The 57,671-nt window shown below is 39.3% G+C and carries 38 protein-coding genes (2 of these 38 cut by a window edge); 24 read left to right on the top strand and 14 right to left on the bottom strand.

The annotated features are described in order from the left end of the window. On the bottom strand, positions 1-224 hold the 5' portion of the coding sequence (locus V6R21_RS18090; protein ID WP_334244992.1) for an alpha-ketoacid dehydrogenase subunit alpha/beta. It extends 2,167 nt beyond the left edge of the window; the window shows 224 of its 2,391 coding nt (coding positions 1-224); its start codon is at positions 222-224; the stop codon falls past the left edge of the window. Between the two features lie 363 nt (positions 225-587). Between V6R21_RS18090 and V6R21_RS18085 the strand changes: the two genes are divergently transcribed. From V6R21_RS18085 to V6R21_RS18075, 3 genes are all read left to right on the top strand, one after another. After that, positions 588-1,199, top strand: a complete 612-nt coding sequence (locus V6R21_RS18085; protein ID WP_334244991.1) for an SRPBCC family protein — start codon at positions 588-590, stop codon at positions 1,197-1,199. 68 nt (positions 1,200-1,267) lie between these two features. Next, positions 1,268-2,197, top strand: coding sequence for a tRNA (adenosine(37)-N6)-dimethylallyltransferase MiaA (miaA, locus tag V6R21_RS18080; RefSeq protein WP_334244990.1), 930 nt, complete (start codon positions 1,268-1,270; stop codon positions 2,195-2,197). A gap of 176 nt (positions 2,198-2,373) precedes the next feature. Next, on the top strand, positions 2,374-3,708 hold the full coding sequence (locus V6R21_RS18075) for an ATP-dependent 6-phosphofructokinase (protein ID WP_334244989.1): 1,335 nt from the start codon (positions 2,374-2,376) through the stop codon (positions 3,706-3,708). A 249-nt stretch (positions 3,709-3,957) separates the two neighbouring features. Here the strand turns inward: V6R21_RS18075 and V6R21_RS18070 are convergent, their stop codons facing one another. Next, a complete protein-coding gene (locus V6R21_RS18070; RefSeq protein WP_334244988.1) occupies positions 3,958-8,085 on the bottom strand; it encodes a DUF445 family protein in 4,128 nt (1,375 codons plus the stop codon). Between the two features lie 192 nt (positions 8,086-8,277). Between V6R21_RS18070 and V6R21_RS18065 the strand changes: the two genes are divergently transcribed. From V6R21_RS18065 to V6R21_RS18050, 4 genes are all read left to right on the top strand, one after another. Further along, complete coding sequence (locus V6R21_RS18065) at positions 8,278-9,354, top strand: DUF4837 family protein (protein ID WP_334244987.1); 1,077 nt, start codon at positions 8,278-8,280, stop codon at positions 9,352-9,354. A gap of 162 nt (positions 9,355-9,516) precedes the next feature. Then, positions 9,517-10,116 (top strand): Holliday junction branch migration protein RuvA, encoded by a 600-nt coding sequence (gene ruvA, locus V6R21_RS18060; protein WP_334244986.1) that lies wholly within the window; start codon positions 9,517-9,519, stop codon positions 10,114-10,116. A 459-nt stretch (positions 10,117-10,575) separates the two neighbouring features. Then, complete coding sequence (gene sov / locus V6R21_RS18055) at positions 10,576-17,964, top strand: T9SS outer membrane translocon Sov/SprA (RefSeq protein WP_334244985.1); 7,389 nt, start codon at positions 10,576-10,578, stop codon at positions 17,962-17,964. A 194-nt stretch (positions 17,965-18,158) separates the two neighbouring features. Then, positions 18,159-18,665, top strand: coding sequence for a hypothetical protein (locus V6R21_RS18050; protein ID WP_334244984.1), 507 nt, complete (start codon positions 18,159-18,161; stop codon positions 18,663-18,665). Between the two features lie 50 nt (positions 18,666-18,715). On the opposite strand, the gene V6R21_RS18045 is transcribed toward V6R21_RS18050, so the two are convergent. Next, positions 18,716-19,804, bottom strand: a complete 1,089-nt coding sequence (locus tag V6R21_RS18045; protein WP_334244983.1) for a serine hydrolase — start codon at positions 19,802-19,804, stop codon at positions 18,716-18,718. Between the two features lie 203 nt (positions 19,805-20,007). Then, positions 20,008-21,195 carry a serine hydrolase domain-containing protein gene (locus tag V6R21_RS18040; protein ID WP_334244982.1) on the bottom strand — a complete coding sequence of 396 codons (1,188 nt, stop codon included), beginning with the start codon at positions 21,193-21,195 and terminating at the stop codon, positions 20,008-20,010. A 264-nt stretch (positions 21,196-21,459) separates the two neighbouring features. Between V6R21_RS18040 and V6R21_RS18035 the strand changes: the two genes are divergently transcribed. The 4 genes from V6R21_RS18035 (at position 21,460) to V6R21_RS18020 (ending at position 23,820) form a co-directional block, all read left to right on the top strand. Beyond that, entirely contained in the window at positions 21,460-21,996 is a 537-nt protein-coding gene (locus V6R21_RS18035) for a TlpA family protein disulfide reductase (RefSeq protein ID WP_334244981.1), read from the top strand. Between the two features lie 30 nt (positions 21,997-22,026). After that, positions 22,027-22,710, top strand: coding sequence for a redoxin domain-containing protein (locus V6R21_RS18030; protein ID WP_334244980.1), 684 nt, complete (start codon positions 22,027-22,029; stop codon positions 22,708-22,710). 106 nt (positions 22,711-22,816) lie between these two features. Then, complete coding sequence (locus V6R21_RS18025; RefSeq protein ID WP_334242229.1) at positions 22,817-23,110, top strand: helix-turn-helix domain-containing protein; 294 nt, start codon at positions 22,817-22,819, stop codon at positions 23,108-23,110. A 17-nt stretch (positions 23,111-23,127) separates the two neighbouring features. Beyond that, positions 23,128-23,820, top strand: a complete 693-nt coding sequence (locus V6R21_RS18020) for an IS630 family transposase (RefSeq protein WP_334242230.1) — start codon at positions 23,128-23,130, stop codon at positions 23,818-23,820. A gap of 16 nt (positions 23,821-23,836) precedes the next feature. On the opposite strand, the gene V6R21_RS18015 is transcribed toward V6R21_RS18020, so the two are convergent. The 3 genes from V6R21_RS18015 to rpe form a co-directional block, all read right to left on the bottom strand. After that, positions 23,837-24,268 carry a hypothetical protein gene (locus tag V6R21_RS18015; RefSeq protein ID WP_334244979.1) on the bottom strand — a complete coding sequence of 144 codons (432 nt, stop codon included), beginning with the start codon at positions 24,266-24,268 and terminating at the stop codon, positions 23,837-23,839. Positions 24,269-24,480: 212 nt separating this feature from the next. Continuing rightward, on the bottom strand, positions 24,481-25,746 hold the full coding sequence (locus V6R21_RS18010) for an aspartate kinase (protein ID WP_334244978.1): 1,266 nt from the start codon (positions 25,744-25,746) through the stop codon (positions 24,481-24,483). A 122-nt stretch (positions 25,747-25,868) separates the two neighbouring features. Next, positions 25,869-26,516 carry a ribulose-phosphate 3-epimerase gene (gene rpe / locus V6R21_RS18005; RefSeq protein ID WP_334244977.1) on the bottom strand — a complete coding sequence of 216 codons (648 nt, stop codon included), beginning with the start codon at positions 26,514-26,516 and terminating at the stop codon, positions 25,869-25,871. A 584-nt stretch (positions 26,517-27,100) separates the two neighbouring features. Here rpe and V6R21_RS18000 point away from each other — a divergent pair. The 3 genes from V6R21_RS18000 (at position 27,101) to V6R21_RS17990 (ending at position 32,962) form a co-directional block, all read left to right on the top strand. Continuing rightward, on the top strand, positions 27,101-29,116 hold the full coding sequence (locus V6R21_RS18000) for an alpha-amylase family glycosyl hydrolase (protein ID WP_334244976.1): 2,016 nt from the start codon (positions 27,101-27,103) through the stop codon (positions 29,114-29,116). A gap of 235 nt (positions 29,117-29,351) precedes the next feature. Next, the gene (locus V6R21_RS17995) at positions 29,352-31,685 is read left to right on the top strand and encodes a M1 family metallopeptidase (protein WP_334244975.1); all 2,334 of its coding nucleotides are present in this window, start codon (positions 29,352-29,354) and stop codon (positions 31,683-31,685) included. Positions 31,686-31,918: 233 nt separating this feature from the next. Continuing rightward, positions 31,919-32,962, top strand: coding sequence for a hypothetical protein (locus V6R21_RS17990; protein ID WP_334244974.1), 1,044 nt, complete (start codon positions 31,919-31,921; stop codon positions 32,960-32,962). A gap of 311 nt (positions 32,963-33,273) precedes the next feature. Here the strand turns inward: V6R21_RS17990 and sixA are convergent, their stop codons facing one another. Together sixA and V6R21_RS17980 are read right to left on the bottom strand one after the other, a co-directional pair. Continuing rightward, positions 33,274-33,756 (bottom strand): phosphohistidine phosphatase SixA, encoded by a 483-nt coding sequence (gene sixA / locus V6R21_RS17985; protein ID WP_334244973.1) that lies wholly within the window; start codon positions 33,754-33,756, stop codon positions 33,274-33,276. Between the two features lie 33 nt (positions 33,757-33,789). Further along, positions 33,790-34,239: a hypothetical protein gene (locus V6R21_RS17980; protein WP_334244972.1), complete on the bottom strand. Its 450-nt coding sequence runs from the start codon at positions 34,237-34,239 to the stop codon at positions 33,790-33,792. Positions 34,240-34,404: 165 nt separating this feature from the next. On the opposite strand from V6R21_RS17980, the gene V6R21_RS17975 reads away from it, so the two are divergent. Then, positions 34,405-36,228, top strand: coding sequence for an alpha-amylase family protein (locus V6R21_RS17975; protein ID WP_334244971.1), 1,824 nt, complete (start codon positions 34,405-34,407; stop codon positions 36,226-36,228). A gap of 86 nt (positions 36,229-36,314) precedes the next feature. Here V6R21_RS17975 and V6R21_RS17970 read toward each other — a convergent pair whose 3' ends face one another. Next, complete coding sequence (locus tag V6R21_RS17970) at positions 36,315-36,680, bottom strand: DUF3127 domain-containing protein (RefSeq protein ID WP_334244970.1); 366 nt, start codon at positions 36,678-36,680, stop codon at positions 36,315-36,317. 290 nt (positions 36,681-36,970) lie between these two features. Here V6R21_RS17970 and V6R21_RS17965 point away from each other — a divergent pair, with 290 nt between their 5' ends. From V6R21_RS17965 to V6R21_RS17930, 8 genes are all read left to right on the top strand, one after another. Further along, positions 36,971-37,666, top strand: coding sequence for a CoA transferase subunit A (locus tag V6R21_RS17965; protein WP_334244969.1), 696 nt, complete (start codon positions 36,971-36,973; stop codon positions 37,664-37,666). A gap of 443 nt (positions 37,667-38,109) precedes the next feature. Next, on the top strand, positions 38,110-39,138 hold the full coding sequence (locus V6R21_RS17960) for a hypothetical protein (protein WP_334244968.1): 1,029 nt from the start codon (positions 38,110-38,112) through the stop codon (positions 39,136-39,138). 131 nt (positions 39,139-39,269) lie between these two features. Further along, entirely contained in the window at positions 39,270-39,932 is a 663-nt protein-coding gene (locus V6R21_RS17955) for a DUF2461 domain-containing protein (RefSeq protein ID WP_334244967.1), read from the top strand. A gap of 24 nt (positions 39,933-39,956) precedes the next feature. Further along, a complete protein-coding gene (locus V6R21_RS17950) occupies positions 39,957-41,816 on the top strand; it encodes a TrkH family potassium uptake protein (protein WP_334244966.1) in 1,860 nt (619 codons plus the stop codon). Between the two features lie 253 nt (positions 41,817-42,069). Continuing rightward, positions 42,070-45,528 (top strand): pyruvate carboxylase, encoded by a 3,459-nt coding sequence (locus V6R21_RS17945; protein WP_334244965.1) that lies wholly within the window; start codon positions 42,070-42,072, stop codon positions 45,526-45,528. A gap of 413 nt (positions 45,529-45,941) precedes the next feature. After that, positions 45,942-46,946 carry a hypothetical protein gene (locus tag V6R21_RS17940; protein ID WP_334244964.1) on the top strand — a complete coding sequence of 335 codons (1,005 nt, stop codon included), beginning with the start codon at positions 45,942-45,944 and terminating at the stop codon, positions 46,944-46,946. Positions 46,947-47,071: 125 nt separating this feature from the next. Next, positions 47,072-47,302: a hypothetical protein gene (locus V6R21_RS17935; RefSeq protein ID WP_334244963.1), complete on the top strand. Its 231-nt coding sequence runs from the start codon at positions 47,072-47,074 to the stop codon at positions 47,300-47,302. Between the two features lie 88 nt (positions 47,303-47,390). Next, on the top strand, positions 47,391-48,383 hold the full coding sequence (locus tag V6R21_RS17930; RefSeq protein WP_334244962.1) for an aldo/keto reductase: 993 nt from the start codon (positions 47,391-47,393) through the stop codon (positions 48,381-48,383). Between the two features lie 139 nt (positions 48,384-48,522). On the opposite strand, the gene ade is transcribed toward V6R21_RS17930, so the two are convergent. Then, a complete protein-coding gene (gene ade / locus V6R21_RS17925) occupies positions 48,523-50,163 on the bottom strand; it encodes an adenine deaminase (RefSeq protein WP_334244961.1) in 1,641 nt (546 codons plus the stop codon). Between the two features lie 169 nt (positions 50,164-50,332). Between ade and V6R21_RS17920 the strand changes: the two genes are divergently transcribed. Continuing rightward, on the top strand, positions 50,333-50,932 hold the full coding sequence (locus V6R21_RS17920; protein WP_334244960.1) for a DNA-3-methyladenine glycosylase family protein: 600 nt from the start codon (positions 50,333-50,335) through the stop codon (positions 50,930-50,932). Here the strand turns inward: V6R21_RS17920 and V6R21_RS17915 are convergent, their stop codons facing one another. The 3 genes from V6R21_RS17915 to V6R21_RS17905 all read right to left on the bottom strand — a co-directional run. Next, entirely contained in the window at positions 50,933-55,312 is a 4,380-nt protein-coding gene (locus tag V6R21_RS17915; protein WP_334244959.1) for a hypothetical protein, read from the bottom strand. It lies immediately after the preceding gene. Between the two features lie 55 nt (positions 55,313-55,367). Beyond that, positions 55,368-56,039, bottom strand: coding sequence for an ABC transporter ATP-binding protein (locus V6R21_RS17910; RefSeq protein ID WP_334244958.1), 672 nt, complete (start codon positions 56,037-56,039; stop codon positions 55,368-55,370). A 122-nt stretch (positions 56,040-56,161) separates the two neighbouring features. Then, positions 56,162-57,671, bottom strand: the final stretch of a protein-coding gene (locus V6R21_RS17905) for a two-component regulator propeller domain-containing protein (protein ID WP_334244957.1). 1,670 nt of this gene lie beyond the right edge of the window; only the last 1,510 of its 3,180 coding nucleotides appear in the window; the start codon falls outside the window, past its right edge; it ends in the stop codon at positions 56,162-56,164.

Genomic DNA, 57,671 nt, shown 5'->3' with positions numbered 1-57,671 from the left:
AACATGAAAGTCTGATCCCTGTAGTAGCCTGACCTGAAATCACCGTTCTTAAAGGCTTTTGCCATTGCAATTTGAGCTACTTCTTTACCGTCACCGAAAATGCCAAACTTGGCTTTTCCCATGAACACTTCCTTTCTACCCATGTAGCTTGCGTGGCGGCTCTCCAAAGCAATACGCAGATCATTGAGAACCTCTTCCTTTACGAAAGTTGGCGTATATATCATGTCTTTTACTTCCACTTTATGAGATATAATTGGTGAATAAAATCGTCATTTCTTGTGCTGGGACTCTCCCAAATCTTTCGCAAAATAGAGAAAAAATCCTATTAATTAAATTCAGGTCACAATGCCCTGAAAAGGAAAATTTTCCATTTTTACAATTTGACAGATAAGAATATTGGTAATTGTAAGTTACGCAATATCTTTTAAAGGTGTAATACTTACGTTTTTAAAATAAAATTTTATTTAACGCTAAAAAACAAGTCATATTCGTCTAAATATTTTACGAATGACTGTTTATTGGAAATAATGTTTTGTGTGTGGGTGGAAAGTTAGGTTTGATTTGAATGAAGTGTAAATTAATCAAAAATGAATATTTACAATATTTATTACGTAATGTTGGCTGCTTGGTTCATATTCTTCCCAAAAATCAGTCAAAATAATGTCAAAGATTGGCAATTAATCAAGGAGAAAGGAGAGATAAAAGTCTGGTATAGAGTTAAAAGTGACGGGCATCGGGAGTATAAGGCTGAGATGGTAACTAAAGTCTCTGTAAAAGAGATTGTTGACCTGATTCAGAACGATGAGTTGGGTACAAAATGGATCAATAGAGCTGTAGCGTTCAAGACTATCGATCAGGAAGCTGATAGCAGTTGGTATACTTACACAGAAATAGAAATTCCATGGCCTTTTGACAATAAAGACTTGGTTTCTTACAATAGGGTGTTTTATCAATCTCCGGATAGTGCATTTATAAAAATGGATGCAGTTCCTAACCATATCCCAGAAGAAAAGAACAAAGCCCGTATTGTACATATGGATGCCAGTTGGGCGGCTAAAAGCCTTGATGAGCAAAGTTCAGTGCTTACTTATACTGTAGCCTCACACGCTTACGGGTTACCTCCTTGGATAGCACAGCCTATCGTAGCACATGGTCTCTATACAACATTGCATGATATGGATAAGGTCTTGCAGGAATAAGTGGGGTTCGCCATTTTTGTGCCGAATAAATAGAATCCTGAAATTTTACAATTAAAGATAAGCCATTCATGACCAATCTGATAGTAGTAACAGGGCCTACTGCAAGTGGTAAGACAGCGTTTGCGGCGCAACTTGCTGAGCGGATAGGAGGGGAGATCATCAGTGCCGATTCCCGACAGGTTTACAAAAAAATGAATATAGGAACAGGTAAAGACTATCAGGACTATACAGTTAATGGAAAGCAGGTCCCTGTTCATCTGATAGATATCCATGATCCGGGCTATAAGTACAATGTAAGTGAATTTGTAGAAGACTTTTGGCGTGTCTATAAGGAGATACATTCAAGAGGATTAATGCCAATCCTTTGCGGGGGAACAGGTATGTACATTGAGGCGGTACTCAATGATTATGAATTGAAAGCTGTACCTGTTGATGAAGACTTGAGGGAATCTTTGGAAGACAAATCACTGAATGAACTGTTAAGCTTGCTGGATAAACTTGGGGCACCTTCATATTATACTGATAGGAAGCATAGAAAACGAACCTTGAGAGCTATTGAAGTAGCCACTTACCTGAAAGCACATCCCGAAATAGAGGAAACTACGACAGAAAAACCACAACTTTCCGCTTTAGTGATAGGAATGGAGATCGAAAGGGAAGTTAGGAGAAAGAAAATCTCTAAGAGGCTCGAACAAAGATTCCAAGAAGGAATGGTCAATGAAGTGGAGGAGTTGCTTACAACAGTTGATGCTGAAGACCTGATATTCTATGGACTTGAGTACAAATTCATAACGCTTTACCTGCAAGGGGAAATGAGTTATGAGGAAATGAAAAAGAAGTTAGAAACTTCCATCCATCAGTTTGCAAAAAGACAAATGACTTGGTTTAGAAAAATGGAGCGGGATGGCAGTGAGATTCATTGGCTGGATACAAGATTATCAATGGAAGAAAAAATCAAAAAAGCAGTCATGTGGCTTGAAAATAAAGACAAAAGTTAGTTCATAACTATTTTTGTCTTTAAATTGTTCTATTTCAGAGTGAATGCAGTTTGTTCTTTTTAGGTAATCTATATCATTATTTTACTGAGACAATTCTGCCAAATTTGTGTTCGCCTTAAAATTGAAAACTAATTAACTATCTATACTAGAAAACATCCGGGTAAAGTTGCAATACAATGGACATTAACAGTTTCAAAATAGAAGACTTTTACGTGGAATCCTTGGGTGAAACCAAGGTTGAATCTCCACTTTACAAATCATATTCCGGTACGGAAATCGTAAAGGAGTTTGTTAAAGACGATCAGCGTGTACTCTATGACGCTAGCCTTGAATCGTTCAAAAAAGCAATGGAATCAGGTAATGAGCCTATTTCATTCGAGAAGGCGGGACCAAGGAAGGACTTATTTTTCAATCCTGCCAATACTAAAGCTGCCATTGTTACTTGTGGTGGGTTGTGCCCGGGGTTGAATAACGTTATCCGAAGTCTTGTGATGGGCCTTTATTACCGATACGGTGTGAAAAACATCGTTGGTATTCCTTACGGTTATCAGGGATTGAACCCTGAGTATGGTCACAAGTTTATCAACCTGACTCCTGAAGTTGTAAAAGATATTCACCTCTTTGGTGGGTCAATTTTGGGCTCGTCTAGAGGTCGTCAGGATATCAGTATGATGGTTGACACCCTTGAGCGCAACAATATTAATATGCTCTTTACGATTGGTGGCGATGGTACATTGGCTGGTAACTACGTGATCGCTGAAGAAATAGAAAGAAGAGGGCTTAAGATTGCATTGGCTGGTTTGCCTAAAACCATTGACAATGATGTCAACTTTATTCAGAAGACATTTGGTTTTGAAACGGCATTCACCACTGCTGCTCCAATTTTGAGAGATGCACACAACGAAGCGACAGGAGCGTACAATGGTATTGCGATTGTTAAGCTGATGGGTCGTGACTCAGGCTTTATTGCAGCAACTGCGGCACTTGCTATGCCAGATGTAAACTTTGTGTTGGTTCCTGAAAATGAGTTTGAGCTGAAAGGTGAGAATGGCTTCTTGAATTCGCTGAAGCAACGTGTAATGGAACGCAACCATGCACTGGTAGTTGTGGCTGAAGGTGCAGGGCAAAACCTGTTTACTGGAGGTGATGTAGTGAAAGATGCATCAGGAAATATCAAGCACAAGGATATTGGACTGTTGCTGAAAGATGAGATTGGAGCATTCTTCAAGGAACAGGGAATGGAAGCTACGGTGAAATATATTGACCCGTCTTACATTATTCGTTCTGAACCAGCGAATCCTTCTGATAGCATTTTCTGTACTTCATTGGCGATGAATGCGATTCATGGTGCAATGGCAGGGAAAACGGGGTTTGTAGTAGGACGATGGAACAATGTCTTTACATACTTGCCAATTCCTGTAGCGACAAAAACAAGAAAGAAGATCGATGTAAATGGTGAGTTGTGGTGGAGTGTGTTGGAATCGACAGGTCAGCCAATGAACATGAAGTAAGATTCTGATTACATATATAATGGTCTATAAATAACAAAAGCACGGTAGAAGCTACCGTGCTTTTAGTTTTAACAATTAAACCAAATAATCCTTAATATCCTGCTTGAATATCATGTAACTGATATTTTAAAAAGCTACGCTCAAAGGTAAGTTTTCATCGGTAAACGTGCTGATTTTTTCGGCTAACAAAGTATGCATATGGGTGAATGGAGGTTTATTTTCGTTCAGTAACATTAACAAATGGAAATATCAAGATGTGATTCGTTGTATGAACATCGTTAGTCCAACATCAATCACCAATCCTAAAGGCCAACCGAGAATAAAACCATAGATGATAAGCCTGTTGAAATAAACATCAGCAAACCCATAGAAAAGGTCTTCAATTTTCTTGGAATCCATCAGGCTGATCTCATTCACGACAATTTCCCTGAAGTTAATACTGTTGACAATGGTACTGATATGCTGCTCAGAAGCTGCCATGGTCGCATTTAGCAGCTTGTCAAGTACATAACCTTTTAGTTCGGGTGTGAGATTGTTGTTCAAGCCATCGAGAATATAATTACAGATGGTTCTGATTTCACGTTTGAGCGTAGTGATATTGTTCTTGTCAGCCAGCATAAACCTGATGCCATTCTGAATGTCTCGCTCCAAAAGCTGCCTGTCTACGAGTGCATCAATTCCTTTTGACTCTGCAGTTTTAAGGAGGCTTTTCACTATTGTGGCTTTACTTTGCTTGAAAGCATTCGTCCGGAGCAGGGCATCAACCGTAAACCTGATGGATTGTTTCATCTCTTTTTCAGTCATGCCTTCAGTCAGGCTACCCCATTTCTTGTCAAGTAGCAAGTCGCTTACAATACCTTTGACCAATACAGAAATTTCAGACAGCACTACTTTATTTTTGTGTTGGGTGTAAAGCTGCTCGTATAGGTGCTCTCTAATGACTTTGGCTTCAGGTTCTAATGTCGTTGCCAAGTGGCTATAAACCTTTTTCTCGTTCAGATTTCCTAAATCCAACAACCGCTTAACAGGGATTCTGAATAGCTCATCTACTACATTGTACAAGACTTTTTGAAGTGAAAGTAGAATACGCTTATTGGATAGGATTTCCTCAACAGTTTGCTTCAGCTTGTCTTTGTTAAGGTCAAAGCCTATTTCCCCTACAGTGGTGGTATCCCCAATCTCTTTTAAGGTAGAGGCAAGGAGAGGATGCAGCTCAGGAGCCTTCTGTTCAAAGAACAAGGGAACACTGTTTTGAAGCAGGTCAGTGGTGGCATTTCGAATTGTTCCTTCGTAAAGGAAAACCAGTTTATTCCTTTTTAGCGCCGTTTGGTATACCTGATCAGCATACTGCTCCTTATTTTGACTTAAATGCTGACAGAATGAGGTGATGATATGACTGACCAGCAAGCCAATGTTATTCTCAAGTACTTTAAATGCTTTTCCGTCAAAAGTCTCTGACAGTTTCTGTTCAGGGTGTATAAACTTCAGTAGTTGTTTGTCAATGAACTCAAACATCATGTCCTTGAGCTCTCCATGTTGAAGTTTATCCTGTGATAAGTTCCATAACTTTTCTTTAATCTGTGTTTTTCTGTCTCTGAATAAAGGGATGTCATAAAGGGTGTATTCCCTGTATCCTTCCATTTTTTCAAGGAGGACTTTATTTATTTTCTCAATAGACTTTTCATCTTCCACCCATTGATAAGCCTTGTCTAATTGCTTTTCAAGTACACTGTCTATACCAGTGAAAATATATTCCAGCAGTTGAGGAGGAATAAGGTCTCTAAGAAGTGCATCCTGATGTAAGAGCTGTTGGATTCTTTCTGTAACAAAAGAAGACAAGCCTCTGTAAAAGTTTGGGTGCTCAGTTAGTTTGGCAAATGAGTCTTGCAAGTCCGAAAACTGCTCCCCAATCAGCTGTTTTTCCTTGTTTTCGATAAAATTGAAGACCTGTCTGGATAGTAAGTCTCTTTTTTTGTAAAACTGCTGTACAACCTGCTTGGACATTGCTTTTGTGATGGTATTACGGTCACTGAGTACAATCCTATTGATCAGTGCAAAGTTATGCTTGGAGGCTCGTTCGGCAATGACAGGTCTGATGGCTTGCAGCTTTTTGTGCATTCCTTCACCTACAGTCTGTTGATTGAGGAGTTCTTTGCCTACAAATTTGCCCATCTGTTCAGCAAAATTTTCCTTGTTTTTGGTCATGATACCAGGTGTAAAAGGAATTCTGATACCGAATAGCATTTTTTCTCGGTAGGGTCTGAACACCATCTTGATCGCAATCCAGTTAGTGCCCAACCCAGTGATTCCATAAACCACAGCTCCTGCTATCATGGTGTTGGTGGTCATGTCTCCTTCAGGAAGCAGTGCTGTAAGCCCACCTGCGATTGCTCCCAGAAAAGCACCAAAGTAGGTGATGGGTTTCATGTTTTTACCCATAAACCCCTTTACCATGGTAGGCAGGTCTTTATGTTTCTTTTCTAGGTTTTCCTTAACCAATGAGCTTACCTGTCCTTCCATCAGCTTATTCAGGTTACGGTCAGTAAACCCAGCTAACTCTTCAGTGAGTTTGTAAGGAAGGTTTTCTTGTTGGGCAACAAAATCAGTAATGTTCTGTAAAGGGTATTCAATTACATGCTTGAACTCTCTCTGTACAGTTTCAACGATCTTGTCGGCTAACTCAGGAACAATTTTCTCAAGTTGCGTATCCTTGACATACAAGTCCCAAGTATTGGACCTGAGACGTTCTTCAACCATTTGTTTGAGTAGTTCTTCACCTCTGGATCTGTTTTTTATAAGTGCATCCTCAAGTGTATACCTTAGGTTACCAATGTTTTGAGTAAGTAACTCAGGAGATACAATTTTAGAAATACTGATCTCTTTGAGTTCATTGATCTTATTGACCAGAATCTCTTCAGCACGGTCAATGGCCTTGTCACTTTTAAGGAACTCCTTGAGCAGATCTTCATCCAAGAGGTAGTTTAGCACTTCCTGTAAGTCATTAACCCTTCGTTTAGCGGGCCAGATACTCCCGATTTGTTGGTCGAAGAATTTCTCAAATGCCTCATTTTCTGTATTGAGTAGCTTGTCGTCTGCTACCTGTTGGAGTGACTTAAAAAGGACGTCTACAATTTTCTCTCGATCAATTCCAGCAAAAAGGTTACTGATACTATTGTTTTTCAGAAACTTGATAATCTCTTCAGCACCTTTTTTGGCAATGGATTTGGAGTGAATGCCTTCCTGCTGCTTTCGGGTGATGGCTACAATTTCTTCTACAATCCTAAAACGGTCACTGACGCTTTCAATAAATAGGCTGATTAGCCAGTTGCCTACCAGTGATGCATTTTTTTCAAAAGCTTCATTGACGATTTCGTCAATCTCTTCTTTGTTATCCCTTATCCAAGAAATTACAGTCTCAATTAGGTATGGGAGTTTGCTTTTAAGGAATTGTTCAAAGTTGTGGCGACTATCCTCAGGAAGTAACTCAAAGATAGTCGTCTGCTCCTGACTAACGACATCGACAACAATCCTTATCAGTGTCTTGATAGGGCTGTCAGCACTTTCGTCAGCAAGCAAAGTTTTGAATATGCTGATGAGTTCTTTTGCTGTAGAAGAGGCTTGCTCACTACCCAATATTTCGGTGATTCGCTTTTGAGCAACACTGTCAGCTACTTTTCCCATCAGGCCTTCAATTTCTAGTTGATGGAGAATCTTTCTGAGTAGGCTGTCTAGGGGGTAGTGGTTGCGGTGTAGTTCCACACTTAACTCTTTGAAAATCTTGCTTGCATTGGATTTAAGGTTTTCCAAAAGCTTTTCAGAAAGCAGTGTTCTCAGTTTTTCATCGCTTAGTTCTTTCCAAAGTTTTTCGGTAAAGTCTTCAGCCAGACCGGGAGTCAGTACAGTCAGTTTCATGGCTTCATAGACCTTTCGGGCCATAGCATCTGCTTGCTCAGGAGAGATTACTTCACCGATTACATTTTGTTTGGTGAAGTCTTTCAGGATATGAAAAAGAGGTTTTTCAATTGTATCTGAGAGTGTGCCGAGCAAGTTGTTGAACGAGGCTTCAATGCCCGGAATATCTTTCAGTAGCATTCCGTCAGGTAGCTGTTCGCTAATGCTATGTTGAATCAGCTCTTCAAACATCTTGACCAATGCATTCTTGAATGCAGGTTTCTGAAGCTCTACTTTAATATTGTCATGTCGGATGATTTCGGATTCGACTAGTTTACTGATGTTCTTGATAAACTGATCTTTGGTTTGCTCGACTACACTGGGAATGCCAACGACTCTTTCAAATAGCATTCTTAAGGCGAGGTCATTTGTAGTATAGCCAACGATTGAACCTGAAAAAATTTTGAGGAGAAATGAGTAGTACATGTATGTTAGCGGTTGACCGTTTGAGTTGATTTGCCAACATACAAATATTTTCCCTCAAAAGAGGGACAGCAATAATTATTTTACGGTTTAATTGTAACTTTTCTGTGAACTTGGTTAATATTGTTGACAGGTTACCCGATCTGTTGTGGATATTTAGAAGATCGTTTTTAGGAGAATAACTTGAGGAAGTTTATGAAATTCAATGTAAAGATAATAATGGTTTCCCTTCTGGCTTTGGTATGTGTTTTTACAGCATGTAGCAAGAGTAAAGAAGAGGGTAGCAAGAATTTGCCAGTAGCAAAAGGAAAACCAGGTGAAATGATCCTGATTATGGACTCAGCTCAATGGAAAGGAAAGCTGGGTGATATTGTATATGATAGTGTTTTGGCACAAACTGTGGATATTCTGCCGCAGCCCGAGCCGATGTTTACGATAAGTCATGTAAGACCGGGAGGTTTTGAAAGTATCTTGAGACAGGCAAGGAATGTTGTTATGGTTACTACGCTTGACTCCAAAAGTAGTGATACCAAAAGAATGAAGCAGTTTTTCTCAGAAGATGCCCTGAAAGAAGTAAGCAAGAAAGGCAAGGCTTTTATGCAAGTCAATAGAGATGTCTATGCAAAAGGTCAGGCAATGGTCATGCTTTTTGCACCTTCAGAAGATCTGATGCTTGAGTTTTTGGAGAATCCTGAAAACCAGCGAAAAATCGCTTCGGTATTCAATGACTTGGAAAACAAAAACCTGATGAGAAGTATCGGGGGTGTTTATGACAAGACCATGAAGAACAAGCTGAAGAAAGCGACTGGAATATCGCTAGAGCTGATGCCAGGTTTCCAATTGGCGAAAGAGACTGATGACTTTATCTGGTTGAGACACCCTGAACTGAAAGTGGATAAAAACATTTTCATTGCGAAAAAACCTTATACATCGCAGGAGCAATTCTCGCCTGATAGTATCATTGACTGGAGAAACCAGATTGCAAAAGAACACCTATATGGAGACCCTGATAATCCTGAGTCATTTGTAGTGACCGAAAAACTGGTTCCTGTCAAAACGAAGACTATGGAGCTTGATGGACATCACGCTGTAGAAGCTAAAGGACTTTGGAAAACCAATAACATATCAATGGGTGGACCATTTGTTAGTTATGTGATGGTTAATGATGGCGGAGACATGCTTTACTATATTGAAGGTTTTGTGTATGCCCCTCAGCAGAAAAAACGTGAATACATGCGTGAAATGCAGGTGATGTTGCAGTCTGTGGATTAATTCTTGCGAAGAGAGGTTGTCGTTGGATAATCCCTCGATATTATGAATATGACTGTTTAAATAAAGATTTTGATTATATAAATCGGAGAAGAGAAAAAATACCTGCACTGATTGTCAGGGATTTATTTCCTTCTCCCTTTTTACTTTGTACTTTTGTAAGTTATGTATAATTATATTAGCGGTAAATTGGTAGTCAAGTCACCGACTTATGCGGTGATTGATGTGGCGGGGATCGGATATGAAGTGCATATTCCACTTAGCACCTATGCCAAGATCGGAGACAAGGAAAGTTGCTTGCTTCATACCCATTTCTATGTGAAAGAAGATGCGCAGCTGCTTTATGGTTTCATTGAAAAACCTGAGAAAGACCTGTTCCTTTTACTGATCAGTATTTCGGGAATTGGGCCATCAACCGGATTGGCTTTTCTTTCGTCGCTTTCGGCTGCTGAAATTAAACAGGCGATACAGTCAGACGATGTAGCCACAATCCAGTCGGTGAAAGGGGTAGGAGCCAAAACAGCCCAGCGTGTCATCATAGAGCTGAAGGACAAGGTAAGCAAACTAGAAATTGAGGGTGCAGAGGTTGCGGCTGTAGCTGGTATGACTTCTGATGATCAACGAAACAAACAGGAAGCGTTGGAGGCACTGATGCAACTTGGGTTCTCAAAACCGATGGCAGATCGTAGTTTGAAAACCATTATGAAGAAACATGGTGCAGGGTTAAGTGTAGAACAGTTGATCAAACTTGCTTTAAAAAATTAGTGATATTCAAATAATTGATGCCTATAGGATTAGATTTCTACTGCTTTTGAGGTACTTACGTATCAAGAATATACAATACTTAAGTCTTAAATGTTATATTCAAGGAATGATCATATTGAAATAATCAATTTTGAACATTGTATGAATGTAATACTGTTGCTCTTTTTCCTAATTGAGAAAGGTTACACGCTGTTTGGGTAATGTAGATTTTCTTACAATAAAAACATGTATAACCTCAAAAGCAGGGAGGTGTCTGACCTGAATTGTTAATCCACCTTCCTACTCAGGAGCCTACTTTACAAATTACCTGTTGCGAATTAGTTTGCTTCTACTTGACTAGACAAGCAAAGGTTTTTTGGGGATAATGATTTAGCTTTAACAGCTATTTTCTACTATAATTTAGACCAGAAGGCTCTGGCTACTAAATCCATTTTTCATACAATAAAAACCGAAGTCACTTTGCGCTATTTGGTATTGATGTTGCTGTGTGCTGCTACTTTTGCTGGGAATGATGTTGTGTGGGCGAAACCTAATGCCTCTCTTGGAGTGTTACAGGTACCAGCTCAGCAAAAGGTTGACCAGGACACAACGAAAAGAGACCTAAAGCTCAAGCCTTATGAGCAAGACCGATATGGAGACCCGTTGACTAATCCACGGAGTAACTCTCCTTTGTTGCTGAATACTCCTCCCAATTCGAATGTGAATATTGAGTTGGATTCAAGTGGTACTTATTTCAATGTCAATGAAACATTGAATGATATGGAGTACCGTCCGCCTACACTTATTCCTTATAATGAATACAGGAAATACCTATTTCAGAAGCAACAACAGGATTACTGGAGAAGCCTTTCGATTCAGCAGGACGGACGAGATGCCCTTCCCGGTAAGGATGGGAGCAGGTTGATTCCGCCAATTTACTTGGGTAAAGTAGCGGACAGGCTGTTTGGCGGAAGTACGATGGAGTTCAAGACCAGTGGTAGTGTACTGCTGGATTTTGGAGGCTTATGGCAAAGAGTAGACAACCCTCAAATACCTGTTCGTCAGCAAAGAAACGGGGGCTTCAATTTCGATCAGCAGATCGGGATGGCGTTGGAAGGTAAGATTGGAGACAAGCTGACGGTATCAGGTAATTTTGATACCAAAAGTGCCTTTCAGTTTGAGCAAAGATATAACCTGTCCTATACAGCATATGACCATGATATCATTCAGGATGTACAGGTGGGTAATGTGAGTTTTCCTGTTTCCAACTCCTTGATTACAGGAGCGCAAAACCTGTTTGGTGTTTATACCAAAATGCGATTTGGTAAACTATACGTTAGTGGTATTTTTTCAAGTCAGCGAGGTTCGGTAGAAACAATGACCATTCGAAATGGATCTCAGGCAGCAGAGTTTGAGATGCAAGCTGATAATTATGAAGCCAATAGAAACTTCTTCCTTTCGCAGTTTTTCCGTGACAACTATGAAAGAGCACTCCAGAATTTGCCAATTATCAATTCAGGGGTTGTTGTTACAAGGGTAAAGGTTTTTGTTACCAACCGAAATAATGATACGCAGAACCTCAGAAGTTTAGCGGCATTCCTCGACCTTGGTGAGTCTACACCATACAACAGCAGTTGGATAGGTGGAGGAACTCCTAATGGAGAAGCAGGTAATAATGCCAATAGCCTGTACAATGAAATCGCCCAACTTGGTGGAGCAAGAAACCCTGATAATGTTAAAAGCTCTTTGGAAGGGTTTAATGGCATGACAAACGGTACTGACTTCGAAGTACTTCGTTCTGCTAGGGAGTTGACATCTACAGAATATACTCTAGATCCATTGTTGGGTTACATTACCCTGAATGCTCCTTTGCGTAATGACGAGATTCTGGCAGTAGCTTACGAATACACTTACAACGGACAGACATTTAAGGTTGGTGAACTGAATGAGGACTATACGAATCTGGATGCGAATGCGGTAGTCTATATGAAAATGCTAAGTCCTTCTACGATCAGAACGGACTTGCCAACTTGGGACCTGATGATGAAAAACATCTACCAACTTCAGGCAACGCAGATTCAGAAAGAGAACTTTAACCTGAGAGTAGTTTATAAGGACGATGCTTCAGGTGTCGATAACCCTAACTTGCCAGATGGTCAGAATACAGCCAATATCCCATTGGTAAGACTGATGAATGCTGACCAGTTGAACCCAAGTCAGGAGCGTCAGCCAGACAGTAAATACGACTATGTAGAAGGCATCACAATTCATCCTCAGGAAGGGCGGATTATCTTCCCTGTTTTAGAGCCTTTTGGTAAGACACTGGACGATTTGTTTGAGCCAAGTGAGTCTGCACTGGTGGAGAAATACGTTTTCACAGACCTTTATAATAAAACTCAGGCTGATGCAAAGCTGAATACGCTTCAGAACAAATACTTTATTAAGGGTAGTGTTCAGTCCGGTTCATCAGGAGATATCACATTGCCAGGAATCAATATTTCAGAGAATTCAGTAGTGGTTTCGGTAGGAGGAACCTCCTTGACGGAAGGGGTTGACTATACAGTCGATTACCAGTTTGGTCGTGTGAAAATCCTGAATGAAGGGGTGTTGAACTCTAATAAGGATATTCAGATACAATATGAAAGAGCTGACCTTTTCAATTTCCAAACAAGAAACTTGGCTGGTGTTGATTTGGAATACCACTTCAGTAAAGACCTGAAAGTGTCCGCAACCTTATTGCACCTGAATGAAAAGCCTTTGATTAGAAGGATTGCTGTAGGTAGCGAGCCAACCCGAAATACCCTATGGGGTACATCAGTGGACTACCGTACAGATTCAAGGTTTTTGACTAAAGCTATAGATGCCATTCCAGGTATTTCCACAACAGAAAATTCAACAGTTGTATTTAAGGGTGAGTTTGCCCAGTTGGTACCTAGTGCACCTAAATTGGTGGGGACCGATGGCGTATCATACATTGATGATTTTGAGGGAGCTGAGGTACCATACGACTATACACGTACACCAACTCAGTGGGCAATAGGTTCAACCCCAGTAGATATACTAAATGACTACGTGGACCCGACTGATGAAAGAAGCTACAATTACAAGCGTGCCAAGATGGCTTGGTATAATATCGATAATGTATTCTATTTTTCTGGCGGATCAGGCTCATCTCAAAGACCTAGTAATATTACTTCAGAAGTATTGCAGAATCATTACTCTCGTCTGATTCCTTACAATGAGGTATTCCAAGGAAAGCAACGTGAGCAGATTACTGGAAATGAGATTTCATTTGACATTGCATATTACCCTGATGAGAGAGGTCCTTATAACTACAGGACAGACCTTAATTCGGATGGTAGCCTTCCTAATCCAACGGAGAACTTTGGTGCAATTACGAAAGCCATTACACACGATGTTGACTTTGATAATATCAATGTCCAATACATAGAGTTCTGGTTGTTGGACCCGTTCTTAGATGGAGAAAATGGTCAGGTAGAAGGAAAGAACAATACGACAGGTGGTAAGCTGTTCTTTAACTTGGGTAATATTTCAGAAGACTTGGTGCCGGATGGAAGACATTTCTTTGAAAATGGTCTGACTACCAATGATGATGCAATGTCCCAAACAGAAGATTGGGGCTTTACGCCAAATACACAGTATTTGAATAATGCCTTTAACTCAGCGGTACCTCGTGATGCTCAGGACGTGGGTTTTGACGGATTGAGCTCAGAAAGGGAACGTACATTCTTGAGTGATTACTTATCAGCATTGCCAGGCTCAATCAGGTCATCTATAGAAGAAGACCCGTCTGGTGATGACTTCCGCTATTACCTAGGCAGTTATGCTGATGAGAATGACTTCTCTATCCTGCAACGTTACAAGAGCTTCAATGGTCCTGATGGAAACTCTCCTGAACTGAGTGGGGGAAGCGCTTTTCCTGCATCATCTTCTAACTTGCCTGACAACGAAGATTTGAATAAGGATAATACCGTTTCAGACCTGAATCAGTATTTCCAGTATGAACTAGACTTGAAACCAAGTCAGTTGAATACGTCTCATCCTTATATCGTTGATGAGGTAGAAGCAGAAGCACCTGAGTCAGGTGAACGTGTGAAGTGGTATCAGTTTAGAATCCCGATTAGGGGAAGCCATGTTGAGGAAATTGGAGGAAACGGATTGAGCTATAAGTCTATCCGTTTTATGAGAATGTTCCTGACAGGTTGGGAACAGCCTGTTGTCTTGAGAATGGTAAACTTCCAGTTGGTAGGAGCGCAATGGAGACCTTATACTGCTAGCAGTCTCGAAGACCTAACCAAACCTCAGCCAAACTCATCAGTTGAAGTTTCATCTGTCAATATTGAAGAGAACGGTCTGGATACAGGCGAAGGTATTCCTTATGTATTGCCTCCAGGTTTTGAAAGAGATTACGATGCTACTTCAACGGTTACAAGACGAATAAACGAACAATCTATTCAGATGTGTGTGAGTGGATTGGAACCGGGAACCAGTCAGGCAGTTTTTAAGAATTTTGCTTTGAACTTGGTCAATTATAAGCGCATCAAAATGGAATTGCATGCTGAGAGTGATAATGCAAGAGATGATGAATTGACTGCTTATTTGAGATTGGGTACGGACTTTACGCAAAACTATTATGAAATAGAAGTGCCTTTGGATATAACACCAAGGGGTTCCAATACAGCGGAGGCTATTTGGCCAAGGGACAATGAAATTGATGTTGCCTTGGAAGAGCTTTACCTGATTAAGTCAAAAAGAGATAAGTCAGGAAGTTCGACGACAGAGCCTTATACCGAAAAAATCAGAAACTATAATATAAGTGTAGTAGGTCGTCCTGACTTGAGTGCTGTCAAGATGGCGATTATCGGGGTAAGAAACCCAGAAAGCAATAATAGCCTGAGGGATGTTTGTATTTGGGCCAATGAATTGAGAGTGACTGATTATAATACATTCTCAGGTTGGGCAGTAAATGCAAATCTGGATACAAAACTTGCTGACTTTGCTACGCTTCAAGCCAATGTGAGGTATACAACTGTTGGTTTTGGTGGTATTCAAGACAAAATCGGTAGTCGTAGTATGGATGAAACAATGATGTATGGTGTAGCATCCAATATCAATGTAGATAAACTATGGCTGAATAGGATTGGTGTTACCATGCCGCTGTATGTGAGTTACGACAGAAGTACTTCAGATCCATACTTTGACCCTAAAGACCCTGATGTACCGCTTGATGTTTCTATTGCAGCTTTTGAAACGGCAGAGGCAGGAGCTGATTACAGAAAAATTGTACAGGACTATTCGGATGCATTCAGTATCAATATTTCTGGACTTCGTAAGAAGAAGATGAGAGAGGGGGCCAAGCTATACCCTTGGGATATTGAAAACTGGACTTTTAGTGGGGCATATACAAAGCGTTTCCAACGTAATATGAATACCGCTTCCATGGAGGATGTACAGTGGAAAATTGGTGCTGCATACACTTACCAGTTACCGTTTGATGGTTTTGAGCCATTCAAGAATATAAAAGCATTTGATGGGAAGTATCTCCAACTGATCAAGGACTTTAACTTTAATCCATTGCCAACATCGGTTACGGTGAGAGGTGATTTGGATAGAAGGTATATCCGTACGCAGTTGAGAGACAGTAACCTTGAAATTGATCCAAGTCAGTTGTTCTTCGAGAAGACCTTTTTCTTTAACAGGAACTATAATGTAAGTTGGGACTTGACAAATAGTCTGAAGCTGGATTATGCAGCAACAGCCAATGCGATTATTGATGAACCATTTGGGGAGATGAATCAGGCTGCAAGGGATACTATTTGGGACAATTTGTCTGACTTTGGTAGAATGAAGCAGTTTACGCAGTCCTTTACAGGAACATACCAGTTGCCTCTTGATAAGATCCCTGCGATTGATTGGGTGAGTTCTGATGTTAGGTATGTTGGTGGTACAAGCTGGGTAGCCGCAACAAAAGGCTTGGAGGATTTCGGTAATACACTTCAGAATAACCAACAGTTCAATGTCAATGGTAAATTAGACTTTAAAAAGCTTTACAATAAGTCTTCCTACCTGAAAAGGGTTAACAAAGAAACCCGAACTCGTCCTAACAGCAGTAATGCAAGGCCAAGTAGAAGGCGGAACAATAGGTTGGCACCAGACCATCCACTTGTGCTTAAGAAACAAAAGCTAGAGGACAAACTCAGAAAGCTGAAGGACAAGCAGAAGAAGCGTGATGATCGAAGTGCTAAGAAGTTCGAAGAGAAGATGAACGAGGTAAGCGAGAAAATTACCGAAAAACAATCTGCAGGCGAAGATGTGACTGAATTGGAGCAAGAACTTGAAAGTCTTCAGGAAGCGTTCCAAAATGAAGGAGAAAAGACTAGACTCCAGAAGAAGATCGAAAAACTGGAGGCAAAACTTGAGGGTGTAAATGCTGATATAGAGAAAGCGAAAGAAGAAGGTGGTGATGGAAGAGGAGCCGGAGGTAAAATCGCCGATGGAGCATCCAAACTGCTGACTATGGTGAAAGATGTCAATGGTACCTATTCTCAGAATAACTCCACGACTTTGCCAGGATATAACGAAACGCCAAAACTGTTTGGTTTTGACCAGGATTGGAACTCACCGGGGCTGCCATTCATATTAGGTAGTCAGGACTTTGGAATCAGAAATGAAATCCAACCTTATCTGGTGCAGAATCCTAATCAGCGTACGCCATTCCAGCAAAGAAGGTCGGAGGATATTCAGATTAGAGCGTCAGTTGAACCTGTTTCATCTCTGAAAATCACACTGGATGCGACAAGAACGAGACAGAATGCTTATACGGAAATTATCCGTTATGATGATCAGAACAATGAGTTCATATTCCAGTCGCCACAAAGAACAGGTAGTCGAGGGATTTCATACTTTACACTGAGAACTGCCTTTACAAAAGATGATGCAGGGAATGTATCGCCTGTTTTTGAAGAGTTTGTAAGAAATAGGGATGTGATCCAGCAGCGCCTTTCAGTAGCTAATCCTGGTGGTACATACAATGCCAATAGTCAGGATGTACTGATTCCAGCGTTTATTGCAGCCTATACAGGTAGAGATGTCAATACAATAGACTTTAACCCATTCCCTGATGTGCCAATTCCAAACTGGCAGATCTCATATGATGGACTTTCAAAGTTACCGTTGTTTAGTGATCTGTTTAAGTCTGTGACTATCTCGCACCAGTATCGTTCAACTTATGATGTAGGTTCTTATACTTCATCATTGACATATGGAGCAGGTACAGTTGGTTTGGATAAGAATGAGTCACATTCAGGCCTGTCGAGTCAGGTGGATGACCAAGGTAGTTATATCCCGATCTTTGTAATGAACCAAGTAAATATTGATGAGCAGTTTGGTCCATTGCTAGGGGTTTCGGTGAGATTTATGAATGATTTCTCTCTGAAATTTGATTACAAAAAAGCAAGAAGGTTATCATTGAACCTATCAAATGCACAGGTGTCTGAGCTGAGAAATAATGACTTTGTGGTGGACTTGGGTTATACCAAGGCGGGTATGAAGTTACCATTCAGGGCACAGGGACGTACAGTTCTCCTGAAGAATGATGTCACATTCAGAATGGCATTTACGATCAGAGATACGGAGACATTCCAACGGATCATTGATGAGCCTGATGTGATTACTGCCGGTAACTGGAATTTCCAGCTGAAACCAACAGTTAATTACGTTTTGAATGATCGTGCTAATTTGCAGCTATACTTTGAGAGAACAATCAATGAGCCGAAGGTGTCTACCGCTTTTAGACGTACGACAACAGCATTTGGCTTCCAGTTACGATACGACCTGACACAGCAGTAAATTAAGCTTATACAGGTTCAAAGAATTAAGCCCCTTCTACGCAAGGGGCTTTTTTTGTCTAAATGCTAAGGAACTAAACCAATTACTTATCCATACGTACTTTTCTATGGAGGTTTAAATGACTATTTTTAATAAAGCAGTTACCAGCAAAAGATGATAACTGACCTGACTTTATAAACCAATACAATACAGAAATGGGATTTTGGGATTCTATAAAAGACAAAAACTTAGGAGATGCTTTCAAAGACCTGAAAGACTCTTATGGAAATGCTTGGGAGCAGATGCAAAAGGAATTTTCTGAAAAAGAGCAGACTCTCAAGGAGCATTATATCAAGATTGAAAGTGCAGTCAAGGATTCGGATGAACTCAAGCACAAACTCCAGAATTTGACTGACACTTATGAGGAAAAGCTTAAGCAGTTTCAATCAAAAGATCAAATCAGCAAGGATGAGCTCATAGGGCTGCTGGATGAGCAGAAAGTGAATCAGCAAAAGCTATTTAATGAATACAAGTTGGAAGTTGACCGAAAGGAACAACAGCAATCAAAAGTAGTGCAGGCTATCTTGAAACAGCTTGATGAGAATTCGCAAGCGTTACTGGAACAGGACAAGCAGCTTGCTTCTTTAAGGCGTATCTCGATCTTTTCATTACTGCTAGCCATCAGTCTTGCCTTGGCATTGATCTTTGAAATTTACACATAAAAAAAGCCTCACAGCGTATTCTGTGAGGCTTTTTTGTTGTTCAGCTTTTATCAGTTTCTGATAATATTGTTTAGCTCTGACTTGAACTTGCGCATATGGTCAAAGTTTTCCGCAATGTCAAAAATAAAATGGTTGATGTTGGTTGCGATATCAATGTGCTCACTTCTGGATAGGTCACTGAAAACACAAGCCAACTGTACCTTATTTCCTTTTTTGTCGGTACCATAAAGAACTGCCATTACCATGTCAATATTGGCACTGGTCATAAAACCGCAATACTGAAAGTGTTTGCTGGTGATAGGGGAGGTCATCGGAATTGCCTCCATTACATAATTGAGGTGGTCTTGTTCCGCTTTGGAAAAGTAATTTCGGCTGTTGATTTTTTCAGCCAAGGAAACGTATTCCTGAGTGGATGATTTAGGCGCTTTGTCTGAAAGTAATGACAGGTACTCATGCTTGTGCTCACTCTCGTAATTGATCTGATTTAATAGTACAGTGTCTTTTTTCAGTGTCTCTCTTAGCTTGATTGTAGCATCTATAAAGTCTGTCTGTGAGAGCTTGTAAAGGCTGTCTATATACAATTCTGGAGGAGAGTTGTAAGGATTGCTGCAAAGCATATCAGCGGCACCAATCGGGAAAATCTGAGTATGTTGATACAGTTTTAACTTTTGAAGGTTATCGTTGATGTTTTCCATGCCCAACAAGTCTATCAGGTAATCAGCACAGGATTCAGAGCTGAACGAAATCATTCCTGCTGCAACATCCTTTAACCTGATACTTCCTCCTCTCAGTTTCTTGGTATAAGTAAGGTAGTCCGTCCAGACATTGAAGCGGTTGGTGTTGAGGTTATAAACATTAATGTCACTGATTTTAACAGGCTTTTCTGGCTGGATCTTACCAGCAGCAGCTTGTCGGGCGTATTCTACGGCTATCACCATATTGCTCAACTGGCCGACAGTGACCAAAAGGTCATCACTGTAATGGATATACTCTTTCCCATTGACTGAATAGCTTAGGGACATTTTGTTGGGATTGTTTTTAAGGAAGGAGAGGATAATATCCGTTGGACTTTCCTGAGCAATTGCTTGGACGTTTAAAAAGACAAAAAAAGCCAAGCACAGCAGTGTCATTTTTTTCATTGATTGCAAGATAGTATACAAACACCAGCTGAATTGCCCTGTTGAAATCAAAAAATTCTGCAAGCGCCTGTTATGTGGATAAATTAAAAAGTCTTGGTATGCAATGTACTAAAAATGGTTGTATAGGCTGTGATTGAGTTTAAAGAATCTTATCACAGAAGGCTATACAACCATTTAAGTTATTGTGAGTCAAAATGATATTATTATACTCTTTTGAACTCAGGTATTTCAAGTAAATCCAGTACGCTGTTGAGATTCAAATAGCTTTTGTTTACATAGTTGCTCAATACTATCAATGTGGTTTCGTTGGCAGGGTAGTGGACAAACAATGTTGCGTACCCTCTCCACCAGCCACTGTGCCAGATTACCTTGGTTCCATCTGAACAATGGAAAAGCCTGTAGCCAAACCCATAGTTCCTTTGGCTCTTTGTTTTATCTATACTGTCTTCAAAAGCTTCTTCAAGGATCTCTTTTTTGATAATCTGATACCCGAAGATTGCCTGATCCCATTTGTAAAGGTCCTCTGCTGAAGAGTAGATGCTTTTGTCACCGAGAACAGAGTCTAGAAAATAACTGTGGAAAGCTTTACGTCTTCCTGAGTATCCAGTTGTGAGCTTGTCTTGATGTGTTTCGGCTTGCTTTTCATTCCATGCAAATGTATTCTCCATGCCAATAGGTTCGAAGAACTCCTCATTCATAAATTGCCAAAAGGGCTTATCAGCAACATGCTCCACGATACAGCTCAGCAAGAAGTAATTGGAGTTGTTGTAATCGAACCGTCCATCTGGCTGACCGTAAATATTAGGTTTTTCTTCAAAGAAAAACTTCAGCATATCTTCATTTGTGGTTGGTTCTCGTTGGTCATCCACTTTCTTGTCAGCCACATAAATGTAGTTAGGCAATCCCGAACGGTGGGTCAGCAATTGTCGGATGGTAATGCTCTCATCGTAAGGGAAGTCAGGTAAGTATTTTTTGACAGACTCATCATAGTCTAACTGCCCTCGCTGTTTCAGCAGCATGATTGCCATGGCTGTGAATTGCTTGGAAACTGAAGCAAGTTGGAAAATGTCGTGACTTTCCATTTTAGCTCGACTGCTGAAGTCTTTATATCCAAAAGCATTCTTGTATAGGACATCGCCTTTTTGGGATACGAGTACTGTCCCATTGAATCGCCTGTATTGGTGGATATGTTGAAAGATGGAGTCTAAATTACTTTTCTTGAGTTCTAGTGCGTGGGCTTCAGCAGCTGCCTTGAGGCTATCTTCCTTATTGATAGCATGGCTATCTTTAGTAAGGTTATGTTGCTGGTTTCCTTCTGAGTGTACCTCTACGCATCCATAAGTGAAAAGTGAAAAAGCGGTTAGTAAAGTAAGTTGCTTTAGTCTATGCATGCTTAATGTTTGCTTGAGACATGAGATAATTTGTTGGCTATAAAGCGATCACAAAAGTAAGGATATATGAGGTGAATGCAATATGTTACAGGTAGCTTTTGGTATTTTAACATAATGATATATAACTATTTAGTAGCATTTGTTTAATATGTAATAAATCCATTTAAGCGAAATGAATGTTCATAATATAAATTTTCTAATATATATTTGAATATAAAAAAGGCGTTATACTCAAATAACCAACTTATAATAACCCTGACTGATATGATGAAAAGACAATTGTTCTTACTCTGTTTGCTGTCCATGGTTTGTTTAGGAAGCTGTCAGCAGTCGGAACAAAAGCAGGAAAGACCAACACCCCTTGAATATATTTCGACACAGGCAGGTGAGGTTCCTGTATATGATTTTAAAACTTTTGAGCCTTTGTTACACAGGCAGAACGATACGACCTATGTTGTGAATTTTTGGGCAACTTGGTGCAAGCCTTGTGTAGAAGAGTTACCTGCTTTTGAGCAACTGAACACAACTTACAAAGGTAAACCTGTAAAGGTGATGCTGGTAAGCCTTGACTTTAAGGAACAGGCAGAAAAGAAGCTGGGTAATTTTATGCAGAAAAAAAATATAGCATCTGAAGTGCTGCTGCTCGATGATCCCGATGCCAACGCATGGATCAATAAGGTAAGTGAAAAGTGGTCTGGGGCTATTCCTGCAACTGTGATCTACAAAGGGAATGATTATTCTTTTTATGAACAGTCGTTTGACTATGAATTGCTTGAAAAAGAATTGAACAAAAAATTATAATTATCATCAACTCCTTAATTCCTAGAACTAATGAAAAAAGTAACATTAATCTTGTCAGTGGCTGTAATGGCAATTGTCGGTTGCGGCAAGACTGCGGAAAAATCTGCAGATACCCAAGAGCAAGAAGTTAAAGTAGCAACAGCAACGGAAGCATCTGCTGAAGAAACTCAGCCTGCTGGATATTCAGTAGGGGATGAGGCTACGGATTTCCGTCTGAAGAATATAGATGGAACAATGGTCTCAATGAATGATTTTGCAGATGCAAAAGGCTTTATTGTCATCTTTACTTGTAACCACTGTCCTTATGCGGTTGCATATGAAGATAGAATTATCGAGCTGGACAAGCAGTTCAAGGACAAGGGATATCCAGTAATTGCGATCAACCCGAATGACCCTTCTCTTCAACCAGAAGACTCATTTGATAAAATGAAGGAGAGAGCATCTGATAAAGGTTTTACATTCCCTTACCTGTTTGATGAAGGTCAGGAAGTTTACCCTGTTTATGGAGCAACAAGAACACCGCATGTTTACCTACTGAATAAGGAAAACAATAAGCTGGTTGTAAAATACATTGGTGCTATTGACAACAATTACAAGGATGCTTCAAAGGCAACTGAAAAGTATGTAGCTGATGCAGTAGAGGCATTGGTTTCAGGTACTGAGGTAAGTGTAGCAGAAACTAAAGCTATTGGGTGTTCGATCAAGGCTCAATAAAATAATGAAATCATAAAAAGGCCCTGTTCATCTTGTATTGAACAGGGCTTTTTTATGTGCAAATAAGCAGAGGAACAATTGAAAACGGAAGTTTTGTTGTGATATCATGAAACCACAACTGACTCTGACACCAGAAGATCGCAGCAAGCTCGAAAAGCTGTATAAGTACGATACCTCCTCACGGGTACGCCTCCGTTCTCATGCAGTCCTGCTTTACGCCCAAGGCTTTAACTTTACACAGTTAACTGAGATCTTGCAAGTGAATAAAATCGAAACGGTTAGCCGTTGGATTCAGCATTGGCAACAGCACGGCTTTTCAGGTCTGTATGATAGCAAGCCACAGCAGCATCCCCGCAAAAGTTTCAAGGCGTCAGAGGAAAAAAAATCATTGATTTCCTAAAGGATGGCGTACAGCGCTTGTCAAGAGTTCAAACCTACATCAAGGAGCATTGTCAAAAGTGGGTGAAAGTCTCAACGCTACGACGTTGGATGAAGAAATGGGGTTACCGATGGAAAAGAAGCCGCAAAAGCTTGCTGCATAAACGGAATCAGGAAGACTTTGAAAAAGCCCACCAATGGCTGAATACACTTAAGAAAAAGGAGGAGCAGGGAAGAATCGATCTTTATTTCTTTGATGAAATGGGCGTCAACCTTATCCCAAGTGTGCCTTATGCATGGCAACTAAAAGGTAAAAGGATATTGCTTCCTTCCGTGCCAAGTGCAAATCTGACCGTACTCGGGTTTATGAGTAGAACACAATCATTCAAGTCTTTTCTCTTTCAAGGGGCTGCCAACTCTGAAATAGTTATTGAGTGCTTTGATCGCTTTGCCAGTGACATAATTCGTCCAACCATTGTCGTGTTAGACAATGCACCTACACATCGAAGTCATAGATTCAAGGAACAAATCGAAAAATGGAGGGATAAAGGACTTATACTCTTCTTTATCCCTCCTTATTCTCCTGAGCTTAATTTGATTGAAAGACTCTGGAAAGAAATAAAATATACATGGTTGCCTAAGTATGCTTATACCTCTAAACAAGACCTAGAAAAACAGATAATCTATATCCTTGAAAACATAGGAGAGAAATTCTCCATTTCATTTCAATAGTTGCTTAATATTGCGATTACTGCTTTTTAGTCTCTTTTGACCACACAAGCTCTCTGTTTTGGCGGTCTATGTTCAAGATGATTCTAAGAGGATTTGGGATGATTACCAGTTTGGTTGGTTTACCTAAATAATCATCAACCTCTACGAAAACGCCTTGGTCAAAAGTTACGTCATACTCAGGTCCCATTGCATTTTCGCCAGTCTGAACATATTGTTGGGCAATATAGCTCAACGGAGAAAGAACGTCGATGTCAGGGCATAGGTCATCATGTACGTCTGAAAGGATATCCTCAAGTGTGTCACCGTGATCATCTACAAAGTCGTCTTCCAAATCATGGAGCGCATCCTCAGTTTCGTCGTACTTTTCGTCCTCGTAGCTCAGTTGATTCAGTTCAGATCTTTTTTTAATGATTTCAATCAGCGCCTTTTCAATAGCTTCGGTGTTCATGGTCATAAGATGTCAGAGACATTTTTGTTGTGTGATAAATTGAGATTGATAGGAAATCGGTTATCATACTTGACAACGTGATTTCCTTAAATACATGGAGCAAAAGAATAGGATATAATGTCTTAGTCAATTGCTCCATGTTGGAAGTCCTAATGTCAGGACGATGATTACAAATATGTGATTTTATCAGAAAAGTTAAAAAAAGCGATGGATTAATCTGCCTTTTTTACAACCTGATAATTGTCATCTGTTCTTTGTTCGATCAGTATAGTAGCAGGGTCAATGCCCAATCCTTTGATCGCTTCATCAGTATAGTTTCTGACCGTGATCAGTTCTAGGTGATTCAAGGTAGAAATATAGAAATGGTCTGACAGCACATTGATCACACGCTGGATGTTGCTTTCATTGTAATCTACACAGATTGTGAATGAAAGTGCACTGTTGCGTGTCAGGTTCAGCTTAATATTGTACCTAGAAAGTTCATTGAAAACCACTCCCAAGTGTGCCTTGTTGACGTTTAGGAAGTCCTTTTCCTCAAAGCGCATCAGACATTGGTTTTTCTTGAAAATATAAGCCGTCTTGGTATTGTCTTTCATTTCCACATCCCCAATTACGGTACCGGGGTCACTAGGGTGTACAAATGACTTAACGTAAAGAGGAATGCCTTTTACCGCCAATGGGCGGATCGTTTTTGGGTGTATCACTGAGGCTCCATAGTAAGTCATTTCCGCTGCATATTTGTATGACAGCTTATCATATAGTGTCGCATCAGGAACACGTTTAGGATCAGCATTCATAATGCCGGGAACATCTTTCCAGATAGTCAACCCATCAGCATCAAGGCAATGTGCAAAAATGGCAGCACTGAAGTCAGAACCTTCACGTCCTAAAGTAGTAGTACGGTTGCTGATTGTTCCGCCAATGAAACCTTGAGTCAGGATTACTTGCTTATCAAGAATTGCAGGAAGTTCAGCTTTGATCATCTGCTCTGTCCAGTCATAATCCACTTGACCTTCTCTCCAAGTCTCACTTGTCTGAATGTAGATACGGGCATCAATAAATTGAGTCGGTACGTCCTCTTGATTCAGGTAAGCAGAAATGATATGTGATGAAATCAGCTCACCAAAAGATACGATTTGGTCATAAAGTTCATCCTTATCTTCGATACCTGATGTCAATTTCTTTTCCAGCAAGAAGAATAGTTGATCCAGCTGTTTGAAGATGGTAGCTTCTTGGTTGTTGAAAAGCTCACGAGAAATATCAAGGTGGAAATTGCGCATTTCCTCAATCAGCGGCTTGTAGTCATCACCCTTATGGTAAGCTTCCAGAATAGCTTCTAGACCATTCGTGGACTTGCCCATAGCAGATACAACAACCAGAAGGTTTCTTTTATCCGAATATTCGCTGATGATTGTCTTTACATTTCTAACAGCATCTGCATCTTTGATAGACGCTCCTCCAAACTTAAATACTTTCATTTTTTTTCAATTAAGGGCTTTGAATATTAAAAAAAGGGTGGGGTTGCTTCAATGGAGGTTATAGGGTGAAAAACAAGGATGTGTTGCCCTTAGACAACACACCCATTTTATGATTACTTATATCAGATCTTGATCTTTTCAATTGCCAGTTTCGGATTCTCGTTTTTGAAAACATAGCTACCAGCAACCAGAATCGAAGCACCTGCTTCTATCAGTTTGGCAGCGTTACCTTCATCCACGCCTCCATCAATTTGGATACGAGCTTTGCTGCCCTTCTCGTCGATCATCTTTTTCAGTGCCCTGATCTTGTCATAGGTCTTCTCTATGAACTTCTGACCACCAAAGCCAGGGTTCACAGACATCAGACAAACATAGTCAAGGTCTTCGATGATGTCTTCCAGAAGTGTAATAGAGGTATGAGGGTTTACTGCAACGCCTGCCCAACAGCCCAATTCTTTGATCTTTTGAATAGTTCTGTGTAGGTGTGTACAAGCCTCAATATGTACTGAGATCATCTCTGCACCTGCATTCTTGAATGCCTCCAAGTACTGATCAGGATTGTTGATCATCAGGTGAACATCAAGAGGTTTCTTTGCGTGACGGTTAATCGCTTCAGTCACAGGAATACCAAATGAAATGTTTGGCACAAATGCGCCATCCATAATATCGATATGAAACCAGTCAGCCTGGCTATCATTAATCATTTCCACATCGCGCTGTAAGTTGGCGAAATCAGCTGCCAGCACTGATGGTGCAATAATCGTTTTCATGCTCGTAGTCTTCAGTCTCGTTCAAATAATACGGCAAAGATAGTTGAATCGATGGGGGTTGTGCAAACATTCCAAGTAGTAATATGAATTTGTTAAGAATAGAGATTTTAAAAAAAGAATAAAAAAGTCTCAATCATTAGGTGATTGATGTATCTACAGTGTTGAATCTTGCTTACTTAACTTGCAATCGGTTGTTTGTATGAAAATGTATGGATGTTTGGGGAAAAGAATAGTACAATACCGATTTGGTATTAAGTCAGATTATTGCTTTTTTATTATTAATTAAATTTAAAATTGTAAACTTGTGAGAAACGAAAGGCTATTTGACCTAATGGTAAAGCATTAAAAGTACTATTAATGTCGTTTTACAGCTTTTTACTTGATGATTTGTAATATTCTGAGAGAGAAGCTGGATCGTTAACCCTATTAGGACAGTCTTTTGATATCAATTAAGCTATCTGTTGAGTGCGATAATAATATAAATAAGAAGAGGTCTTTCACTCAATTTTAAGTAGCCCAACGCTAAACTGAACTAACAAATATCATTTATCGTCCTTAAAAACATTACAACTTATTTTTTGACCATGAAGGAAACTAAACAGAAGCTCCCAAAACTGGTGGTGGATGATCCTTGGCTGGAGCCGCATGTGCAAGAGATCGAAAACAGAATAGACCGTTTTGTGAAGCTCAAAAGTGCCCTTGAACAGCACTATGGCTCAATCTACGACTTTGCTGGTGCCCACAAATTCCTAGGCTTCAACTATGACAAGGAAAGAAGAGGGTGGTACTACCGTGAGTGGGCGCCAAACGCTCATGCTCTTTTCTTGATAGGTGATTTTAATGGCTGGAATCGGAATAGTCACCCGCTTCATCAGATTGAAGGTGGAGTATGGGAAATCTTTCTTGATGATGATACTTATGCGCACTCACTCAAGCATAACAGCAAGATAAAAGTATTGGTACATGCTGCCAATGGAGCCGTGGAGCGGATTCCTGCCATGATGACAAGAGTTGGTCAGGACCCTGGTTCTCCTAACTTCTCTGGTTTATTCTGGAACCCTGAGACAGCGTTTTCATGGGAAGGGGATAGCTTTGACCCGACAAAAATAACGGAACCAATCATTTATGAATGCCATATTGGAATGGCAACAGAAAGTGGAGGTGTCGGGACATTCAAGGAGTTTGAAGACAATGTGCTTCCGAGAATTAAAGATCTCGGTTATAATACAATTCAAATGATGGCAGTGCAGGAGCACCCGTATTATGCCTCATTTGGATATCACGTATCCAGTTTCTTTGCGGTTTCTTCCCGTTTTGGAACACCTGAAGAGCTGAAAAGCTTAATTAAAAAAGCCCATAGTATGGGAATTGCAGTGGTGATGGACATTGTTCATTCACACGCTGTAAAGAACCTGAATGAAGGTCTGAATGAATATGATGGTACTGACTACCAGTATTTTCATGCAGGAGGGAAGGGAGATCACCCTGATTGGGACTCAAAAATTTTCAATTATGGAAAGTGGGAAGTAATACAGTTCTTACTTTCTAATGTCAGGTACTGGCTGGAGGAGTTCCGCTTTGACGGGTTCCGCTTTGATGGAGTTACTTCTATGCTTTATCATCATCATGGTCATGCAGGCTTTGCAAGCTATGATGATTATTTCGGAATGCAGGTTGACACTGAGGCTATCACTTATCTACAGTTAGCCAATGAGTTGGCTCATGAGGTAAGAAAAGGTGTGATGACCATTGCTGAGGATGTGAGTGGTATGCCTGGATTGGGTAGACCTGTCTTGGAAGGTGGACTAGGATTTGACTTCCGATTGGGAATGGGTATTCCTGATTTCTGGATTAAAATTCTTGAAGAGCAACGTGATGAAGATTGGAATGTGTGGGATTTCTGGAGTGTGATGGTTAACCGTCGTTGGAACGAAAAAACGATTGCATATGCAGAGTCTCATGATCAGGCTCTTGTGGGTGACAAAACGATCGCATTCTGGTTGATGGACAAGGAGATGTATGAAGGGATGGATAATGCTAGCGGCAATATTGTTGTCGATAGAGGAATTGCCTTGCATAAAATGATCCGATTCCTGACTTTATCTTTAGGTGGAGAGGGATACTTGACATTTATGGGTAATGAATTCGGACATCCAGAATGGGTTGACTTTCCAAGGGAAGGGAACAACTGGAGTTACCATTACGCAAGAAGACAGTGGTCATTGGCTGATAATGGATTCCTTCGTTATCAGAAGCTGAACAACTTCGAGAAAGCAATGATTGATCTTGCCAAGAAATATCATGTGTTGGCTCCTCAGGAAGCGAAAATTTTGAATATGGATGCAAACAACCATACCATAATATTCCAAAAAGGAGAGTTGGTTTATGTGTTCAATTTTGATCCTTCGAATTCGATACCTGATTATGAATTCAATATTCAAGATGGGGGAAGCTATGAGTTGATATTGGACTCGGATGCACCAGAATTTGGAGGTTTTGGACGTGTAAGTCACGGTTCAAGATTCTTTACTGACGAAAAACAGCACTTGAAAATCTATAATGTAAATAGAACAGTACAGGTTTTCCGAAAAGTTGACTAATCTCCATTAGGAGGTAGCTAAGAAGCTTCACATTAATTGTGAAGCTTTTTTTTATTCTCTATAAAATCATACATGAGCTGTATTGTGTATGATGTTCTGATTGAAATAACAATGATCTGAGTCAATTTGTTAACGGTTTTTTAACGATAATTATCAATAATTCAAGATCTGTTTTTATTTTTGTATGATAGAGATCAATTATTCAAGTAAGTTTCATTGACAATCCCAATTCAACATGAAGTGTCAAGTACAACGACGAATGCTCTTCACATTGAGCTTCATTTTTTCGGTAACTTTATCTTTTGCTCAGAACTATAATACCTCTAAGTTCAAGCAGTTAGATGAAGAACTGCCTACGCCAAACGTATACCGTACTGGTTCAGGTGCTCCTGGACATGAGTACTGGCAGCAGCGTGCTGATTACAGCATTAAAGCTGAACTGGATGAAAGTATCCACAGACTAAATGGTTCTGAAAAAATTACATACACTAACAACTCACCTGATGAGTTGACTTACCTGTGGGTGCAGTTGGATCAGAATATGCGTGCTACTGATTCTGATACTTATAAAATCAGCCAGAACCAACTGAGAGACAAAGCTACTGTTGATCAGATGGAGGGTATTGATGGCTATCCTGAGTATGATGGTGGTCACAAGATTCAACTTGTAAAGGATGCTAACGGTAAAGATCTGACTTATACAGTCAACAAGACAATGATGAGAGTAGATCTTCCGAAGCCTCTGAAAACAGGTGAGTCTTATACTTTCCAAATTGACTGGTACTACAACATCAATGACCGTAACCTGATGGGTGGTCGTGGTGGTTATGAGTACTTCCCTGAAGATGATAACACGATTTATACCATCACACAGTGGTTCCCAAGAATGGCTGTTTATGATGATGTAAATGGATGGCAGCACAAGCAATTCTTGGGCAGAGGAGAATTTGCATTGCCTTTCGGTGATTATGAAGTAGAAATTACAGTTCCTTCAGATCATATTGTTGCTTCAACAGGTGAGCTTAAGAATCCAGAAACTGTATTGACAGAAAAGCAGCAAGAATTGTTCAAGCAGTCTAAGACAGCTTCAAAGCCTGTAGTGATTGTTTCTCAAAAAGAAGTTGAGAAAAAGGAAAAAACAAAAGCCAAGGATAAAAAGACTTGGGTTTACCATGCTGAAAATGTAAGAGACTTTGCTTGGGGTAGTTCAAGAAAGTTCATTTGGGATGCAATGGGTGTTGAGATTGATGGCAAAACTGTAATGGCAATGTCTTATTACCCTAAAGAAGGTAATCCACTTTGGGGACAATACTCAACAGAAGTTGTAGTGCATACATTGGAAGTGTATTCTAAATTCACAATTCCTTACCCTTACCCTGTAGCTATTTCAGTAGAGGCTTCAAACGGTATGGAATATCCAATGATTTGTTTCAACTACGGTCGTCCAAACGCTGACGGTACATACTCTGACAGAATCAAGTATGGTATGATCTCGGTAATCATCCACGAAGTAGGTCACAACTTCTTCCCGATGATTGTCAACTCTGACGAAAGACAGTGGACTTGGATGGACGAAGGTTTGAATACATTCGTGCAGTTCTTGGCTGAGAGAGAGTGGGATGAAAACTATCCTTCAAGAAGAGGTTTCCCTGAGAATATTGTTCCTTACATGAAAGGAGACAAAAACAATATCATGCCTATTATGACTAACTCGGAATCAATCAAGCAGTTTGGCAATAACGCTTACGGTAAGCCAGCGACTGCATTGAATATCCTGAGAGAAACAGTAATGGGTAGAGAGTTGTTTGACTATGCATTCAAAGAGTATTCTACTCGTTGGGCATTTAAACACCCTAAGCCTGCTGATTTCTTCCGTACAATGGAGGACGCTTCAGCTGTTGACTTGGATTGGTTCTGGAGAGGTTGGTTCTATACTACTGACCACGTAGACATCACAATCGAAAATGTTGAGATGTTTGAAATCGATTCAAAGAACCCTCAAGTTGAATTGGCTAAACTGAAGCAAGAAAGAGATGGAGTTCGTCCTAATATCACTCAGGTGAAAAACAAGGAGGAAAACCTTCCAAGAAAGATTGATACTAAGTCAGGCTTGAAAGACTTCTACAACAGCTATGATCCATTGGATGTGACAGCTGATGCAAAAGAAGGCTATGAGTCTTATAAGAAGTCTGTTGGTAAAGAGGAAATGCAATATATTGCTGATCGTAGATTCTTCTATCAGGTTGACTTCAAAAATGAAGGAGGTTTGGTAATGCCAATCATCGTTGAGCTAGAATATGAAGATGGTTCAAAAGAGCTGAAGCGTATTCCTGCAGAAATTTGGAAAATGGATGATGTAGTGGTTAGTAAAGTATTTATTACAGAAAAACCAGTAAAACAATTTGTGTTGGATCCACACCGTGAAACTGCAGATGTAGATACTGAGAATAACTACTTCCCTAGAAAACCTCAGATGAGCAGATTCGAAATCTACAAGAGAGATTCGGCAGCAAGAGGTGCTGGAAGAGGTTCTAACCCAATGCAGAAAGCGAAAAAGAAAAATAATTAACAGAGACTCTTGTCAAATACTGTTAAAAAGTATTATTTTTGGATTCGTTAAATAAATTATGTCATTCTAGGTAACTAGGATGACATAATTTTTTCAACTATTAACTAAATTATGCACTTACTTATAGGTTATTATTTAATAATCTTATTTAACTAATTTATTGTAATCCACACTTACTAGAATCATTGCTATACTGATTCTGTATATCATCAAAAACACAAAATATTGACAAAATGGTAGACAACTCTAGAAAACCAGTCCACCACAATGACGACGAGATCGATCTGAAGGAGCTTTTTAAACTGGCTGGAGAGTTCTTTGGAAATGTTGGGAGGGGAATATTAAAATCTGCAATTTTTCTGAAAAACCTTATTTCAAGGTGGTATAAATTGATAGTCACTTTTACAATTATAGGTGTCTTGGCAGGTTATTCCTTCAAATTTATCACATCATCTTATTACAGCACAAGTGCTCAAGTAAATTCAAAATTCTTAAAAGGAAATACTTTTATTAAAGAGTTTGAAAAGTTGAATTCTTTGGCTAAATCTGATGATGAGAAAGCTAAACAATTATTAGCTAGGCATTTAGGAATTCTTGTTGATCAAGCAAAAACTATAACAGAAGTAGGAGCCTTTCATTTGAATGATTATAATCATATTTATGAGAGTATGGTTTTGAGTATGTCGCAGGAAAGTGCAGACTCATTACGAATGGAAGATGCAATGTCAGGAGAGAGTTTCATGATTGAAATCGGTGCTGAATCTGATGCTATAGAAGCTATAGCTTTGAAAGAAGGAATTCAAAAGTACTTTCAAAAGAATTCATTTGTTGCAGCTTCTCAAGAAGTGGAAAAGCAGAATTTGATGAGAGAACGTTCAGAGTTGCTTGCTGAAATGAAAAATCTCGATTCCTTAAATATTGTATTGAAGGATGTATTGAAGGGACAACTGAAAGATTCAAATACTTCTTCATCTTCGAATTTCTTAACTTTAGATGCAGTACAAGATAAAGTAAAGTCTTCAGGAGACCTATCTATAAAAGTAATCAAGGAGAAGCTTGAAATGCAGAATAGAATAGGTGAAATAGAAAAAGAAATAGCCCTTTCAGATGCATTGGTTTTTGTAAATGACTTTGAGGATTTGTCAAAGGTGAAAGTTTCAGGAGCTAGTAGGGCATTGCTTGGGTTACAGATTGCATTATCTATTGTATTAGTTATTATTGTTCTTGTAGAGCTGAATAAATTCCTGTCAGCTAAGGAAAAGGAACTTAAAGCTTAATAGAAATTATTGATATATAGATCAAGTTTAAAGCCTGACAACACGAATGTCAGGCTTTTTTAGTATTTGTATAATCTCTTGCTATGATAAGTATCGAAGAGTTTAATTTGCTATTATAGAAAATGCCAGCAGAATTAACTTTCCATGAAGGAAAATTTTTGAGTCATATTAAAACTGGTGAAACGATTCAGGCAGTTAATGCAATTGATCAAATTTTTATGGGTAAAGTGTTTTTCTGATGACAAAAAGATCATTAGCATAAGTACTTTGAGTGACCCTTAACCTACTTTATACATTGCAATCTTAACGTATTACATGCCTTGTGTATACTTTAGGTATCCCATCCCTTGGGTGATTTCAGCCCAACTTTGCACATCAAACTCTACAACAGTACACCCTGCAGGAGGAAAAGATATTCCAGATTCACATGTTATGTACTCCAAAAAATAGTTCAGAGTGGGGTTGTGGGCAATGATCGCTACATTCTTTAGACTGTCTTCTAAGTTACAGATAAAGTTGTGTAAACCACCCGTTGAAGTTTGATACAGCATTGGAGCAACTTCAAGGATGTCTTTTTCTTGTTTCATTTGTTCTGCAATTAATTGAGCCGTAGTAGATGCTCTAAATGCAGAACTGTGAAAGATTTTGTCAAATGTTGCATAATGACTCTTTAGGTAATAGCCAAGTCTTGTGCTATCTATAATTCCTTTTTGAGTCAGTTCACGATCGTGGTCACTAATTCCGGCATAGCTAAGTTCAGCTTCTCCATGCCTGATCAGAAAGAGTTGTTTCATAAGAAGGTTATTAAGGTTTTTGGTTTAAATAGCTTAAAGTTCAACAGTCGTTTTTTCAGATTCTTTTTTACTATCGTTTGGTTTGGGAGGTGAATTCTCTTCGAGTACTTCTATATCAGTTATAAAATACCTTGTGTCTCCTCTCCAAAAGAACTTAACTAGCTTTTCTTCATAGTTCAATTGTACTCGTTGCTTTTTGAGTGATGCTTGTTCCAGCTTCTTTAATAGATCATTTTGGTCTCGGTCCACAGAAAAGTACCAAACAGAAGATAGGGACCCACCTTTTTGGTAAGTATCGATTCCTTCCATATTTAAGGTACCTTCATAAGTCTTGAAAATAAACCCTTTCTTACTCATCTTCATGACTACTCCTGAGCGATACCCTGAACTATAGCTACCATAATAAAGAAAAAGAAACACTATAGCTCCTATTGCAATCAGAACAGCAATTGTAATCAGTAAAAACTTTTTGAATTTATTCATAGTGGAAAGTTATCATGTTTATTAACCTCTTCCTATCAGGAAGTTGGGTTGTTAATAGCGGCTTATGATGAATATAGATGATTTTTCACATTATAAAGCTTGTCTCACCTTATTAAATTTACATTTTGAAATCATTAATTACATTTAATACCACCATTTTCTCAAATGAAATTAATAAATAAACGTGTATTGGTTTTTATAGCAGTTTGTTTACTGTTTGGAGGTTGTAACACTGAAAAAAAAGAAAGTGTATTAGTGATGGAACAGATGCAGAAAGAGACTCCTGAAGACCACAAAATCATCATCTACCAAATGATGACTAGGCTTTTTGGCAATACCAACTCCACAAATAAGCCTTGGGGAACATTGGAAGAAAATGGGGTTGGTAAGTTTGATCATATTAATGATGCCGCATTGAAGTCTATAAAAGACTTAGGGGCATCACATGTTTGGTATACAGGTGTACTCGAACATGCAGTTTGTACAGACTATACTAAATTTGGGATACAGCTTGATGATGCGGATGTAGTGAAGGGTAGAGCTGGTTCACCATATGCTATCAAGGATTATTATGACGTCAACCCAGACTTAGCCATTGATGTAAAGAACAGAAAAGCGGAGTTTATGTCACTGGTAAAGCGGACACATGACAATGGGTTAAAAGTGTTAATAGACTTTGTGCCAAATCATGTAGCAAGAGCTTATCATTCAGACGCTAAGCCAGAGAATGTGAAGGATTTTGGTGAAACAGATAATACATCTCTGGCTTTTGACCCTCAAAATAATTTCTACTATATCCCTGGTGAGCCTTTTAAAGTGCCGGAAGGTTACACTCCTTTAGGTGATACTTCATTTCCGACAAAAGATGGGAAGTTTGATGAAAACCCAGCTAAAGTAAGTGGAAATGGAGCAGCTGTAAGCCAGCCAAGTGTTAATGATTGGTTTGAAACAGTAAGATTGAATTATGGTGTAGATCATGTAGGAGATGGGACAAAGCATTTTGAACCAGTTCCTTCAACTTGGGAAAAGTGTCGTCAGATTCTAGCCTACTGGGCTGAGCAAGGTGTTGATGGTTTTCGTTGTGACATGGCAGAAATGGTGCCTTCAGAATTTTGGGGTTGGGTAATTCCAAAAATTCAGGAAGTTAATCCTGAGATAATCTTTATTGCAGAAATCTATAACCCTAATGCATATAATGAATATATAGATCAAGGCAAGTTTGACTATCTGTATGACAAGGTTGGGATGTATGACTCACTTCGTGCAGTAATGGAAAACAGGCAGGGGGCTTCAGCCAAGCATTTTACAAAAGTATGGAAAGACCTAGATGGCGTAAATAACCATATGTTGCGATTTCTGGAAAACCATGATGAACAGCGAATTGCTTCTGAAGAATTTGCAGGGTCAGCCATAAAAGGAAGACCAGCCATGGTGGTGAGTGCTACGCTTAACTCAGGACCAGTAATGGTGTATTTTGGTCAGGAAGTAGGTGAGCCAGGAAGAGGTGAATCAGGCTTTGGGGGAGATGATGGACGTACAACAATTTTTGACTATTGGGGTGTTCCAGAACATCAGAAATGGGTGAATGATCATAAATACGATGGAGGTCAGCTTTCTGATGAACAAAAGGAGTTGAGAGCATTTTATAAACAGCTTTTGAATGTGACGAAAAATTCGGAAGTATTTAAGACTGGTAAATTGTATGACCTCCAAGCAGATCATAAAAATGCTGAAGGATTTAATGCAGATCGTCAGTATATATATATACGCTATACTGGTAAAGAGCGGGTATTAGTAGTTACTAACTTTATGGGTGAGTCAGTTTCGCCTTCAATAAATATTCCTGAGGCATTGATCAAAGAAATGGGATTGACTGTAGGGAAGGTAAAAGCAGAAGAATTATTGACTGGCAAAGAACTGGAGTTTGAACTTGGAAAAGGATCCAAATTGGAAATCCCAGCCTATGGAGCATTAATGCTGAAATTCTAAAAATTGAGCGGGTATTAAGAAAAATAAACCCCATCCATGTTGATTGGATGGGGTTTATTATTACCTCAAAAGAGATGATTGGTTGGTTAGAATGGTAATTCACCACCAACATCACCACCAACTGGTGGGGGAGGAGGAGGTACATCTCCTGGAGTTGAACCAGCAGAAGGGGCATCAGCTCCAGAAACTCTCCAAGCTTCCACGTTTGTGAAATACATTGTTTTACCGTCTTTTTGGAACGGTCTGCCTTTCAGGTCAAAAGTAACATTGATTTGGTCACCAACTTGGAAACCGTCGATCAAAGAACATCTGTCCTGTGTAAGCTGCATTTTTATAAACTGAGGGTACATGCCATCTTGGATTTCGATGACAAACTCTCTCTTTTTGAATTTTTCTGAGATCTGTTGCTCAGGATAGATTACCTCTATCTTACCTCTTGTTTCAAAAGACATATTATACTCGAGAATTATAATGTTTTATAGCGTGAAGCAAGTGCTCAATTACTTCGGACCTCGAAGGTAATAATTTTTTCTTTAGAAATCATGTAACGAAAACTATATCCCTGAAACTGTCAGTCAATTACTTTATCGAAGTTTTGTATTAAATAAAGTGGAACCTTATTTTACTTTCAGAATAAATGGAGTTGGATTTTTCTTTGATTTTCTATCAGGAACAATTTAATTCCATAACAAATAACAATTAACTACATACACTAATAAATAACCATTAAGCGCACATAACTATGATCAATAAAGTAGTAAATAATGCCGAAGAGGCCATCAAAGGAGTAGAAGATGGAATGACCTTCATGTTAGGAGGGTTTGGGCTTTGTGGTATTCCTGAAAATGCGATTCAGGCCTTGCTTAAGTCAGAGGTCAAGAACCTGACTTGTATTTCCAACAATGCTGGTGTCGATGATTTTGGTCTTGGACTTTTGCTAAAAACCCATCAGGTAAAAAAAATGATATCTTCTTATGTGGGAGAAAATGCAGAGTTTGAAAGACAGTTATTGGCTGGGGAGTTGGAGGTGGACTTGATTCCTCAAGGTACATTGGCAGAAAGAATAAGGGCAGGAGGAGCAGGCATTCCTGCATTTTTTACACCTGCTGGAGTAGGTACTGAGGTAGCCGAAGGAAAAGAAGTAAGAGAGTTTGACGGGAAAAAGTATTTGATGGAAAGTTGGCTGAAAGCTGATTTTGCATTTGTCAAAGCGTGGAAAGGAGATACAGCAGGTAACCTTATTTATAAAGGTACTGCCCGTAACTTCAATCCAATGATGGCTACAGCAGGTAAAATAACTGTGGCAGAAGTCGAAGAACTTGTGCCGGCAGGTGAGTTAGACCCAAATGAAATACATACATCAGGCGTCTTTGTTCAAAGAATTTTTCAAGGCAAAGATTATGAAAAGCGTATAGAGCAAAGAACCGTTAGGTCATAACATTTTATAAAGATTTAAATAGTTGATTGAAAATCCCTGTCATTAAGCTTGATAGGGATTTTTCAGTTTTAACAGGTGTGTTTAATCGTTAGTGATAATTAATCAATATTATACTAAGGCGATTTTTATTAAAAATATAATAATATTGATGCTGATTTAAATTTTTTTAAAAAATACAAAGTATTTGATTGGATTAACTTGATATAATTTGCGAATCAAGCCTTAAATGACTAATTATATTACAGTTCGTTAACAGGCCTTCCAATATTAATGCAAACTTCATAGCAAAACCCAATATAGAAGAGAGCTTGTTAAATCATTTCCGTGTGTTATTTCTTTCAATCTGAACTGGAAACTACGTTAGGATAAGTAAAACCCAAATTCTGCCTCTCCATAACCAGTTCTCCATTGTAATTCATAACAATTTTAAAATCCTTTGAAGTATGAAAAACCTTAAAATCTACTTGCTGGCAATTTTAGGTCTGCTGGCACTTACTACGAGTTGCAGTGATGATGACGATGCTGATGCAGATATGATATTGACCCCAAACTCTGAATCAACTAACGCTTATAGTGGTACTGATGTTGAGTTAACTTACTCTTACAATTCAAGCCAATTGGTTACTGATCAAACTTTGGTAGTAAATGGTGACGACTTCCTATTTAGGAACTACAAATATGATTCAGGTGATCAGTTGGATAGCTATGAGGTGGGTATATTTATTGAAGGAACTGAAGTTGTATTAATGCAAGTTGATTATGAGTATGATGGAGGGGTATTATCTAGTGCAGTTGCATCATTTAATGATGTTGTTTTTGGAACAGATACTACAACTACTGCTGCTGCAAGATTAGGTAAATTAAATCAAAAGTTAGAATTGCCAACATTACAAGACCTTCAGAGATTGCCAATGGAATATAGTACCAGTAATTCAAGGGTTGCTGCATTTGAGGATTTTTTTAGAATAAACTTTAGCAGTAATGAAAGTGGCGTATTCACAAGGTATGAAGTCTTAGATTTTGCAACTAATACACCTTTTTTAGGTGTTGATATGACTTATGATGATGCTGGAAATATCACGTCAGTTGTAAGTAAAATAGACATTTCTGGTTCTGGTAATTTAGCAGACTATTATGAAGCTGAATATACTTATGATAATGGAAATCGGAATAAGTATAGGGCATTTAAAGAAATAGGAGGTCCACTAGATATATTTTCACTAGATGTTTTATTATATTCTATTCCTAGTTTTGAATCAGATACAGATGTGATCTTTTACTTATTTGGACCATTTTTATCTCCACAATCCAGACAAGATGCAATGTTAACATCTACAGTTACTTATGCTTCAGGCCCATCAACCATTACATATACACATGAGTTTAATGATAAAAAGTATCCATTGACTACGACCTTGAGTGATGGCTCTGCCAGTGCTGTTGAAACAATGGTTTACAATGACGAAGAGTAAAAATAGATAAATCTATATGTTTACAGTAGAAAGAGAAGCCCAGTAAAATTCTGGGCTTTTTTTGTACCCAACCTTTTTTTACCTTGCCAGCTTGAATTACTCACGGTATTATTAGCTGAATAACTGAAACTATGCAAAGCAAGAAGATTTTATCTTTCCTAAAAGACTTGGCTGCAAACAATGACAGGGAGTGGATGCAAGTCCATAAGGTTGAGTATCAGGAAGCAAAGTTAGCCTTCGAGGAAATTGTTGAACAACTAATCCTAGGTATTCAAAGCTTTGATAGTACCATTATAGGACTAAAGCCGAAGGAATGTATTTTTAGGTTGCATAGAGATACTCGTTTTAGCCCTGATAAAACACCCTATAAACTTAATTTTGGTGTGTCAATTTCGAAGGGTGGTAAAAAAGCTGAAGACGCAGGCTATTATATGCATATTCAGCCAAATGGTGAGTCATTTGTTGGTGGCGGAAGATATATGCCCTCCGGCGAGCATCTAAAGAAAATCCGTCAGGAAATTGACTATAATACGGATGAGTATAAAGGAATTATTTACGATACTCAATTTACAAGTGCTTTTGGTGAAGTTTGGGGTGATAAGTTGGTGAGAGCACCGAAGGGATATGCGATTGACCACCCTGAGATAGAACTGTTACGCTACAAGAGTTATATTGCCATGCATAAACTCTCGGACAAAGAAGTACAGTCTGAAAACTTGATAGAACTAGCGGTAGACTTGTTCAGAAAAATGAAACCGTTCAACGATTTTTTGAACCGATCAACTGAAGATTAGATTTTTTGAGAAGCAGCGAAGGATATGAATTTTGATGAACAGATCAATAAGCTGATCTATGACTGGGAAAAGCACGCAATGCCTGTGTTGCGTGGTGTAGCGGGTGTCAATTCACTGGCTGCCGTCGCTTTATTGATTTACAGATATGGTTTTTTCTTGACTGAAGAAGAAACGGCGGATTTGTTTGCAAGCTTCGACTTGATCTTCCTGATTTTTGGTATGGTTTACCTGACACGGCTGCTTTTTCAGTTGGATCGGTGGGCTTTTATCAAAAGTACTTGGTTAGAAGGGGTACTTAACCTCTTTATTATTATTCATGGGGCAGTAAACTATTTCTTTGGGGTAAAGCTTCTTTTGAGCCTTAGTTTGATGTTCAGTGATGCGAATCCTGTACTTCAGTACCAACATGTGCTTTCCTGTTATTTGTTACTGATGGTGATGACGGAGGTAACCAAGCTCTCCACTCATCTATCCAACCTTAATATAAAGCCAGCTACTACATTTATTTTTAGTTTTTTACTATTGATCGGGATCGGTACCTCTTTATTGATGTTGCCAGCTTCCACTGTTGGTCCGCATAGTATGAAGACTTTGGATGCCCTGTTTACAGCCGTATCAGCCTCTTGTGTTACAGGGCTTGCCGTAGTGGATACAGGACAGTTCTTTACTTTCAAAGGACAGTTGGTGATCTTGTTTTTGGCTCAGGTTGGAGGGATAGGTATTGTTTCATTTGCGACGTTTTTTGCAACTTTTTTGTCAAAAGGAGTAGGACTGAAGCATCAGTCAATTATTCAGGATTTTTTGAGCAGCGAAGATTTGTCGTCCGCAACACAGCTGTTGCGTAGAGTCATCTTCCTGACGCTATTGATTGAACTGGTAGGTACTGTTGGTCTTTTCTTTTCTTGGAGTGAGGAACTGGTTTTTGACAGCTTTGGACAGAAGCTTTTTTACTCACTGTTTCATTCCATTTCTGCGTTTTGTAATGCTGGATTCAGTCTGTTTCCTGATGGCTTGAATACCTCGATTCTTTCTGATGATACTACTGAATTTGCTATCTCAGGTATGCGAATAGATATTCGAAGAATGTATGGTTTGCATATGGTGGTGGCAGCATTAATCATATTTGGTAGTATGGGTTTTACCACGATAGAGGAAGTACTTTCGCCCTCCAAGATTTATGATAGGGTAAAAAAGCCTTGGAAAGACTGGAGAATTGGAACCAAGATGGCATTGGTTTCTACTGCGTTGCTATTATTGTTGGGAACCTTGGCTGTCTTTATATTAGAAGTAGACCAACTCAGACATGACAAGACAATAGTTGAAGCTTTGATAACCGCCTTTTTCCAATCCGTAACAACCAGAACTGCGGGGTTCAATACAATGGACTTTGGCAGTATGAAAGACTCTACTATCATCATAATGATGTTTTTGATGTTTATTGGGGCTGCACCAGGCTCTACAGGAGGTGGTATTAAGTGTACAACCTTTTATGTGTTGCTTCTTTCTGCCATTGGGGATATTAGAGGACAAAAGAATATCATTATAGGGCGACGAGCCATTTCACCTACTGTCGTCAGGAAAGCTTACTCCATTTTGATGTTTGCAACAACGTATAACGTATTTGCCATTTTTCTGTTGAGTATTACAGAATCGGGAAATACGGATATCGGGATTTTACAGATTGCGTTTGAGCAGGTATCAGCATTCGGTACAGCGGGTATCAGTATGGGGATTACAAGTGACCTGTCAAGTTGGGGAAAAGTGATCATTATTATTTCTATGTACATTGGTAGGGTAGGTACATTAACGCTTGCACTCGCATTGAGCAGTACTGTGAAAACCAATTCATTCAGGTACCCTGAAGAGCATGTAATGATCGGTTAAAAGATATTTAAGTCTACATTATAGACGGAAAGCCATCTTGTGAAAAACAAGGTGGCTTTTTTCATTTCACTTGTTCTGTAATCAACTATTTAATATTATAATGAATGATTATTCAATTATTTGTGAAATAAATCCAATATAACGTTTTCTGTTTTGTATTAAATGAATAATTTGATTTGAAATCAATTAATATTCATTGACTTACAGTCCTTCTCAGGACTTAACCAAAACTCAACTTTTACTTACACTTACTATGAACTTAACTCAACTCAAGCAGCTTGACAAACTGCTAATTGCTAACCGTGGGGAAATTGCTATTCGAATTATGCGGGCTGCTTCAGAAATTGGTGTTAGGACAGTTGCGCTCTACACACATGAAGACCGCTATTCTGTTCATCGATTTAAAGCTGATGAAGCCTACCAGATTGGGGAGGAGGATACAGCACTCAAACCTTATCTGGATATCGAAGAAATTATTGCTTTAGCGAAAAGGGAAAAAGTGGATGCTATTCATCCCGGATACGGCTTCCTTTCTGAAAATGTAACTTTCGCAACCAGATGTAGGGAAGAGGGGATCATATTTGTTGGGCCTGAACCAGAGGTAATGCAGCACCTTGGTGATAAGGTGGAAGCTAAAAAAGTGGCCCGAGCGGCAGAGGTACCTGTTATTGAAGACAGTCAGGTTAGTTTGACAGATTTTGAAACGGCTAACAGTGAAGCCCAAAGGATCGGTTTTCCTGTTATCCTAAAGGCTGCTGCTGGTGGTGGTGGTAGGGGAATGCGTGTCATCCGAAGTGCGTCACAATTGCAACAGGCATTGTCTGAAGCCAAAAGTGAAGCTGCCAAGGCGTTTGGAGATGATACGATCTTTATGGAGAAGTTCATTGAAAATCCCAAACATATTGAGGTACAGATTCTGGCTGACTCTCATGGTAATATGGTTCACTTGTATGAGCGAGACTGTTCACTCCAGCGTAGGTTCCAGAAAGTGGTGGAAGTAGCACCATCTGCTTCACTGAAACAGGAGACGAGAGATAAGCTATATGCCTATGCACTCAAGATTTGTAAGCAGGTTAATTATAACAATGCAGGTACAGTCGAATTTCTGGTAGATGAAGATCAGCAGGTTTACTTTATAGAGGTAAATCCAAGGGTACAGGTGGAGCATACCATTACAGAGGAAGTAACGGGTATTGATATTGTAAGAACCCAATTGCTGGTCGCAAAGGGACACCGACTATCTGATGAAATCATTGACATTACAGGTCAGGACCGTATTAAGTGTCAGGGTTTTGCCTTACAGTGTAGAATCACAACAGAAGACCCTGAGAATAATTTCCGTCCGGATTTTGGTCGCATTCTGGAATATAGGAATGCAGGAGGTTATGGTATTCGATTGGATGAGGGGAATGTATATCCAGGAGTGAAAGTGTCTCCTTACTTTGACTCTATGCTGGTAAAGATTTCGGCACGTGGAGAAAACCTACCAAAGGCAAGTGACCGAATGTTACGGACATTGAAAGAGTTTAGGGTGAGAGGTGTAAAGACCAACATAGGTTTTCTTCAGAATGTAATCTCACATCCAATTTTTAGGGAAGGAAAAGCAACAGTCAAATTTATTGAAGAGCATTTGGAGCTTTTCAAGATGCCTCGCATTTTTGACAGTGCGACTAAGACACTACGCTACCTTTCAGATGTTATTGTCAATGGAAACCCTGATGTTAAATTTATTGACAAGAGTAAGCAGTTCCGTTCACCAAAAGTACCTTTGTTTGATAAACAGGCACCATATCCAAAAGGGACGAAACAGCTTTTGGATGAAATGGGAGCTGAGCGTTTTGCTAAAATGATCAAGGATGACCCTAAGATCCACTATACTGATACCACTTTCAGGGATGGACATCAATCGCTTTTGGCTACGCGTGTCAGAACCTTGGATATGCTTGCAGTAGCGGAGAGTTTTGCCAAACATCACCCTGAAACATTTTCAATGGAGGTATGGGGAGGAGCAACCTTTGATGTGTGTTTGCGCTTTCTGAAAGAGAACCCTTGGGAACGACTGCAACTTGTTAGGGAAGCAGTGCCGAATATTTTGCTTCAGATGTTATTGAGGGGCTCTAACGGAGTTGGGTATAAGGCTTACCCTGATAACCTAATAGAGAAATTTATTGAGAAATCATGGGAGACAGGAATCGATGTGTTCCGCATCTTTGATTCACTCAACTGGGTAGAGGCAATGAAAGTCAGTATTCGCACCATTAGGGAGCGAACCAATGCCATTGCGGAAGCGGCAATCTGTTATACAGGTGATATACTGAATCCTGATAACTCAAAATATACGCTTCAGTATTATCTGGATTTGGCTAGACAGCTAGAAGATGAAGGAGCCCATATGCTGGCAATCAAGGATATGGCAGGGTTACTCAAACCATATGCAGCTGAAAAACTGGTTACAGAGCTAAAGAAAGCTGTAGATTTACCGATTCATCTTCATACGCATGATACTTCTTCTGTACAGTCAGCTTCTTACCTGAAAGCAATTGAGGCAGGTGTAGACATTGTAGACTTGTCTTTGGGAGCTATGTCAGGCTTGACTTCACAACCGAATTTTAACTCGGTAGTGGCCTTTATGGAAGGACATGAGCGGGAAAGAAAAGTAAACTTGAAGTCTCTAAACCAGTTCTCTAATTACTGGGAAGATGTCAGGGAGTATTATTACCCATTTGAGTCTGGGCTTAAAGCAGGTACTGCAGAAGTATATGAACATGAAATTCCAGGAGGTCAATATTCTAACTTAAGACCACAGGCGCGAGGTTTGGGCTTGGAAGACCAGTTTGAGACCATCAAGCATAATTATGCTGAAGCCAATAAACTGTTTGGTGATATTGTAAAAGTAACGCCAAGTTCTAAAGTTGTGGGAGACTTTGCCATGTTTATGACTTCTAATAAGCTGACACCCGAAGATGTTTTGAAGAAAGGAAACTCATTGGCTTTCCCCGATTCAGTGAAAAGCCTTTTCAGAGGTGAATTGGGACAGCCTCACGGAGGTTTTCCAGTTAATTTGCAACAGATGGTATTAAAAGGTGAACAGCCATTTACAGACCGTCCTAACAAGCATCTTGAACCGATTGACTTTGATAAGGAGTTTGATGAGTTCAGGGAGAAGTTTGGCGAGCATTATACGTTCCTTGATTTCCTTTCCTATCAGTTGTACCCTAAAGTTTTTGCGGAGTACAAGAGCCATAGGGATGTTTTTGGGAATGTGGCGCATTTGCCAACGCTTGCATTCTTCTATGGGATGCAACCTGGAGAAGAAATTCAGTTCCAGTTGAAAAAAGGTAAAACAATTATCATCAAGCTACTGTATGTGACTAAGCCGAATGAAGATGGTATGAGGCAAGTTGCTTTTACCTTGAATGGTAAGAACAGACAGATTTGGGTTAAAGATCAGTCTGTAATTCCTGACAAACCCCAACATCGTAAGGCGGATGCTGACAAGGAAACTGAAGTAGGAGCACCACTGCAAGGTAAACTCTCAGATATTTTGGTGAAGGTAGGGCAAAAAGTAGCACTAAACTCACCACTGTTTGTAATCGAAGCAATGAAGATGGAGTCAACCATCACCTCAGTTGCTGAAGGAACTGTCAAAGAGATCGTCTTGCAGGCAGGGGAAATCGTAGAACAGAATGATCTCGTGATTATAGTTGAGTAAGGAATTTCTATCGATGCTATAAATTCAAGGCTGTGACAATAAAGTTACAGCCTTTTTTATTCTGCTTCATAAGTATCAATATTTCTTGTTAATCTGATAACATTGTGTTTAGGTATTAATATATGTAAGGTTAAAATTAAAATAATACAATTTATACTTTAATGTTATTAGCACTATTACTGCTCAATATTTGTTTTATCTACCAAGGATTATCAAATCAGAATTAAAACCTATCATTTATTAACAAGTTGCTCATAACTATCGTATAACCAATGTATAGGCAACTTTTATTGTCACTTTATTTAGGAAGTTATTGCACCAAACTGATTGGTTGGGGAGTGAGGTGTTTAATCCCAAAAAACTTTTGTAAATTGAAAATAGAGAGTATCAGCTATTAAAATATTGCTACTACTATGTCTGACAACCAGAGAAACCTAGAAAGGTACCTGCAAAAAATTTGCGATATACAGAATAACCAGCAGGAAAACCTGAACAATGCCGACCTCAAGCAACTTGCTTTCGAGATCGGTATGACAGATCAGGACTGGCAGCATATTCAACATACATTTGACGCACACCTTACCCGTGGAATTGGCTATTACAAATACAAGAATTGGGATGATGCCGTTGAAGAGCTTGAACAGGCTGCCGCTATTAATCCCTTCCATGAACAAACCCTCTTTACATTAGCTTCTTCTTTTGCTTGTAGGTATCATGAACATGAAAGATCTGTAGATAAGAGCATGGCAAAGTATTATGCCAAACAATGTCTTGAAATCTATCCTGCCAATGAGCAAGCCTTGCAGTTAATCAGTGCGTTAAGGAAAGAAGATGTCCAAAGAAGGCTAACTGAACGCGAGTCTCTTAGGACTTTGCTTGTAGCTGCTTCTTTAGGTGCTATTGTTTTTGCTGGCTTGGCTTATTTGTCATGGACAACATCCAATACTTTGTCCAATAGAACCTCTCCAAATACAGCCAAAGAAATTCGTGTCGTTAAGCATGATAATGGGTTACGGACTGTTGGGGAAGTAATGCCGGGTATTGTCATGGATGAGTCTGAAGTGCCTGTCCGTTTTCTTAATGATGAAGATGCTACTGGGCTTTCTTTTGAAGTTCGAAGCTCGGAGTTTAGAGATTTTGGAGATGAGTATTCTTACAGCCTGAAAGGGGTAGTAAGAGTGACCGACGTTGACACTGAAATTAACAACTTGAAAATGAGAGTTGAGTTGGTAGATGATGAAAACAAAGTCAGAGTTTCTAAAGTGATAGACCTGATTGATGATCAATATGGTCAACCAATTATGGGAGGTGATGCTCAGGAGTTACATTTCCGTAAATTTATTCAAACTCCATCAATGCCTGACTTTAAGGAAGTGAGGGTTTCTGTACAACAGATTACCTCAAAAAAAAAAGAGTAGCTGATTTTGCTGTAAAACCAGTCAGTGTTTTCTGGGGTACGGATAAGCCTGACGGTATCAGTATTAGAGTCAACCAAAGGGAAGGTAAACTGAATAAGTTTAAAAACACTTCGTTTTTCCACAAGTTGGCATTTGAAGTAACCAATACAGGAAACCTGCCTATTGAAAGTATGAAGTTACTGATTCAGTGGTTAGACAAGAAAGGAAATGTGATTGCTGAAAATCCATTGAATGTCAATTCATTTGTCAGTATTTTGAGAGGGGAAAGAAGAATTGTATACGGAACTTGGAAAATTATTGGAACAGACCTGTCTGATTATGCAGGATATAGGGTTGTCGTTTCAGAAGTGAATTAAGATATAGACTCAGGTAAAAAACTGACCTCTTTAGCCAACATGGTTAAAGAGGTTTTTTTATTTTCGGCTTTTACCAAATAACTGATAAATGGATTACAGAAAACTAGGAAACACAGACTTGGAAGTAAGCAGAATCGGAATAGGAACAGCGGCTTTAGGAAGGCCTGGATATATTAATTTAGGACATGGTGATGATTTGAACCATGAATATGATCCTGTCCTGATGGAAAAGAATATGTTCGATGTATTGGATATAGCCTTAAGTTTTGGGGTGAAGTATTTTGATACAGCTCGTTCATACGGTAGAGGAGAGGAATTTTTGGGCAAATGGCTAAAAGATAAAGTAGAGGGAACAGAGTTGACAGTTGGCTCTAAATGGGGTTACACTTATACTGCAGACTGGAAAGTAACGGCAATACATCATGAAGTAAAAGACCACTCGTTGGAGGTGCTAAACAGACAGTGGGAGGAAACAAAGGATAACCTTGATGGATACATTGACCTATACCAGATACACTCTGCTACATTGGACAGTGGTGTATTGAAAAATATTGAAGTGTTAGACCGCTTGTGGGAACTGAAAAACGAAGGTGTGAAAATTGGTTTGTCTGTCAGCGGTAAAAACCAACCTGAGATCATAAATGAGGCTTTGAATGTAAAAAGGGCTGGTAAACTATTGTTTGATACAGTTCAGGCTACTTGGAATATTCTAGAAACATCTGCATCTGTTATGCTTGAAAAAGCTTCAAAAGCTGGTATGGGTGTAATTATAAAAGAGGGTGTAGCTAATGGAAGATTGACTGATAGGAATCAGGAGTCCTCATTTGCAGGTAAAAAGCAGGTACTCCAAAGTCTTGCTGAAAAACACGCAGTCACTATTGATGCAATTGCAATCGCTTTTGTACTGGCTCAGCCTTGGTGTGATGTTGTATTAAGTGGCGCTTCTAATATCGATCAATTTGAAAGTAATCTAAAAGCCAATGGTGTTCAGTTTTCTGAAGAAGATTTGAATGAGTTGAGAAGGTTGGTAGAGGAACCAAAAACCTATTGGAACAGTAGAAAAGAATTGGATTGGAATTAACTAGGTCTTTAAGGATAAAAATAAACGGGCAACAGGATATAAATACCTTGTTGCCCGTTTGCTTTCACACGTTGTCAATCAGTAAATAAAGAACAAGTAGTGCATTGTTATAGTTTTATAATTTGCATGACTTTAATCACTACGCAAATACATCAATAAACTGAAACTTTTCTCCATCAAACAAACCTTTATCACTTAGTTTGATAGATGGGATTACCAGCAATGCCATAAAGGAAAGCGTCATAAAGGGGTCATGCATTGTTGAACCTAATACTTTGGTCTTGTCAAGCAATTTCTGGTATTGTTCTGCTACTTTATAGGCATCTTCATTGGTCATAAGTCCCGCAACCGGCAATGGTAATACAGCCACTTCTTCATCTGTATAAATGGCTAAACCTCCTTTTGCATCTACAAGTAGATTTACGGCTTTACAGATACTGGCATCATCCACTCCAACAGCGACAATATTATGTGAGTCATGTGCCACAGAACAAGCGATAGCACCTTTTTTGAGACCAAGGTTTTTAATAAAACCAATAGCAGGATGACTCTCAACATAGCGATTGACTACAGTGTATTTCAGGATGTCATTTTTGACATCAGAAACGACATTATTGTCAATTGTAAGGCAGTCAGTCGTAAGTTTTTCTGTAATCAGTTCACCATCAAAAGCAACCACTACATTGATCTTGTCGCTTTTCGGTTTCAACTTGAAAGCACTTTCCTCAAGGTAAGTGATATTGAACTTGTTGATGCATTTTTCTGGTACCGTCTCGATCAGGGATTTGCCATTTTCAGCCACCAGCTTTCCATCAATATAAGTTCTTAGAACATTAAAGTCCTTTAAGTCTTCGACCATAATGAAGTCAGCAGGGTCACCAACCGTTAATTTACCTACCTCCAAGTTATAATGCGAAATCACGTTGCTTGAAGCCATATCCAAGGCATCAAACAAGTCAACATCCTGCTCAATAGCTCGTTTGACAAGTTGGTTGATATGTCCATGCTGAAGCTCATGAGGGTGCTTATCATCAGAACAGAACATCATTTGATCTGCATGGTGTCTTGCCAAACCAACTAAAGCATCAAAATTATGGGCAGCACTGCCTTCCCTAATCTGGATTTTCATGCCGTTTTCAAGCTTATGACGTGCTTCATCTTCCGAAGTACATTCATGGTCAGTCGTGATTCCAGCTTGGATATACTTGGTTGCTTTGTCTCCTTTTAGTCCTGGCGCATGACCATCAACAGGCTTTTTCAACTCGTGTGCGATTTTGATTTTTTCCATCACATCAGGATCTTCAAACAAAACACCTGGCCAGTTCATCATCTCTGCCAGATATTTGATTTCATCCCTCTTCAGAAGCGTTCTGATGTCATCAGCTGTAATCTCAGCACCTGCTGTTTCAAAGTTGGTAGCAGGAACGCAGGATGGTGCTCCGAAATAGAACTTGAAAGGTACCTTGTTCCCATTATTGATCATATACTCGATACCTTCCATTCCCATGACATTGGCGATTTCATGGGGGTCTGAAATGGTCGCTACAGTTCCATGAACAACCGCCATTCTGGCAAACTCACTTGGAATAAGCATAGCGCTTTCTATGTGAATGTGTGCATCAACAAAGCCCGGCATCATAAAACCATGTTCTCGGATTTCGCTTTCTGGAATGCGGGATATACGTGAAATTTTGCCGTGAGACACGACTACCTCAGCTGGATAGATTGCTTTGTTTTTTAAGTCAACAAGATTAGCCTTAATATTAAAAGATGCAGGCATAGGATAGTTATTGTTAATTGTTTTGAAAAATAGTCTTGCAGTAGGACAGTGCTACTGCTATTTCTTGTGCTGATAATTTCTCTGAAAATTAATGAATTTTAATGGATTGACTTAACTTGCTGTCTTTATCATTGGATCTTTTTTTAAGCTAAAATATTGAAGCGCAAATATGACTGAGGAAATTCGAGTGCATTTGGCTCAGGATGTAGAGTTAGCTAGACTGATAGAAACAGTTGATTTACATGAGATTGAAAAAGGAGATGACATTTTTGGGTCATTGGTCAGCTCTATCATTTCACAACAACTGTCCGTAAAAGCAGCTGCAACCATTTATAAGCGATTTGAACAACTGATAGGCGGTTTGCCTACACCTGAGAAGTTACTAGCCTTAACGGAAGATGAATTGCGTTCTGTAGGCATTTCAAGGCAGAAGACAGGATACTTGTACAACATAGCAGATTTTTTCTCATTGGAAGAGAATAGACAACTGCCGTGGAGAGAGTTGGAAGATACTGAAGTGCTTAAAAAGCTAGTAAGCATTAAAGGAGTGGGAGAGTGGACTGTGCATATGATTATGATTTTCAGACTTGGCAGGGAGGATGTATTACCGGTAGGCGATTTGGGGATACAGAATGGAATGGTGAAGCTTTATGGCTTAGAGGGAAAAGGAAAAGAGCTGCATAAGAAAATGAAAGAAATAGCAGCGCCTTGGGCGCCATACCGTTCCTATGCAAGCCGATTGATTTGGAAGTCGTTGGACAATGAGTAATTAGTTGGGAGGGAAATGGAACTCCCTCCTGATTCTACGTTTGTTCATGCTTTTTTGGAGGCCTCTTATCTTTTGTTTTACACCATCTTCCTGAATTTTGGGTTGCTTGGTTCCCGTACTCGAAAGAATGCCCGAAAGAATAGACTTAGCCCAATAGTTGAAAATAAATTTAGACTTGTCTCTTTCAAAGTAAACCTGCCCATCCCGTAACCTGAAGAGCTTTGGATTATCCTGATCTATAACCGCATTGGCAAGAGAGGAGAACATTTTCTTCTTCTTTAGAATACCTTCCTTTCTTTTATGCTTTTCCTTCAATACAGCGACATGGAGATCACTGTAGCGGAATTGCATATTGCCGTAAGCATAATCATTGTTGGCTACAACAGTCATAAAAAGTCCTTTGGATTTTCCTTCAGTAATGCGGATCATGGCTAAACCTTCAAATAGAGGATTCAACTTTTGAAGGTCCATTTTTTCTACCCAAATATCATAGGTATGTACATTATTGGTGTCTGAAAGCAGAAAGTTACACTTCATAAAGACCTTAGCATCGCCCATCAGTTTGGCATTGGCATTCAGACGCATGACCTTGTTTTTAGTTATAAAGGCAGAATCGTTTGTGACATTCAGAATCTCCCCACTCAGGTCAGTCAGTTCAAATGTCCCTACTTTTTCATATTCGATTGTTTTCTTTTTTCTCCTGAACTTGAATGACCCTGTATATTCCTCATATTTAATGTGGCTATCTTGGATCTTAACAGTGTCTAGCTTGACAGTGAAGGGGATTGCTTTCAGCAGCTCTACAGGTAATTTTGGTGCTTGCTTGTCGGCTTTACTTGGAATGGTGCGGTCACGGTAGTCTTGTAACTCCAGCTTGTTGACGTTCATACTTTGCGCAACCAATCCACTGTCAGCAGCAAATAAGTTAAAATCAAGGTCCTCAAATGAAAGTTGACCTACATTCATTTCAATACAATCAGTTTGATACCCTTTGGTAGGTGCAAACTCACTTCTATCAAGTAAAGGTTTCAGGTATGGCAAGTCAACGGTGATATTCCTTCTTTTGGTAGAAAGCTGAACACTGTCAAAACCGAAGGTATATAAGGAGTCTGGTGTCATAAACTGATTTACGCCGACATTGATATCAATATTTTTTACCAATGCCTTCATGACTTCCGATGGAGGTAGCGTACTGTTTACTTTGAGGTTACGACCCGATACATTGATATTGTAGATCTTAAAGTCATGGTAAAGAGACTTTATTTTCTTTTCAGTATTGGTAGACGATTGAAGTTTGATTTTGGTATCCATTGACTTTTTATCTCTTGACCGTCTCCTTACACGTTTCTTATTGGTAGGTTGATTTGTCGCCAGTTCAATGGTTTCATTCCCTGAATTGTTGGATGATCTCAATATTAAGGTAGAATTGGAAACAGCTATATCATTGCATGCAAATGAAGGAGTCTGTTGCCAAAGTGTTTCCAGTTTAGCTTCAACCTGTGAGGCATCCCATTTACCTGTGGGCTTGTCAGGAATGTAGGTGATCCAGTAAGGTTTCTTGATATCGATGCTTCTAATATGCCAAGCCATGTTTTTTCTTAGACTTCTCAGCCCAGTATTTGAAACTGTAAGCTCTTCGATATAAATGCTATCAGGAACACTTCCGTCATCCTCAAATGGAACTGTCTCAAAGCCTTTGATATTGAGAGAATCCTTGTCCATTTCATCAAAGTACAGTTGCTCAATTTTGAATAGTTTTCCAGTCGCCTCCTGACTATGAACCATTTTATTCAGGGTTAGCTTAACCTGACTTGCATCTAAACCTGTAGAGTCAACCTGAAAATTTTCAAGGATCACATCTCCATGTCCAATGTCTGAATAAGTAGGGTTTTTGAATTCAGTGTAGACTTCCAGCCCATCAATTCCTGCAATGACTTTTTTGATGTTGATCGGTTTTACAAAGTTGTTTTGCCCCTGTTGATTAAGGTATAAAATGCCTTTAAGGGATTTTATAGAGAATAAGTCCAGTTCAATAGGAAGGTCCGAAAATATGACATCAGACCTGATACCGTCCAACTTAACATCACGTGCTTCAATAAGTATGTTATTGTCAATTGCAATATTATTGGATATGGACAACGGTGTAATTAGTCCTTTTCTGAACTTAATGCTGGCTGTATTATCATTAATTTTAAGGTTATAAATCGTGGCAGTATGAGAACTGTCAGGGAAAATAAAGTCCAGTTGATTCATGGACGTTTGAAGTGAACCCCAACCCATTGGTTGTTCTTTATCTTCAGAAAGGTAAGGATGCCTAATGACGGTGTAATCGTTATGGAATCGTCCTTTCAAAATGCCTTCTTTTGTCTGTAACTGTACTTTTGTTAACCCACCTAAAAGCGTGATGCTTTTCGGGAAAAAACGTTGCTTGATAGATTTTTTGTCATAATTGGCTTTATCTCCTTGTAAATAAACAGAAAGGTTAGGAGCCTTTATGGTCAAGTCATCACAGTAGAGTTCGAATTGATCATGCTTTTTTCTTAGGCTTGGATTTGGTAATACAATCTGATCGATAGTGCCATTGCTTAATTCTTCAGATTCGTTTTCATCATTGTTGATCTTGATACCATTAATAATGAAAGTATCAGTCGACTTTCTATAGCCTGTATTGGAGATGTTGATATCCAGCTTGGAGGTATAACTGTTAAAGCTTGTATGACCAGACTGCCAATTCAAGATAGTGGAATTGCTTAGTGCTTCCTCTGCCAACTTCAGGTTTGAGAGGTGAAGCATAAAATCCTGAAAGTGAATAGCCATGTGATTAGGTACATCCAAGCTAAGTTTGCCATTTTCAATTTGTAGATCCTGAATTGAGTAGGCCTCATCAGTATTAGGAGTAGACCTTGTATGTTGTTGATTTGGAGAAACGATATACAGGTTCGGACGCTCAATTTTCAGGTTTTTAATCTGTTTATTTCCCTCTATCATCTCCCTTAGGGAAAAGTCTTTTAGGATCAAGAATGGAACCTTTCCTGTGATTCGGAGCTTATCACCGAACTTGTCTGCAAGAGGCTTAAACGTCAGATTTTTTACAGCCATAACACTGTCGCCAGCATCAAAACTAAAATTATCCAACCCAATTTCGTGGAGGCTATCAGGAGTGTAGAAGGTTTGGTTTCTAAAGCTTAGATGGTAGTCATTGGCATTGAACCCCATTGCAGTTTTCATGGAGCTGGCATTGATGGCAAAGTTTTCAGCCCTAAAATCAAAATCATTGATGCTTAAGTCCGGTAAGCTACTGTGTTGCAGATTGCCACTGCCATTATTGATCAGTAAATATTTTAAAGCAACAGAGATAGGCAATGAATCCATTACGGCACCATCTTGCTTTTCCAATATGGAGGGTGTCAGGTTTAGGTGAGGAGCATTGATGATGACATTGCTTGCTTCAAGCTTATTTTGCAGATACAGCTTTTTAATGTTCAGACTGTCCAGTAAGATATTGCCACTTTCAAAAATAGATTGATTGTTCAATTGGTTCTTTAACTTCAATCCTCTGACCATAATCTCATGTCTGAGTGTAGAGAAACTAACATCACCAACTTCAAGTTTGTAAGGAGAGTTCGGCAATGAAATACTGTTTCTGTTCAGCGTAATGGTCAGTAAATCAAGCCTGAAAGGTGTCTTCTCATTTTGCAACGTTTCTTTATTGACTCCAAAATCCAAGATGTGAAGGCTGACATCCTTTAAAACAGAAATTTCAGGTTGATTAGAAGTCAGGTTTTCATGTCTTAGGTTCGCATTATTAAGCAGCAGTTGCTTGATCTCAAATTCATTGGTGAATTTAGAAAGGAATGAAGAGCCGAGTATGCCTTCATTGAGTTTGACGGAGTCAAGGTCATGTGTGTTCAGCTGTCTGTAATAGACGTACAGTGAGTCGATGCTGACATCCTGCAACACCAATTTGCCTTGAAGAAAAGCCTTGCGTAACCCACTTCCAGAAATGTATATATGAGGTGCCTGAAGTGAAAAAAGATCCTTCTTGTCTTCGAGTGGTAGAGAGTCATTGCTGATGAGGAACAGGCTGTCGGGGTAGACTTCAAGTCCATTGATCTCAATATCTCCAAGTAGAAAATTGACATCAAGGTTATCGTAACGAAGCTTGTAGCGGTTATCAGACGCCACTTCAGTTACATTGATCATGACTGACCCAACCAGTTGGTCAGCAAAAATGTTAAACATCAGTTGTAACAAGAGTAAACTAAGCAATAGTGCAGCAATCCCCTTGAAAACGGTTTTTTTGAATGAACGTCGTTTTTGAGAAGGCTGCTTGTCGGATTTGGGTGTGCTGCTTATTTGTTTCTTGTCTGTGTCCTTCATTGTAAGGATTTGGGTCATGGCGATCTTATATGACCGCCATCACAATGATTAGTTATCAGACCTGTTTTTTGACTTCCTGATAGATTTGTCCATCAGCAATTTCAAGAATTCGGTCTGCCATAGAAGCAAATTCTTTATTATGAGTGACGATTACGAACGTCTGGTTAAGGTCCTCCCTCAATTGAAAGAAAAGCTTATGAAGGCTGTCTGCATTATGAGAGTCCAAGTTACCACTTGGTTCATCTGCAAAAATGATTGACGGATCGTTGATCAGTGCCCTTGCGACAGCTGTTCGCTGCTGCTCTCCACCTGACATTTCTGCTGGCTTATGGTCTTGCCTATGTGAAATATTGAGCATTTCCATTAGTTCAAGTGCCTTGGGCTTTAGTTCATCTAAAGTAAGCCCCTTGATCATGCCAGGCATGCAGATATTTTCCAGTGCCGTAAATTCAGGTAAAAGGTTATGGAATTGAAAAACAAACCCCATTTCAAGGTTTCTTATTTTAGCCAGTTCATCACCTTCCATAGATGAAACATTCTGACCGTTCAAAAGTACCTCTCCATCATCAGGCTTATCTAGTGTGCCTAATATTTGCAATAGTGTGCTTTTGCCAGCACCTGAAGCTCCAACAATTGTTACCACTTCACCCTTTTGAACTTCTATATCAATTCCTTTTAAGACAGGAACTCCACCGTAAGATTTCTTTATGTTGATTGCTTTGAGCATTGCAAAAAATAAATATCTAGCTTTCTGATTGATTCCTCCGTCGGTATAAATTCTCCGGCGGTCATTACTTTCTTTACATTAATACTTAAATGGCAAGGTAGTCATTCCATAGAGTTCATGCATTAATTTTGTACTAATTTAAATCCTATGACCATCATATCGTCCAATTGTTCTGCATCAGCTTTCCAGTTGATAAAAGTTTTTTCAAGGGCAGCTTTTTGCTTGTCAAATGGCAGGGAGACATTTTCGAGCAATAGTTTTCGGAAGCGAGTGCGCTTGAATCGATTCCCTTCCTTATCAAATTGATTGGCAAACCCATCTGAAAATAAGTAAAAAACAGTTTCATGGTCGAATCGGATATAATGATCCTGAAACTGTGCCATTTTTTTATTGTAATTCAGTCCTATACTGGAGAAGTCTCCCTTGATTTCATCTAGCTGATTATTTTTTACCATAATAATCGGGCGTCTAGCTCCGGCAAAAAGCATATCAGGTGCCAACTTGCTGAAGCGGCAATAGGCAATATCCATTCCGTCATTGATTTCCTTATTCTCTCCACTTTGCAAAATATTGGTCATGATCTCGTTCAGTTCAGCCAGTACCTGAGATGGTGTCAGTTCTGGTTTTTCACTAACAATCTGTTGTAGATAATCCTTCCCTACAATGGATATAAATGCAGCGGGAACACCTCTGTTTGTGCAATCAATCAATGCAAAGTGGGTAAACTCTTCAGATTCATAAAGCCAATAGAAATCACCAGTTACGATGTCTTTTGGTACATCCAATACAAAAGATTGAGGGATAAGCCTGTCAAAATCACTTTGGCAATCAAGCAGAACTTTCTGAATTCGTCCGGCATACTGCAGGCTGCTTACCATTTTGGAATGGATTCGACTCATCTCAGCATTCTTGTCCTGTAGCTCTTTCCGTTTGAGTTCCAGTTCTAGGCTTTGTTTGGCTAATTCTGCAGTTCGTTCATTGACTTTTTCTCTAAGCAAAAGTTTGGTTTTCTCATAAGTATCAGCCCTGTATTTCAATAGGTAATACAGTGAAATGACTATAGTGACCAGAGATAAAGCAAGAAACAGTTTGGTGGCGTAAAATGGCTTTTGGATTTCAAAATGATAAACAGCAGGTATTTCATTGTATTTACCTCTCGCATTTCGAGCCTTTACCATAAACTGGTAATTTCCAGGTTCAAGGTTGGGGTAAACAGCAAAGCTTTGGTCTGATGGTGGAGACCAGTCTTCATCCAGTCCACTTAGTTTCCATTGGTAGCGAACCCGCTCAGGAATATTCATGCTGATCCCTGAAAAGTGAAAGGTGAGGTGATTCATATCATAAGGAAGTTGTAACCTGAAAGGCATTTGAGACCAGCTTTCAATTCCTTCAGCGTATTCTTGAAGGCTGATATTCTCAAAAAAGAGGTCAATACCTGTAAATTGTATGTCAGGTGGTCTTGTGACCAATATATCTTCATTGGGATTAATTCTGGTTAATCCATTCTTGGTTCCGAACCAGCTATATGCCTTTCCCGATAAGCCAGCATCTTTACTGACTTCCAAAGTGCTGAAACCTTCATTGCTTGTATATCGCTCGATTCTGATATAGTCATTTTCCAGTATGATCACC

Source organism: Limibacter armeniacum (assembly GCF_036880985.1).
Classification (GTDB): Bacteria; Bacteroidota; Bacteroidia; order Cytophagales; family Flammeovirgaceae; genus Limibacter; species Limibacter armeniacum.
This window is presented reverse-complemented; position numbering and strand designations above follow the sequence as displayed.

What these genes read in the sequence shown, in the direction of transcription:
- V6R21_RS17915 (WP_334244959.1), bottom strand. Translation starts at nt 55,312, where the DNA reads ATGAAGGACACAGACAAGAAACAAATAAGCAGCACACCCAAATCCGAC.
- V6R21_RS18025 (WP_334242229.1), top strand. Translation starts at nt 22,817, where the DNA reads ATGAAACCACAACTGACTCTGACACCAGAAGATCGCAGCAAGCTCGAA.
- V6R21_RS17960 (WP_334244968.1), top strand. Translation starts at nt 38,110, where the DNA reads ATGAAAAACCTTAAAATCTACTTGCTGGCAATTTTAGGTCTGCTGGCA.
- V6R21_RS17965 (WP_334244969.1), top strand. Translation starts at nt 36,971, where the DNA reads ATGATCAATAAAGTAGTAAATAATGCCGAAGAGGCCATCAAAGGAGTA.
- V6R21_RS17970 (WP_334244970.1), bottom strand. Translation starts at nt 36,680, where the DNA reads ATGTCTTTTGAAACAAGAGGTAAGATAGAGGTAATCTATCCTGAGCAA.
- V6R21_RS17980 (WP_334244972.1), bottom strand. Translation starts at nt 34,239, where the DNA reads ATGAATAAATTCAAAAAGTTTTTACTGATTACAATTGCTGTTCTGATT.
- V6R21_RS18085 (WP_334244991.1), top strand. Translation starts at nt 588, where the DNA reads ATGAATATTTACAATATTTATTACGTAATGTTGGCTGCTTGGTTCATA.
- V6R21_RS18035 (WP_334244981.1), top strand. Translation starts at nt 21,460, where the DNA reads ATGATGAAAAGACAATTGTTCTTACTCTGTTTGCTGTCCATGGTTTGT.
- V6R21_RS18045 (WP_334244983.1), bottom strand. Translation starts at nt 19,804, where the DNA reads ATGAAAAAAATGACACTGCTGTGCTTGGCTTTTTTTGTCTTTTTAAAC.
- V6R21_RS17990 (WP_334244974.1), top strand. Translation starts at nt 31,919, where the DNA reads ATGGTAGACAACTCTAGAAAACCAGTCCACCACAATGACGACGAGATC.
- V6R21_RS17945 (WP_334244965.1), top strand. Translation starts at nt 42,070, where the DNA reads ATGAACTTAACTCAACTCAAGCAGCTTGACAAACTGCTAATTGCTAAC.
- V6R21_RS18065 (WP_334244987.1), top strand. Translation starts at nt 8,278, where the DNA reads ATGAAATTCAATGTAAAGATAATAATGGTTTCCCTTCTGGCTTTGGTA.
- V6R21_RS18040 (WP_334244982.1), bottom strand. Translation starts at nt 21,195, where the DNA reads ATGCATAGACTAAAGCAACTTACTTTACTAACCGCTTTTTCACTTTTC.
- V6R21_RS17955 (WP_334244967.1), top strand. Translation starts at nt 39,270, where the DNA reads ATGCAAAGCAAGAAGATTTTATCTTTCCTAAAAGACTTGGCTGCAAAC.
- V6R21_RS18070 (WP_334244988.1), bottom strand. Translation starts at nt 8,085, where the DNA reads ATGTACTACTCATTTCTCCTCAAAATTTTTTCAGGTTCAATCGTTGGC.
- V6R21_RS17995 (WP_334244975.1), top strand. Translation starts at nt 29,352, where the DNA reads ATGAAGTGTCAAGTACAACGACGAATGCTCTTCACATTGAGCTTCATT.
- V6R21_RS18000 (WP_334244976.1), top strand. Translation starts at nt 27,101, where the DNA reads ATGAAGGAAACTAAACAGAAGCTCCCAAAACTGGTGGTGGATGATCCT.
- V6R21_RS17950 (WP_334244966.1), top strand. Translation starts at nt 39,957, where the DNA reads ATGAATTTTGATGAACAGATCAATAAGCTGATCTATGACTGGGAAAAG.
- V6R21_RS17910 (WP_334244958.1), bottom strand. Translation starts at nt 56,039, where the DNA reads ATGCTCAAAGCAATCAACATAAAGAAATCTTACGGTGGAGTTCCTGTC.
- V6R21_RS18030 (WP_334244980.1), top strand. Translation starts at nt 22,027, where the DNA reads ATGAAAAAAGTAACATTAATCTTGTCAGTGGCTGTAATGGCAATTGTC.
- V6R21_RS18010 (WP_334244978.1), bottom strand. Translation starts at nt 25,746, where the DNA reads ATGAAAGTATTTAAGTTTGGAGGAGCGTCTATCAAAGATGCAGATGCT.
- V6R21_RS18015 (WP_334244979.1), bottom strand. Translation starts at nt 24,268, where the DNA reads ATGAACACCGAAGCTATTGAAAAGGCGCTGATTGAAATCATTAAAAAA.
- V6R21_RS17940 (WP_334244964.1), top strand. Translation starts at nt 45,942, where the DNA reads ATGTCTGACAACCAGAGAAACCTAGAAAGGTACCTGCAAAAAATTTGC.
- V6R21_RS17975 (WP_334244971.1), top strand. Translation starts at nt 34,405, where the DNA reads ATGAAATTAATAAATAAACGTGTATTGGTTTTTATAGCAGTTTGTTTA.
- miaA (WP_334244990.1), top strand. Translation starts at nt 1,268, where the DNA reads ATGACCAATCTGATAGTAGTAACAGGGCCTACTGCAAGTGGTAAGACA.
- rpe (WP_334244977.1), bottom strand. Translation starts at nt 26,516, where the DNA reads ATGAAAACGATTATTGCACCATCAGTGCTGGCAGCTGATTTCGCCAAC.
- ruvA (WP_334244986.1), top strand. Translation starts at nt 9,517, where the DNA reads ATGTATAATTATATTAGCGGTAAATTGGTAGTCAAGTCACCGACTTAT.
- V6R21_RS18075 (WP_334244989.1), top strand. Translation starts at nt 2,374, where the DNA reads ATGGACATTAACAGTTTCAAAATAGAAGACTTTTACGTGGAATCCTTG.
- V6R21_RS17930 (WP_334244962.1), top strand. Translation starts at nt 47,391, where the DNA reads ATGGATTACAGAAAACTAGGAAACACAGACTTGGAAGTAAGCAGAATC.
- sixA (WP_334244973.1), bottom strand. Translation starts at nt 33,756, where the DNA reads ATGAAACAACTCTTTCTGATCAGGCATGGAGAAGCTGAACTTAGCTAT.
- V6R21_RS18050 (WP_334244984.1), top strand. Translation starts at nt 18,159, where the DNA reads ATGGGATTTTGGGATTCTATAAAAGACAAAAACTTAGGAGATGCTTTC.
- ade (WP_334244961.1), bottom strand. Translation starts at nt 50,163, where the DNA reads ATGCCTGCATCTTTTAATATTAAGGCTAATCTTGTTGACTTAAAAAAC.
- V6R21_RS17920 (WP_334244960.1), top strand. Translation starts at nt 50,333, where the DNA reads ATGACTGAGGAAATTCGAGTGCATTTGGCTCAGGATGTAGAGTTAGCT.